This is a genomic window from Parasphingopyxis sp. (genome assembly GCF_052168295.1).
GTDB lineage: Bacteria > Pseudomonadota > Alphaproteobacteria > Sphingomonadales > Sphingomonadaceae > Parasphingopyxis.
In genome coordinates, this window is sequence record NZ_JBQLZN010000075.1 from 1 (window position 1) to 43569 (window position 43569).

Genomic DNA, 43569 nt, shown 5'->3' on the forward strand with positions numbered 1-43569 from the left:
AGGAATATATGCTCGCCAAGCGTTTCGAAGAGCATGGCGACCGCGAAGCCGCGCAAAAGCTCGTGACGTCGCACCTGCGCCTCGTGGCGAAGATTGCGATGGGCTATCGCGGCTACGGCCTGCCCGTGGCCGAGCTGATCTCCGAAGGCAATATCGGCCTGATGCAGGGCGTGAAGAAGTTCGAAGCCGATCGCGGCTTCCGCCTCGCCACCTACGCAATGTGGTGGATCCGCGCTTCGATCCAGGAATATATCCTGCGCTCGTGGAGCCTCGTGAAGATGGGCACCACGGCGGCGCAGAAGAAGCTGTTCTTCAACCTGCGCAAGATGAAGGCGCGGCTGAACGCGTTCGAGGATGGCGATCTCAAGCCCGAAGATGTCGAGCAGATCGCTGGCGATCTCGGCGTGACCGAAGACGAAGTGATCAGCATGAACCGCCGCATGGCGATGGGCGGCGATACGTCGCTCAACGTGCCGATGCGCGGCGACGAGGAAGGGTCCAGCCAGTGGCAGGACTGGCTCGTCGATGAGGAACCGCTGCACGACCAAACGATCGCCGAAGAGCAAGAAGCCGATGTCCGCCGCGAAATGCTGATGGAAGCCATGGGCGAGCTCAACGAACGCGAGCAGCACATCCTCACCGAACGCAAGCTGACCGACGACCCGCAGACGCTCGAAGAGCTAAGCCAGGTTTATGGCGTATCGCGCGAGCGCATCCGCCAGATCGAGGTCCGCGCCTTCGAAAAGGTGCAGAAAGCCATGATGCGGATCGCCGAAGACAGGAAACTGCTTCCGGCGGCCTAACCGCACTCCAGATCACCAAAGACGCCATTCCCGGTGCAAATCGGGGATGGCGTTTTTCTTTGGGCAGGATAGATCAGCACCATGGCAGCTAAAACCCGATCCCTGCCCGCGCGCATGTTCATCTTCACCTTCAAGGCGATCCTCTGGTTCCTGCTGATCACCATCCTGTGGGTTTTGCTCTACCGCTTCGTTCCCCCGCCGATCACGGCTACCATGGCGCTCGACGAGAATGGATCGGGACGCAACTGGATGGCGCTCAGCGACATGGACCGGGCGATGCCGATCGCTGCCATCGCGGCCGAAGACGGCAATTTCTGCCTCCACAACGGCTTCGACTATGAGGCGATCCAGCAGGCCTGGGAGGAACGCCAGTCGGGCGAGCGGCGGCGCGGCGGCTCGACGATCAGCCAGCAGACCGCGAAAAACGTGTTCCTCTGGCAGGGCGGCGGCTGGTTCCGAAAGGGCCTCGAAGCCTATTTCACCGTGCTGATCGAGTTCCTCTGGGACAAGCCGCGGATCATGGAGGTCTATCTGAACGTCGCGGAGACGGGGATCGGCACTTATGGCGCCAATGCCGGCGCACAGCGCTATTTCGGCCATGATGCGAGCCGGCTTAGCGATCTCCAGGCCGCGCAGATCGCCGCCGTCCTGCCCGATCCCAAGACCCGCGACGCGACCCGGCCAGGGAGTTGGAGCGCGGGCTACGCCAACCGACTCGTCGGCCGCATGCAGCAGGTCCGCGCCAGCCCATTAGACGATTGCATCTGAAGGGTGCGCGGAAGCGCGCGCCCTCCTCTCAAATCGGAAAGCTAGTTGCCGTCGACGGCGTCGGCCGCGTCTTGCGCGGCATCGCCGACCTGCTGCGCCGCTTCGCCGACATTTTCGGCGGCGTCCGTGATCGCTTCGGTCTCGACCGCTTCGCGCGCGCCGCTCTGGCTCAGAAAATAGGCGCCACCCGCGACCGCTACGATGAGGATGATGGCGATCACCCAGCCCGCACCGCCGCCGCGGCGCTCGATAATCACCGTTTTGCCGGCATCGTCGCTACGCTCAACCGTACGTTCGGTCGTTACGCCATCGTCACGTTCGGTAATCTTTTCTTCGGTCATGCTTCATCTCCCAATGAAGCCGAGAAAACGGCTTTGGGAGACGGAAGTTCCCGCGCGCGGGTCGAAAAAATCGCGCGATAAGCGGCCAAACCTAGAAGGGCATTTTGAAGCCGGGCGGCAGTTGCAGGCCGCTGGTCATCTTGCTCATCTCTTCCTGGCTTTTCGCATCGGCCTTGGTGCGCGCATCGTTGAGCGCGGCGGCGATCAGGTCTTCGAGCACCTGCTTCTCGTCGGGCGTTAGCAGAGACTCATCGATCTCGACGCCCTTGATGGTGCCCTTGGCGCTGGCGCGAACCTTGACGAGCCCGCCGCCCGAAACGCCTTCGACCTCGATATTTTCGAGGTTCGCCTGCGCTTTTTGCAATTCTTCCTGCACATTCTGCGCGGCTTTCATGATGTCTTCGAAATTCTGCATGGGATCAGCCCTTATTGTCTGCGGCCAGTTTGTAGTCGATCAGCTCGGCATCGGGAAAGGCCTCGAAGGCCGCTTTGACCATCGGCGATTGCATCACCGCCTCGCGTTCCGCGCCGAGCGCCGCCTGTTCCTGTTCGAGAAGGCTGGCCTCGCCCTCCTCGTCGCTGGTCTCGACCGTCCAGACCTGTCCGGTTTCCGTGCGCAACAACCGACCGAGATCGCGGAGGAATTCCTCGTCGCACGGCTTGAGCGGGCGGATGACAAGTGTCGGCGGCGCATAGCGGACGAGCCGGACATCGCGTTCGAGGAACTGCGCCGTTTTCCAGCTCGCATCGTCATGCCGGCTTTCGGCGACAAGACGCACCAGCGCCGCGAAATCGGCGGGAAAGCTGGCTTGCGGCCCACTCCCCTGCCCACCCGATCCCGCTGGCGATGACGGCGCAGCCACCACCTCGCCACTCTCCAGCTTGCGGGCCAGATCGCTGGGATCCGGCAAGCCGGCGGCATGGACGATCCTGAGCAACCCCATTTCGGCCGCTTCCAGCGGTACCGGCGCCGTTTCGATCTCCCGCAGGCCTTTGAGAAGCAGCTGCCAGATGCGATGCAGCGCCGCGAAGCCCAACCGGCTCGCCCAATCGGAAAAAGCTTCGCGTTCCTCGGCCGAGAGTGCCGGATCATCGGCCCCGCCGACCTTGGCGCGGACGATACCGTGCGTGGTTTCGAGCAGACCACGGAACAGGGCTGCCGGGTCGGTGCCCAATACATGCTGTTGCTCGATGCTCGCGAGCACGGCCTGCGCGTCGCCGGCCAGCAATTCCCCGAACAGCGCGCGAACCGCGCCGCGATCGGACAGACCGATCATTTCGCGGATTTGCGCCGCGGTCACGCCGTCCGGGCCATGGGCGATCGCCTGATCGAGGATCGAGAGCCCGTCACGCACCGAACCTTCGGCCGCGCGCGCGATCAGGGCCAGGGCCTCGTCCTCGGCTTCCGCGCCCTCCTCGCCGACGATCCAGCGGAAATGCTCGACCAGCTGGTCAGCCGGGATGCGGCGCAGATCGAACCGCTGGCAGCGCGAGAGCACCGTCACCGGCACCTTGTTCACCTCGGTCGTCGCGAAGAGAAATTTCACATGCGGCGGCGGCTCTTCGAGCGTCTTCAGAAGCGCGTTGAACGCGTTCTTCGAAAGCATATGGACTTCGTCGATGATGTAGATCTTGTACCGCGCGGAGACGGCCGCATAGCGCACGGCCTCAATGATCTCGCGCACATCGTCGACACCCGTATGCGAGGCCGCGTCCATTTCCACGACATCGATATGCCGCCCCTCGGCGATCGCCTGACATGGTTCGCAAACGCCGCACGGATCGATGGTCGGCCCGCCCTCGCCGTCCGGCCCGATGCAATTGAGCGCCTTGGCGATCAGCCGCGCGGTCGAGGTTTTCCCGACGCCGCGCACGCCGGTCAGCAGGAAGGCATGGGCGAGCCGGTCGCGCTTGATCGCATTGCCGAGCGTCTGGACCATCGCGTCCTGGCCGATAAGTTGCGCGAAGCTTTGCGGGCGGTATTTGCGCGCGAGCACGCGATAGGGCTGGGCGGCCTCGGGCGCGGCAGGCTGCGGCGGCTCGTCTAGGCTGAGACCCGGGCCGGGATCGGCGGCGGGCTCCATCGTCTCCTGGGAATCGGACATGGCACGAGACTAGCCGCTGCGAGGCGGCATGTCGAAGCTGTTATGAAGAGAAAAAGTGGAAGCCGGAACGACCCGCGGCGAAATCGTTACGGCTGCTTCCTTCCGGACCTGACCGGGTTGGCGAATGCCACGTCCGCCCGACTTCCGAGGGGGCATATGGCGATGTCGCACGCAAAATGCAATGTCAGCCGATATTCCGCTCGCTCATGTAGAGCACGGCCAGTTCGGCGATCTCTTCCATGGCAAAATCGACTTCCTCGGGTTCCGCCGTCGGCCGATCGATATAGATGGCGAGCACGAAAGCCGGGCCGCTGGGCGGCCAGATGATGCCGATATCGTTGAATGCGGTGCCGCAGCTGCCGGTTTTGTCACCGACCGTCCAGCCATCGGGCACGCCGGCGCGGATGCGCGTATCGCCGGTCTGGTTGGCGATCGCCCAATCGGCCAGCTGCCGCCGGCCGCCCGCTTCGAGCACATCGCCGAACATCAGGCGCTGGATCAGCCCCGCAATGGCCACCGGGCTCGTCGTATCGCGTTCATCGCCTTCCGCATTCTCGTTGAGGTCAGGTTCGATCCGATCGAGCCGGGATACTTCATCCGCATGACGACGGAAAAAAGCGGTCATACCCTCCGGCCCGCCGATCTCGGCAAGCAGCAGGTTTGCCGCCGTATTGTCGGACAGGGTGACGATCGCCTCCGCCGCCTCGCCGACCGACATCTCGCCCGCCTCGACAAAGGCGGCGGCCGCCGGCGCATAATCCAGCAGATCCGCTTCGCCGAACGCGAGCGAATCGTCGAGCGCCATATCGCCCGTTTCGACCCGTTCGAGCACGGCCGCGCTCAATGGCAGCTTGAAGGTCGAGCACATGGCGAAGCGCTCGTCGCCGCGATAGGCGCGCAGCAAATTGCCGCTCTCGTCGGTCAGCGCGACACCGAGGCGGCCGCCGATCCGCTGCTCGATGCCTTCGAGCACGTCCTCGCCCATGATCGCCTCGATATGCGGCGAACCCTGAGGTTCGGAGGCGCAGCCCGCGACGATACAGAGCGCAAAAACCAAGCCAGAAATGCGCTTCAACACTCTTATCTCCCCTGCATATTATGGACGGCGCCTGGGATGCGGACCGTCAGGCTCTCCATGCCCTCGCTCAACCAGATCTGACAGGCCAGGCGACTGTACCGGGTCACGTCCGCGGCGAGATCGAGCATATCGTCTTCCATCTCCTCGGCGCGCGGAAGCTGGCCGAAATCCTCCGGATCGACGTGCACATGGCAGGTCGAACAGGCCATCTGGCCCTCGCACGTGCCTTCGAGCGGCTGGCCGTCCGCCTGGGCAAGATCGAGCAGCCGGTCGCCCGGCGCGCCTTCGACCTCGCTGACCGAATTGCCATCGGCCGAGATAAAGCGGACTTTTGTCATGCAGCCAAGCTAGTCTGGCGGGCGGCAGCTTCAAGGATCAGGTCGATCGCGGTTTCGAGGTCTTCCTCGCTCGTATAGCGGCCGAAACCGATGCGGATCGACGACTTGGCTTCAGCATCGCTCAGACCCAGCGCCGACAGAACATGGCTGGGGCGGCCAGAACCGCTGGCACAGGCCGAACCAGCAGAAAAGGCGACGCCGCGCACATCCGATATCAACCGGCTCGCATCGAGCCCGTCGAGGCGAATGTTGAGGTTGCCCGGATAGCGCGCGCAATCCGACCCGTTCAGCGTCCAGCCGTCGCCGAAACGCCGCCGGGCCAGCGCCCATAATCTTTCGACATGCGCATAATCGTCCGCCTGCCGTTCGGTCATAAGCGCCGCTGCCGCGCCGAAACCCGCGCATAAGGCGGGCGCGAGCGTGCCCGAACGCAGATCGCCCTCCTGCCCGCCGCCATGCATGAGCGGCAATGGTTTTACGCCATTGGCCAGCCAGAGCGCGCCGATGCCTTTCGGCCCGTGAATCTTGTGCGACGACATTGCGATCATGTCGCATTGCTGCCAGGGAATCTCGACCCGGCCGAGCGCCTGCACCGCATCGCAGAACATCAGCGCGCCGCGTTGCCGAACCAGCGCGCCAATCTCGGCGATCCGCTGCGTCACGCCGATTTCATTGTTGACGAGCATGATGGCGACGAGCCCGACATCATCGTCCAGCGCGTCTTCGACAGCCATCGGATCGATCAACCCGTCGTCCGACACGTCGAGCACGGTCAGCGCGCATCCCCATTCGGCAAGAAATTCGCACGTATCGAGCACGGCCGCATGTTCGGTCGCCACGGTCACGATCCGGCGGCGGTCTTCGGGCATCGTGGCGATCGCGCCCTTGATCCCCCAATTCGCCGCCTCGGTCGCGCCGCTCGTGAAATAGAGGTTGCCGCTCTTCGCGCCGATACAGTCCATCACCTGATCGCGCGCGACCTCGACCCCGGCCGCGGCCTCGCGGCCCAGCTTGTGCGGCGAATGCGGATTGCCGAACTTCTCGTCGAGATAAGGCAACATCGCCTCGCGCGCTTCGGGCGCCATGGGCGTCGTCGCCTGATAGTCGAGATAGATGATATCGCTCACGCCGCGCGCCCCTTTCCTTCGGCCGCGAGCCGCTTCCAGACGTCCATGAAACGATAGATGTCGGCCCGATTGGTTTGCGGGCCGAAGCTGACTCGGATCACTTCGGCGGCGTCTGCCTCGCTCCAGCCCATTGCGGTCAGCACGTGGCTGGGCTTGAGGCTGCCCGACGAACAGGCGCTCCCCGCCGACACGGCGATCCCCGCCATGTCGAACTGGATCAGCTGCGCGTTCGCGGCGACCCCCGGCATCCGGTAGGACGCGATGGTCGGGATGCGGTCGGCTTCGCCGGCGACGATGCTCCCGCCCTCCTGCTCGATCGCCTTGTCGAGATGTTCGCGCAGCTCGGCAGCGCGCGACACCCAGCCCGTCGGCGCTTCGAGCGCGGCGGCGAAACCGAGCGCGGCGGGCAGGTTTTCGGTGCCCGGGCGATAGCCGCGCTCCTGCCCGCCCAGCGCATGCAACGTCGCGAAATCCTTGACCAGCAGCGCGCCGATGCCCGGCGGGCCGCCAAGCTTGTGCGCCGAGATCGCAATCAGATCGGCATCGGGCAACGGCAGCTTGCCGGCGGACTGGCTGCAATCCGCGAACAGCCAGTTGCCGCCGACATGGATGCGCTCGCGTAGATCGTCGAGATCTTGTTTCACGCCGGTTTCGCTATTGACCGACTGGATCGCGACCAGGGCGGTCTCGTCGGACCCCGAAAGCATCCAGTTGAGCTTGCCGCCATCGACATGGCCTTGATGATCGACCGGGATGCGTTCGACGTCCCCGGCGGCGCGCAGCACCGCATCATGCTCGACCGCGCTGACGATCACGCGCTCCGCCTTGGTGCAGGATATCGCCAGCGCGATCGCCTCGCTTGCGCCGCTCGTGAAAATCAGCTCGCCATCCCAGTCGAGCGCCGCCGCGATCCGCTTGCGGGCCTCTTCCAGCGCCGCCCGCGCCTCGCGCCCTTCGCCATGCGGCGAAGACGGGTTTGCCCAGCTTTCGAAGGCCTCTGCAACCGCGTCGCGCGCTTCCGGGAGCATCGGCATGGTCGCCGCATGGTCGAGATAAAGACGGTCTTTCAATACCTTATCCGGTTTTAGTTGCGAAAAGAGACCCGAACATCATATAGGCCGCATGCCGCTTATGCCCGCATAAGCCCGATTCCCGCCCGTTTCCAGCCAAAGGGTTGCACCGAACCGCCATGCCTGAAGTCATTTTTCCCGGTCCCGACGGCCGCCTCGAAGGCCGTTTCTCCCCGCCGCCGCGCCCGCGCGCGCCGGTCGCGATGATCCTCCACCCGCACCCCCAGGGTGGCGGGACGATGAACAATGCGATCGTGCAGGCGCTCTACAAGACGTTCGTCAATCGCGGCTTCGCGACGCTGCGCTTCAATTTCCGCGGTGTCGGCAAAAGCCAGGGCGAGTTCGACAATGGCGTGGGCGAACTGTCCGACGCGGCCGCCGCGCTCGACTGGGTACAGAGTTTCCATCCCGAAGCCGAAACGACCTGGGTCGCCGGTTTTTCCTTTGGCTCGCTGATCGGTATGCAGCTCCTGATGCGTCGTCCGGAAATCCGGGGTTTCATCACGATCGCGCCACCGGCGAACATGTACGATTTCAGCTTCCTCGCGCCGTGCCCGGCGTCCGGCGTCATCATCCAGGGCGATGCCGACGAAGTCGCGACGCCGTCCGGCACGCAGAAGCTCGTCGACAAGCTGCGCACCCAGAAGCACATCACGATCCAGCACGAGGTGATCCCCGGCGCCAACCATTTCTTCGAAAAGGAAATGGATCAGCTGATGACCACGGTCGACGACTATCTCGATATGCGCCTCGATCCGGATTGCCCGATAAAATAGCTCCTCCCCTTCAAGGGGAGGGGAACCACGAAGTGGTGGAGGGGTATAACCCGCAAGCAACGCGCGATTCAGCACCGCTGACACCCCTCCGTCAGCCCTGTGGGCTGCCACCTCCCCTTTAAGGGGAGGAACTAGGTCTCAGCCCCCCGGACCAGGCACGGTCCAGATCAGTACATTGGCAAGGATGACTATCGCAGCCGCGATCATCAGCAGGCCGCGCTGTTTGTCGCCCTTCTTCGCCCAGAGATAGATGCCGCCGGCTCCGAGCGCGAACACGGCGAGCATGGCAACGGAAAGCGCGATATTGGCGGCGAGCAGCATCGCTGTCCCCTAGCCTGTGATGATCTCGGCGAAAACCGCCGGGTCGACATTGCCGCCCGACAGCGTGATCATGGTGCGACCCTTGGGCTGCACCTTGCCCGCAAGCACGGCCGCCAGCGCCACCGCACCGCCCGGCTCGACGACCAGTTGCAGCCGCGAAAAGGCGATGCGCATCGCATGGGCGACTTCGTCTTCGGTGACCGCGACGCCCGCCGCTCCATGTGCATGCAGAATGTCGAAAGTGATCGGCGAGACACGCATCGTCTGCAGCGCGTCGCAACGCGTGTCGGGCGGATTGGGGCCGACAGGTTCGATCGCGCCGTTCGCCAGCGAACGCGCCATATCGTCCCAGCCCTCGGGCTCGACGACGGTGATCTGCGCATCGGGCAGCACGAGCGCCGCGCCCGCCGCCAGCCCGCCGCCGCCGCAACAGATCACTGCGCTTTCCGGCGGCCCGCCCGCCAGCGTCTCCATCTGCTCTACCGCTTCCAGCGTCGCTGTCCCCTGCCCCTCGACGACCCAGGGATCGTCGAAGCTTGGCACGACGATCGCGCCGCGTTCTTCGGACAGGTCCGCCGCCAGCTTTTCGCGGCTGTCGCTCATCCGGTCATAGGTGACGATCTCTGCGCCCATCGCGCGTGTCGCGTCCAGCTTCGCCCTGGGGGCATCCTCCGGCATCACGATCAGCGCCGGCATGCCGAGCCGTTTGGCCGCCCAGGCAACACCCTGCGCATGGTTTCCGGACGAGAAGGCGACCACGCCTGCCTCGCGCTCCTCCGCGCTCATCGCGGCAAGTCGATGATAGCCGCCGCGCAGCTTGAACGCGCCGATGGGCTGCAAATTCTCGCATTTGAGCCAGATCCTTCCATGATCTGTATCGAACGGAATGAGCGGCGTCGGCGGCACGACTTCATGGATACGCGCCGCAGCCTCCCGGATGCCCTCAAGAGTCGGCTTGCGCGATTCGCTGTCCGTCATGGGGTTCCGCTAGCCCGCAAGTCCCGATGCCGCAACGTCAAGTCGGTTGCCTTTGACAACCTATTTGCGCTGTCCCAGTCTCGCGCCGCAACGAAAACGGGGAAGCAACATGAACAGTGCCATTCTTGCGCCGGCGGCGGTTCTCGTCGTCTGGACGCTCATCGTGATGATATGGGTGATGGCCACCCGCCTGCCGGCGATGAAAAAGGCCGGCATCGATATGGGCGCGCGGCCCGGCGGACGCGGCCAGGACCTGCAGGGCGTCATCCCGGACAGCGTCAACTGGAAGGCGCATAATTACAATCACCTGATGGAGCAGCCGACGATCTTCTACGCGACCGTATTCATCGTCGCGCTCACCGGCACCGGCGACGCCTGGATCAATGTCTGGCTGGCATGGGCCTATGTTGGTCTGCGTATCGTGCACAGCATCATCCAGGCTACCTGGAACCATGTACCGGCGCGTTTCATGGTCTTCGTTCTCAGCAGCCTCGCTCTGTTGGCGCTCGCCCTTCACGCAACCGCCGCCGCGCTGCAATAGAGATCACAGGGAGATACTATATGGAAATCAACAGCCCCATCCTCGCACCCGTCATCGCGCTTGCCATCTGGACCATGATCATGTGGCTCTGGATGTATGCGACGCGGATCCCAGCGATGAGCGCCGCGAAGGTCGATTTTACGCCCGGCGTCTACACCAATGACGACCTCAAGAAATTGCCCGTGAAGGTCCAGTGGCAGGCCGACAACTACAACCACCTCCATGAAGCGCCGACCGTGTTCTACGCGGTCGCGATAACGCTGGCGCTGATCGGCGCGGGCGACGGCATCAACCTGACGCTGGCCTGGGCCTATGTCGGACTGCGCGTAGTCCACAGCCTCTGGCAGAGCACCGTCAACATCGTGCCGATCCGCTTCCTGATCTTCGTGGCGAGCACGGCGGTGCTCATCTGGATGATCGTCAACGCGGCGCTCATCGTCTTCTGATGGCCCGCATCGTCGCCGCTATCGTTCAGGCCGAACCGATCCCGCTCGATATCACGGGCGGGATCGCGGCCCTGGTCGACAATGTCGAGGCCGCAGCCGATGGCGGCGCGACGGTCATCGCGTTCGGCGAAACCTTTCTCGGCGGCTATCCGATATGGCTCGACGAGGCGCCGGGCGCCGCGCTCTGGGATCATCCGGGCAGCAAGGCGCTGCACCGCATCCTGCTGGATCAGGCGATCCGGGAGCAGGACGAACGGCTCGCGCCGCTGCAGGAGCTGGTCGATCAGCGCGGCCTGATCGTCTCGGTCGGCGCGCATGAGCGGGTGCGATCGAGCCTCGTCAACACGCAGTTCCTGTTCCGGCCCGGTAAGCCGCCCCTGCCCCACCGCAAGCTCGTGCCGACCCATGGCGAGCGGCTGATCTGGGCGCGCGGCGACGGATCGACGCTCGGCGTGCACGAAACAGACTGGGGCCATGTCGGCCATCTGATCTGCTGGGAGCATTGGATGCCGCTCGCGCGCGCAGCGATGCACAACCAGCGCGAAGCCGTGCATGTTGCCGCCTGGCCGACGGTGCGCGACACCTATGCCATCGCCTCGCGCCATTACGCGTTCGAGGGGCGCTGCTTCGTGCTGGCGGCGGGCACCGTTCTGCACCGCAAGGCGCTGCTCGACGGGCTGGAGCGCTGCGGCGGCGATCCCGACGCCCGCGCGCTGATCGAAGAGATACCGGACGGCCAATTGCAGTTCGGCGGCAGCATGATCGTCGCGCCCAATGCCGACATCCTCGCCGAAGCGGGCGGGCGGGCGGAGATCATCCATGCCGAGCTCGATCTCGATCTGATCGGCCAGGGCCTCGCCTCGCTCGATACGGACGGCCACTACGCCCGGCATGACGTGTTCGAACTACGGGTGAATACGGCCGAACAACCGGGCGTCGTCTTCGAGGATTGAAGCTAACGTTCAAGTGCTCCTGCGAAGGCAGGAGCCTAGAGCCGCATACGATATAGCCTACCGCCCTGGGCTCCTGCCTTCGCAGGAGCCCAATCAATCACAAACAACTCGCCAGCGTGCCCGGCAGCATATCGAGCAGATCGTCGGCGATGAGGAAGGCCCCGGCCCGCCGACCCGCTTCACCATGCAGCCACACCGCTTCGCAGGCCGCTGCGAACGGATCGCTATTCTGTGCATAGCGCGCGGCCGTAATGCCCGTCAGCACATCGCCGGTGCCGGCCGTCGCGAGCCAGGTTGGCGTGCACGCGGCAATGGCGGCCCGTCCGTCAGGCGCGGCAATCACCGTGTCGCTGCCTTTGTAGACGGTAACCGAATTGGCACGTTTCGCGGCATCGCGCGCCCGCTCGACTTTGCTCCCCTCGCCCTCCCCGAACAACCGGATAAACTCGCCATGATGCGGTGTCAGGATTGGGACGGAAGAGAGCTCGTGCAGCCGCTCCACGCCGCCTTGCGCGATCAGCGTCAGCGCGTCCGCGTCGAGGACCAGCCGCCGGCCGGAATCGAGCACCTGGTTTAGCCGCGCCTCGGCCTTGCCGTTCAGGCCCAGTCCTGGCCCGGCAACGGCAACATCGATCCGCTCGTCCGCGAGCATATCGCCCAATGTCCGCGGATCGGCGGCGAGCCGGTAAACGAGCGCCAGCGGCCCCTCGGGATGATCCGGCCCGGCGAGCGCGACATAACCCGCCCCGCCCCGGATCGCTGCGTCGGCGGTCAGACTCGCGGCGCCAGCCATCGCGCCGCCCGCAACGAGCACATAGCCGCGTGAATATTTGTGATCGTCGGGTCCGGGCGCAGCGAGTTTCGGGCGGCCGAGCGCGCGGAGATCGCTTTTTGCCGGCACGCCAATCTCGCCAAGCATCACCTTGCCGAGATAGGATGCCGCAGGCTGGAGCAAATGCGCCGGTTTCAGGGCCCCGAGCGCAACAGTCGCATCGAACTTCGGCACCGGCGAGAGCAGCGTACCACTGTCCGTTTCGATCCCACTCGGCAAGTCGACCGCGACGCTATGCGTAGCGCTCGTCACATGATCGGCCAGCGTTTTCGCGAGCGTTCCGCTCAATGGCCGCACCAGCCCCGTACCGAACAACGCGTCGATAACGAGCGGTGCCCCCTTGGCGCCCGCGATCGGCTCGACGGGGCTATCCCATTTCGCGCGCGCCTCCTTCGCCACATCGGTCTTGGGATCGGCCAGCGCGGCAACACGCACATCGCTGCCCCGCTCGGCGAGCAGCCGCGCGACGACATAGCCGTCGCCGCCATTATTGCCCGGCCCGCACAGGATCAGCGTCTCGGAGACACCGGCCATCCGCCAGGCGATATCGGCGACTTCGCGGCCCGCGCGCTCCATCAACTCGCCGACCGAAATCCCTTCCGCCATCGCGGCCTCTTCCGCCGCGACCATCTCGGCGGCTGTCAGAATCGGCCCGGCGATCACCGCACCGTCGCCGGCAAACGATAGGTGTCGCCGCCGATCGCGACCTCGATCTCGCGCTCCGAAATCGGCGTGACGGCAACGGCTTCCGCGCCATCCGCAGCAACCAGGCCGCTGCCGTCGTTCGTCACCAGCAAGCGGCGGAAGCCGCCATCGGGATGGCGCATCGTCAGCACCAGCCCCTGGCCAGTCTCGCTGCGCTCGATCAGGCAGTCGGACCGCAATTCCGTCGCACCGCCCAGCGCGCAATAGACGACGCCGCTTTCAGCGAGTTCGGATCGTGCTTCGACTTCCGCCTCGACGAGCGGATCGGACTCGACCGCCTGATCCTCGCTTGCCGTTCCGCAAGCGGCCAGCGCGGCCAGCGCGGCCAGCCCGCTAAATATCCGCATAGACGTGCGTCTCCGCCTTCGCGCCGGGATGCGTAACCGCGCCTTCATGCGCCGGGCCGACATTCTGCGCGTAACGCCAGAGGGTGCCCGACTGATAATCGTTGGTGCGCGGGGTCCATTTGGCCCGGCGCTCCGCCAGCACCGCTTCGTCGACATCGAGATCGATCGTGCCGGCTTCGGCATCGATGCGGATGATATCGCCGTCTTCGACGAGGCCGATCGGTCCGCAATCGGCGGCCTCGGGGCCGACATGGCCGATGCAGAAGCCGCGCGTGGCGCCCGAGAAGCGGCCGTCGGTGATCAACGCGACCTTCTCGCCCATTCCCTGGCCGTAAAGCGCCGCCGTGGTCGAGAGCATCTCGCGCATGCCGGGGCCGCCCTTGGGGCCTTCGTAACGGATGATAATGACCGAGCCTTCGGCGATGTCGCGCTCCTCGACCGCCTTGAAACAGTCTTCCTCGCTGTCGAAGCAACGGGCCGGTCCCTCGAACTGCAGCCGCTCCATCCCAGCGACTTTCACGATCGCGCCTTCCGGGGCGAGCGAGCCCTTGAGGCCCACGACCCCGCCGGTCGGCGTGATCGGATTATCGACGGCGTAGATGACTTTCTGATCGGGGTTCCACGTCACTTCATCGATGTTTTCGCCCAAGGTCTTCCCGGTCACCGTCAGGCAGTCGCCATCGAGCAGGCCTTCGGAGAGCAGCGTCTTCATCAGCATATAGACGCCGCCCGCCTCGTACATGTCCTTGGCGACATATTTGCCGCCGGGCTTGAGGTCGGCAAGATAGGGTGTCGATTTGAACGTCTCGGCGACGTCGAACAGGTCGAAATCGATCCCGCATTCATTGGCCATCGCCGGCAGGTGCAGCGCCGCATTGGTCGACCCGCCCGTAGCCGCGACGACGCGCGCCGCATTCTCGAACGCCGCTTTCGTGCACAGATCGCGCGGGCGGATATTGCGCGCGAGCAGCTCCATCACCTGTTCGCCCGCCGCGCGCGCGATATCGTCGTTGGACTGATATGGCGCCGGAACCATGTTGCTGTTGGGCAGCGAAAGCCCGATCGCCTCACCGACACAGGCCATGGTGTTCGCCGTAAACTGGCCGCCGCATGCGCCATGGCCGGGACAGGCGACCTTTTCGAGCTCGATCAGCTCCTGCAGCGGGCAGGCTTCGGCCTCATATTGCCCCACCGCCTCGAACACATCGACCACGGTGACGTCGCGGTCGCGATAGCGGCCGGGCAGGATCGAGCCGCCATAGACGAAGATCGACGGCACGTTCAGCCGCAGCATCGCCATCATCATGCCGGGCAGCGATTTATCGCACCCGGCGAAACCGACCAGCGCGTCATAGCAATGCCCGCGCACCGAGAGTTCGACGGAATCGGCGATCACCTCGCGGCTGACAAGCGAGCTTTTCATGCCCTGATGGCCCATCGCGATGCCGTCGGTGACCGTGATCGTGTTGAACCGGCGCGGCAGCCCGCCGCCCGCGATCACGCCCTCGCGGCAGATATCGGCCTGATGATCGAGCCGCGTGTTGCAGGGCGCGCTGTCATTGCCCGCGCTTGCGACGGCGACGAAGGGCTGCTCGATCTCCTCCTCGGTGATGCCCATCGCGTAATAATAGCTGCGGTGGGGTGCGCGCGACGGGCCGACCGAAACGTGACGGCTCGGCAGTTGCGACTTGTCGAAGCGATTGGACATCGTGGATTCCCTATTTCTTCAGCGCGTCCCGCGTCTCGGCAATTATCGGGGCGAGCAATTCGGCCCATTTCCTTGCGCCTTCCGCGTCCGCGATCAAGTCATTCCGCACCTCGATGGCGAGATAGGGCAAGCCGCGCGCTTCGGCATGCAGGTCCATCGTCGCGTTGAGTTCCAGCCCCGAATAGGGCTGGTTATCGCCGACATGGAGGCCCAGTGCCTCGAGCTTGGGGATCGCCACGCGCGCTGCGCGGTCGTCCTGATTGTAGAGGATCCCGGCGTGCCAGGGTCGGCTTTCATGCGCGCGGGTTTCGAGCCGCGGCGTGAAGCTGTGCAGCGTGAAGAGCATGTCGGGATCGTGGTGATCGATGAGCTCGGACGCCCGGCCATGATAAGGATGCCAGAAGCGCTCGATCCGCGCGCGCCGCGCGGCTTCGTCGAGCGCCGCATTGGCCGGAATATGATGGCCGTCGCTATGCGCGGGCGTGGCGTCCGGATGATCATGCTCGCGATGCAGATCGACGACGAGGCGGGACACATTGGCGATTATCGCCGGACATTCCAACCGCCCAGCGACCAAACCCGACAGCCGGTCGACGCCGATATCGACCGCGACATGCTTGTCGAGCACAGAGGGATGCACGCCGAGATCGATATCGTCGGGCACGCGGTTCGACGCATGATCGGCGATCAGCATCAGCCCGGAATCCGCCGATCCTTCGATCTCGCGATAGACATCCTTCATCGCGGCCTCGCCGATAGCCAAAGTCTATTTTGCCTACGCATGGCGCCTAGTTGCCGTCCCGCGCGGCCTATGTCACCAAGTAACGCAAGTTGGAGGGTCGCAGATGGGTTTCGAACTGACACGCCGCGAGGCGATGGCCGGGCTGGCCGCGGGCACGATATTGGGCGTCGGCGGCTGCGCCACGGTGCCGGCGTCAAGCGGTGCGCAAAGCTGCAACGCCGGCATGGTGCTTGCCGACGAGGCCGACCGGCTGCTCGCGCTTCTGCCGGAGGTCGCAACTTATAACGGCACCGAAGCGTCGTTGAACGGCGGGCCGCTGGCGCGGCGCATGGCGGACTATTCGCCGGCCGGAGAACAGGCGCTGCGCGATGGCGCGGCGGCGAGCCGCACGCGCATCGCCGCGCTCGACTGTGCGCGCGGATCGCGCGATGCGCTGCACGCGGCCGTCTCCGAAGCGGTGCTCGCCAATGCCGGCCGATCAGCGAGCATCGCCTATGGCCGGATCAACCCGTTCAGCTACGTCAATCACCTGCCTTATCTCGTATCGCAGATCAGCGGGCCGCATATCGATACGCCGGCGGTGATGAAGAGCCAGCAGTCTCTGCGGACGCCGGATGCCATCGATGCCTGGCTGGAGAAGCTCAATGGCTTCGAGGCGGGCTTTGCCGGCGTGCTCGAAAAGGTGCGGGCCGACGAGGCGGCGGGATGCCGCCCGCCCCAGGCCCTGCTCGCGAAGACCCTGCCCGTGCTCGACGCCTTTCTCGAAGGCCCGGCGGAATCGCATCCTCTGATAGAGGCATTCGACGACGGGATGGCCGCTGCGGTGACCGATACAACCCTGCGCGCCACGGCGCTGCATTTCGCGATCACCGCGCTTGAGACCCGGGCGCGCCCGGCGTTCCAGCGGCTGCGCGACCATATCGCCGAGATGCTGCCACGCGGGCAGGAAGCGGCCGGGATCTGGGCGCAGCCCGACGGGGAGGCGCTCTACGCAGCAAACACCCGCGCGCTCGGCGATACCGAACTCTCACCGGACGAGATCCACGATATCGGTCTCGAGGAAGTGCGGCGGATCACTGCGGAAATGGACGCGCTGCTCACTGCCAATGACGAAACCGGCGGCAGCGTCGGCGAGCGGATGCTGCGGCTGGCAGGCGACGAACGGTTCCTGTTCGCAGACAGCGATACGGGGCGACAGGAACTGCTCGATTATGTCGGCGAACTCGCTCAACGCGCCGAAGGTAATTATGGCGACATGCTGCCGGCCGAGATCATCCCGCAGCAACAGCTCGTGATCCGCCGCGTGCCCGAGGCGACGGAGGATAGCGCGCCGGGCGGCTATTACGATGCGCCCTCGCTCGACGGCACCCGGCCCGGCACCTATTGGATCAATTTGCGCGATATGCGGGCCGTCCCCCGCTTCCGCCTGCCCACGCTTACCTATCATGAAGGCGTGCCCGGCCATCATACCCAGGTCGCGATCGCGAGCGGGCTCGGCGAAGCGCCGCTCATCATCCGGATCGCGAGCTTCAACGGCTATCAGGAGGGCTGGGCGCTCTACGCAGAACTGCTCGCCAAGGAACTCGGTTATTATGCGGACGATCCGTTCGGCGATCTCGGGCGCTTGCAGGACGAGCTGTTCCGCGCCGTCCGGCTGGTCGTCGACACGGGCCTCCATCACAAGCGCTGGACGCGCGAACAGGCGATCCGCTTCATGCAGGGCGCGACCGGCATCGCGGAAAGCCGGGTCACGGCCGAAATCGAGCGCTATATGGCATGGCCCGGCCAGGCGCTCGGCTACAAGCTCGGCCAGCTGCGCATCCTCGAAATGCGCGAACAGATGCGCGCGGCGCAGGGCGATGCCTTCGATGTGCGCGCGTTCAATGCATTGGTGCTCAATCAGGGCGCGATGCCGCTCGGCCTGCTTGCCGAGCGCGTGGAAGCGGCCAGCCGCTGATACGAAACGGGCAGCGGCACCGAAGCGCTGCTGCCCGTTTCAATGACGTGCGGCTTTGGAGGACGCGCAGATCATTGGCGGACGTTTCCCCGAGAGGATCGATCCGTTCATTCGGCAATATTAGCCCGATTTCTTACGAAAACGCTGAAAAACAGGGTTAACGGCGGAAAGTCGCTCATCTGAGCGTCGACGGCATCGTCCACCACCCGCCATGCGCATCGGCGATCGCCCGCGCGGCGGAATCGCGCGCTTCGACGCTTTCAAACAGCGCGAAACAGGTAGCGCCGGACCCCGACATGCGGACGAATTGCGCACTCGGCGCGGCAACCAAGACATCGAGAACGGCACCGATTTCGGGCGCGATAGCCCGGGCCGGCGCTTCGAGATCGTTGCGCCACGCCGCGTCGAGCTCCAGAGGCTCGGCCACGTCAAGCGGTCCCCGATCCGCACCGTCCCAGGCCGCGAACACGGGGCCGGTTTCAACGGCTATGCGCGGATTGACGAGCAAAACCGGCGTACCGGCCCATTCACTGCTCTCAATCGGCTGAAGTTCGTCGCCCCGGCCCGCACCATAGCAGGTCTGCGACAGCAGGCAGGCCGGTACATCGGCGCCCAATTCTGCGGCGATAGCGTGCAGCATCTCCCGATCGATCGTCAGACCCCATAGCCTCGTCAGCAGACGCAATGTCGCAGCCGCATCGCCCGAGCCGCCGCCGACGCCGGACGCCAGCGGCAAATTCTTGGTGAGATGCAGTACAGCGCCAGCTTCGACATCGGCCACCTGCCGCAAAGCGTCAGCCGCGCGCAGAACGAGATTGTCCGGCCCATCGGACAGGGCATCGCCGAACGGCCCGTCGATCGTCAGTGCCAGGCCGTCAGCGGGCTCGGCGCGCAACTCGTCGCCATCTTTGCAAAAGGCGAACAGCGTTTCGATGCGGTGATAGCCGTCCGGCAGGCGTGCGCGGACATGCAGGGCGAGATTGATCTTGGCATATGCGGTCTCCAGCAATGACCCACCGGGGCCCGCCATCAGGGGGATGCAGTCTCGGCGGTCAGCCCGATATCGAGCTTCTGCCGGATGCGCGCGGCCGCCTCGTCGTCTGCCGATACGAGCGCGGCTTGCCAGGCAAAGCGCGCGTCGCGCCGGCGGCCGGCGGTCCAATAGGCATCGCCCAGATGCTCGTTGATCGTCGGCTCGGCCGGTTCGCCGCGCGCCGCGCGTTCGAGCGTCGGGATAGCGCGCTCCAGATCGCCCTGGATGTAATAGACCCAGCCGAGCGAATCCGTGATCGAGGCGCTGTCCGGACTGAGCTCGCTCGCGCGCCGGATCAGGTCCTCCGCAGTTTCAAGGTCTTCGCGTCGTTCGAGCAACGCATAGCCGAGATAGTTGAGCGCGATCGGCTGGTTCGGGGCGAGTTCCACCGCGCGTTCTAGCGCCGGCCGCGATTCGTCCCAGCGATCCGCATCAAGCAGCGCGCCGCCATAGAGCAGCCATGCGCTCCACGGCGCATCGTCGCCGCCAGCAAGCGTGACGGCGCGGCCATAAGCCTCCGCCGCCTCGTCATAAAGATCGAGCGCGGCATAGCGTTCGCCATAGCGCTGCCAATCGGCGGCAGTCGCATTGCGCGCCTCGGCCCGCTCGCGCGCCAGCTCCAGCGCGGCCTGTGGCTCGTCCGTCTCGGCGAGCAGTTGCACCCGCATATCCTGCACGTCCGAATAGAAGGGATCGCGATTGCCGACCCCGTCCAGCGCCAGCAGCGCGGCCTGTTCCTGATCGGCCTGGTTGAGGATGCCGCTCGTAACGAACCAGCCGACCGAGTTATCGGGCGCGATGAACGTCGCGAACCGGCTGACCGTGAGCGCGAGGGCGGAGGCGTTCTGGCGGTTGATATCGGCGGCCAAACGCACGAACAGCTCGCCGATACCGTCGGCGGCGCTGTCGATCGCACCGGGCAGCGAACGCCGGCGCTCGATCACGGCCCGCGCCGTCCGTTCTGCCCGACTGTCTCCGGGCAGGAACGCCAAAGCTTCGTCGCGGCGCCGGGCTTGAACAAGCCGCGCGGCCGCGGCGAGGCGCAGCCGCAGGAACCGCGGCGGCCCGACATCGTTCAGCGCCAGCGTCGCCGTTATACCTTCCTCGTAACGGCCCATGGCAAGCAGGAGCAGCGCCCGATGCTCGCGCTCATAAATGCTGGGGCTGGATTCCTCGCTCTCGGCATCGAGAATGGCGAGCGGATCGGTATCGTCCGCGCCGAACGCAATCCAGGCGCGCATCACGGGCGCAAGCGACGAGAACAGCCCCTGTTCTTCGATACGATCGACCACGCGACGCGCTTCGCCCCAATCGCCGTCCTCGAGCGCTTCGATCAAAAACAGCAGTTCGCCGTCCGGCGGCAGCGCGTTGGCGGCTTGCAGCGACTGCGCCGCTCTTAGCGCGAGGTTCCGGTCCCCTGCGGCCACTGCGCGGCGATAAGCGCGGGCCGCCAGCGTTTCGTCGAACGGCGCGCCGGACAATGCGGAGGCATAACCCTCCGCCGCGACGCCGATCTGTCCCGATGCATCGGCGACGCGGGCGCGCGCATAGTCGGACAGCGGATTGCTGGCTTCGGCGGCTCCCGAAACCGCGAGAACCGGCACCAGAAAAAGGGCCGCACGCCCGGCGACACGCTTACATATTGGGATAGTTCGGTCCTCCACCGCCTTCGGGCACGACCCAGTTTATGTTCTGGGTCGGGTCCTTGATGTCGCAGGTCTTGCAATGGACGCAATTCTGCGCGTTGATCTGGAACTTCGGATTGCCCTGCTCATCTTCGACGAACTCGTAGACGCCGGCCGGGCAATAACGCTGGGACGGTCCCGCATAAAGCGGCAGATTGTGCGCGACGGGCACATCGGGATCCTTCAGCGTCAGATGGACCGGCTGGTCTTCCTCATGGTTGGTATTCGACAGAAAGACCGACGACAGCCGATCGAACGTAATCACGCCGTCGGGCTTGGGATATTCGATCTTCTTCACCTGATCGGCGCGCCACAGGCTCTCATGATCGGGATGATGGCTCATGGTGAACGGCATGCGGATGCCCAGATGCTCGGCCCACATCGTCACGCCGGACAGCAGCGTGCCGGTGAAATTGCCGTACTTCTCGACGAGCGGCAGCGTGTTGCGGACCTTGCGCAGCTCCTTGTAGACCCAGCTGTTCTCATAGGCGTGCTCATAAGCGGTCAATTCATCGCCAGCGCGCTCCGCCTGCACGGCATCGAACGCGGCGTCAGCAGCCATCATGCCGGTCTTCATCGCGGTGTGGCTACCCTTGATCCGCGGCACGTTCACGAAACCGGCCGAACAGCCGATCAGCGCGCCGCCCGGGAAAGAGAGCTTGGGCACCGACTGCCAGCCGCCATCGTTGATCGCGCGCGCGCCATAGGAAACGCGCTTGCCGCCTTCGAGGATTTCGCGGATCGCCGGATGGGTTTTCCAGCGCTGCATTTCCTCGAACGGCGAAATCCAGGGGTTGGCATAGTTGAGCCAGGTAACGAAACCGAGCGCCACCTGCCCATTCTCCTGATGATAGAGGAACCCGCCGCCATTGGCTTCGTCGAGCGGCCAGCCCTGCGTGTGGATCACCCGGCCCGGCACATGTTTGTCGGGCTCGATATCCCAGAGCTCTTTTATACCGAGCCCATAGACTTGCGGCTCGGAGTTCGCATCGAGTTCGAACTGTTTGATGAGCTGTTTGGAGAGGTGCCCGCGGACCCCTTCGGCGAAGAAGGTGTATTTCGCGTGGAGTTCCATGCCCGGCATGTAATCGGGCTTTTTGGAGCCGTCGCGCGCGATACCCATATCGCCGGTCGCGACGCCCTTGACCGAACCGTCCTCGTTGAACAGCACTTCCGCGGCCGCAAAACCGGGAAAAATCTCGACGCCCATGGCTTCCGCGCGCCCTGCAAGCCAGCGGCAGAAATTGCCGAGGCTGACCGTATAGGTGCCCTTGTTGTTCATGAAAGACGGCATCAGAAGGTGCGGAAATTCGCGCTTTTTATCCTTCGTCAGTATCCAGTGATGATTCTCGGTGACCGGGACCGTCAGCGGCGCATCGTCGAAATCGCGCCAGTCGGGGAACAGCTCGTCGAGTGCCTTGGGATCGACGACCGCGCCCGACAGGATGTGCGCGCCGATCTCGCTCCCCTTTTCGAGGATGCAGACCGAAATCTCCTTGCCCGCCTCTTCGGCGCGCTGTTTGAGCCGGATCGCGGCGGAGAGGCCCGCTGGGCCGCCACCGACGATAACGACGTCATAAGGCATGGACTCCCGTTCGGACATGGTCTCGCATTCTCCTTCAACAGGCCGCTTCGCGCTCATATCGTCGCGGCCAGCAACCAATCTGTCAGATAGTCCCTGCCCGGCGATTGACCAAGCCGTCAACCTTCGACTCTATGGCCATCCAAGGAAAACGGGGGCAGACCATTAGCAGCGACGTCGACAATCTGGTTTCCTGGTGGCGCGAGGCGGGGGTCGACACGATCGTCGGCGACGATCCGCGTAGCTGGCTCGAAGAACCGAAAAAGCCGAGCACAGCGCCCGCAGCGGCAAAGCCGGCAGCTGCGCCCGCACCGGCGGCCAGCCTCGCCGATATGCCGTCCGACCTTGCAGGGTTTCGCCAATGGCTGCTGTCGAGCGAAACCCTGGACGCACCGGTATCCGACCGGCTCGACGCGATCGGCGATCCGGCAGGCGGCCTCATGATCCTGGTCGACATGCCCGAGCAGGACGATCGCGATGCGAGAGGGCTTTTGTCGGGCACAACCGGGCAATTGCTCGACCGGATGCTGGCCGCCATCGGCCGTGATCGGGCATCGACCTATATCGCGCCCCTCTCCCCCGCCCGGATAGCAGGCGGCGCGATCGACGAAAAAACGCGCGAAACGCTCGCAACCATCGCCCGCCATCATGTCGCGCTCGCCGCCCCAACGCGGCTGTTAACCATGGGCGACGCGCCGAGCCGTGTGTTTTGCGGGTCCGGTCTCGATGAAAGTCGTGGAACGCAACACATTTTTAACCATGATGGCGGCACTGTGTCGGTGACCGCCACTTTTCATCCGCGGTTCCTGCTCCGGCAGCCGCGCTTCAAGGCGCAAAGCTGGAAGGACCTGCAGATGCTGATCGAAGGAATGACCGCGTGAAACTGAAGCTGTTTGCCGTCACTGCCCTGCTATCGGCCTCCGCCACGCCCGCACTTGCGGACAATGCCAGCCTGCCCAACCTTCCACTGGCCGGCGCCCATTCGGAAATCGATTCCGTTCTGACGCGCAGCGAGCGCGAGGCCTATCGCCAGATTTTCGCCGATATCCGGAACGGCAACTGGGAAAGCGCCGAGGGCCGGCTCGCCCGCGCGCCGCAAGGCATCCTGCATCCCGTGGCGCGTGCAGAACTGTATCTTGCGGCCGGATCGCCGGAGGTTGAACTGGGGCCGCTTCAGGCGCTGCTGAACGAAGCGCCCGATCTGCCCGACGCCAATCGCATTCTCACCCTCGCGCAAAGCCGCGGTCTGGAACAGGCGCCGGTGCTGCCGCGCGCGCAGACGATGCGCCGTCCCTCCGGCCCTTCGCGCCGGGCCCGCGCACGGCCGGTCAGCGATGATAGCGCGGCGCGCTCGGTGGTTCGCGAGATCCGTCCGCTGATAGTCGCCGACAGCCCGCGCGAAGCCGAAAATATACTCGCGCAGAACCGCGAATCCCTGACCCGCGCCGGCCTCACCGAAGTGCAGCAGCGCGTGGCATGGTCCTATTATCTGACCGGCGACGACCGCAATGCGCAGCGGCTCGCCCGCCAGGCGCGCGCCGGGGTCGGCGACTGGGCCGTACATGGCGACTGGGTCGACGGGCTTGCATCGTGGCGGCTCGGCGATTTCGATGCCGCAGCCGACGCGTTCGCTTCGGTCGGCCGCCGTGCGCCCGACAGCGAAAAACGCGCGGCGGGCCTCTATTGGGCGGCACGCTCCGAAATGGCTGCCGGGCGGCCGGAAAACGTCCAGACATTGCTGCGCACAGCGTCGCTGATGGACGAAACCTTTTACGGACTACTGGCGATGCAGAGCCTCGGCATTTCCGAAGCGCCGCCTCACCGGACCATCCCGTCGCCGACATGGGATACGGTAGCCGCCTTCTCCACGGCGCAGCGCGCCATGGCGCTGGCCGAGATCGGCGAGCGGGACCTGGCCGACGAATTCGTCCGGCACGGCGCGGCGATCGGCAATCCGCAGCATCATGACGCGTGGCTCGATCTCGCGAACCGCCTGCGCCTGCCCAATGCGGAGCTCTGGATCGCGCGCAATGCGCCCGTCTCCTATCACGCATCGTCCCGTGTGCGTTTCCCTGCACCCGGCTACGAGCCGGTCGGCGGATGGCGGGTCGATCGGTCGCTCGTCTATGCCCATGCGTTGCAGGAATCGAATTTCCGGCCCGAAGTGGTCAGCCCCGCCGGCGCGCGCGGCCTGTTGCAGCTAATGCCGGGTACGGCGCGCGACATCGCGCGCGACCGTGGCGAAACCGTCAACGCATCGCGGCTGAACGTGCCCGAGATCAATATCGAGTACGGCCAACACTATATGGAAGAGATGCGCGACTTTTCCGGCATGCAGGGGCTGCTGCCCAAGGTCATCGCGTCCTACAATGCGGGGCCTGGCGCCGTGATGAATTGGGAGGGTCGCCTCCGCGATCGCGGCGATCCGCTGCTCTATATCGAGAGCATCCCTTTCTATGAGACGCGCGGTTATGTGCCGATCGTCCTGCGCAATTACTGGATGTATCAGCGCAATGCCGGCGAGGAATCGACGAGCCTTGCGGCGCTCGCCCAGGGCATGTGGCCGCGCTTCCCGGGCGCGCCGGGCGCCGTGGCCGTACGCCTGTCCGGCCAGGGAGGCGCGCGCATTGCCGATTGACGAGAGCGCGGAATTCAAACCCGTCCGCATCGCCCTGCTGACGGTTTCGGACACGCGCAATCTAGAGCAGGACAGCTCCGGCGATATTCTCGAGCAAAGACTGACCGATGCCGGGCATGTCCTGGCTGCGCGGAAAATTGTGCGCGACGAAATGTCGGAGATCGTTTCGCGCCTGCATGCTTGGATCGACGATCTCGAAGTCGATTGCATCATCACGACCGGCGGGACCGGGTTGACGGGGCGCGACATTACGCCCGAGGCGCTCCAACGGGTGCAGGACAAGGCGATACCCGGCTTTGGCGAGCTGTTCCGGATGCTGAGTCACGACAAGATCGGCACATCGACGATCCAGTCTCGGGCCTGTGGCTGCGTGGCGCGCGGCACCTATATCTTTGCCCTGCCCGGATCGAACGGCGCGGTGAAAGACGGCTGGGACGGCATTCTCGCGACCCAGCTCGACAGCCGCTATCGGCCTTGCAACTTTGTCGAACTCATGCCGCGCCTGCGCGAAGCCTAGCCGACAGGCCGCGAAATCCAGACTTCGCGGATCTCGGCGTCCGGATAGGCGGTTGAGGTTTCGAAATAGGAGCCGTCGCCCTCTACGCCGCGATAGTCGCCGCCATGCTCACCGCCGGGCACGTTCGGTCCTCCGCTTTGCGCTTCGGCATCGGCCGTGCCGGACCGCGCCCGGAACAGAAAATTGGACGGGGCGTCGGCGAAGGACATATATTCGCGCCCCTCATTGTCCCAACTGAAGCCGAAAGTGGGCTCGCCATAGGCTTCCACAGCCGTCGAAACCGGCGTGCCCGGACCCACACCGCTGGCGTCGTTGCAGACGGGACTCGACACGATCACGCTTTCGACAGCCGCTCCGGCCGAATAGCTGTCTTCGGCAAAGGCGATCGCGCAGATCGCATCCTCGCCATCCGAACGCACGCATAATGCGCTCAGATCGACCATGAACAGCGAATGGAAACTGAGCGCCGTCCCTTCCGGAAAGGCCCCGGCGAAATCGCCGAGCGTCGCGGGCAGATCGATGCCGGCGACACGCTGCTCCTCGATCAGGCATTCGGGATCGAAGGCGGCACCGCCCGCCGGGGCCGCACCATCGACCCGCTCGGCACCATCGGCGACGTCCGTATCGAGCATCAGCAATTCGGGCGCGCCGCCCGCATCGGCGCCATCCGCGTCTCCCGCTTCGGCACTCATCTCGTCTTCGCCGTTCGTTTCGGCGTCCGCCGTACAGGCCGCAAGCGTCACTGCCAGGCACACCGTGCCGCTTTGGAAAATTCGCATAGGTCCCTCCTGCAATCGACCTTGCACGGCGGCGATCCTCATGGCAATGTGTTCTTGTTATGTTCTCACGCAAGACCAAGGGCCGCGGCGCCACCGCTAACGCGCCGCCCACACGCTTCAACCTGCCTGACCGGGAGCCGGACGGCGACTGGCTGGATGCGGAAGCGGACATCGATGGTGCACCCCTGCCCCCGAAAACGACGGTCATGATCGAGCGCCCGAAGACGATCATCACCCGAAACGCGTCGCCGGACATCGGGTTCGACCGCTCGCTCAACGCCTATCGCGGCTGCGAGCATGGTTGCATCTATTGCTTCGCGCGACCGACCCATGCGTTTCACGATCTATCGCCCGGCCTCGACTTCGAAACGCGGCTCTTCGCCAAACCCGGCGCGCCGCGCCTGCTGCGCGAGGCGCTGTCCAAACCCGGCTATCGTCCGTCGCCGATCGCGATGGGTACGAACACCGATCCCTACCAGCCGATCGAAGGACGCTACCGGATCACGCGCGACTGTATCGCGATCCTTGCCGAAGCGCGCCATCCGCTGACGATCACGACCAAGTCGGACCGGGTGGTGCATGATATCGACCTGCTGGCGGACATGGCGGCGAATGATTTGGTTGCGGTCGCGGTTTCGGTAACGTCGCTCGATCCGAACGTGCATCGCACGCTTGAGCCACGCGCGCCATCCGCCCGCAAACGGCTTACCGCGATCACTGCGCTAAGCGAGGCCGGCATCCCGACCTATGTGTCCATGTCGCCGATCATCCCGGCAATCACCGATCATGAGATCGAGACGCTGATCGAAACGGCCGCCGAAGCGGGCGCGCAGGCGGCCTTCTTCATCCCTATCCGCCTGCCGCATGAGGTCGCGCCGCTGTTTCGCGCCTGGCTCGATGCCCATTATCCGGAGCGCGCGGGCAAGGTGATGAACATCATCCGCTCGATCCGCCAGGGTCGCGACAACGATCCCAATTATTTCACGCGCATGCGCGCGGCCGGGCCGTGGGGCCAGTTGATCGAAACGCGCTTCGCCAAGGTCTGCCGCAAGCACGGCCTCAATCAGAAGAAGATAATGCTGCGCACCGATCTGTTCCGCCCACCCGCCGGTCCACAGGGGGAGCTTTTCTGAGCCCCGCTAACGCCGTGCGACGACGAGCCGATAGCCCATATCGATCGCGTCCAGATCAAGCAGATCGGCATAGCGCGTCGCCCAGGCGCCGGATTTCAGATCGTCCGCCAGCCGCTCGAGCTTTTCCGTAACATTGTCGATCTTCAAGAAAGTCGAGCTGCCCTTGCGGATCTGCGGATCAAGATAGGCCGATGGGCGGCGCCAATAAGCATAGAGGAAACCGTCGGTACAATCGTGCGGGATCGGAACGGGCTCGATCTCGACCGGCCCGAGCCATTTTTCATATGCGGCCATCTTCGGCATCTGCTGCGCGTCGAGTTCCGCATTTTCCGGCAGATAGTCGAGCAACCAGATGTCGCGAAAATCGGGATCGAAGGTCAGCAACACGACCGGTCCGCGCGTGACCCGGCGCATCTCGCCAAGGCCTTTGGCCTTGTCGGTCCAATGGTGAACGGTCAGGATCGCCATCGACGCATCGAAACTGTCATCGCCGAAAGGCAGGTCTTCGGCGACGCCTTGAACGGCCGGTGCCGCATCGCTGAAACGCTGCCCGATCATTGCGAGCGACGGCTCGACGGCGGTTACCTGCCGGCCGGCCGGCTCATATGAACCCGCACCCGCCCCGACATTGAGGACGGTCTCGGCATCGCCCAATGCTCGTTCGATGGCGGCGGCTATGCGCGGATCGGGTTTGCGCAAATCGGCATAGTCGACGCCGATCTCGTCATAGACGGCCGTCATGGCGACCCATGCCCCCGTTCGCGCTCAGGCCGTTTCCAGCTTGTAATCCTTATATTCGTCGCGCAGCGCGCGCTTCAGGATTTTGCCGGTGGCCGTATGCGGCAGCTCGTCGACGAATTTCACTTCATCGGGTAGCCACCATTTGGCGACCTTGTCCTTCAGGAATTCGACGACATCGTCGGCGCTGACATCCGCGCCCTCTTTCTTTACGATCAGGAGCAGCGGCCGCTCATCCCATTTGGGATGGTAGACGCCGACCGCCGCGGCCTCGGCCACGCCCGGGCATCCGACGGCGGCATTTTCGAGCTCGATCGAGCTGATCCATTCGCCGCCGGACTTGATGACGTCCTTGGCGCGGTCCGTGATCTGCATACAGCCATCGGGGTGGATGACCGCGACATCGCCGGTATCGAACCAATTGTCGTCGCCGACGCATTTGCCGCCGTCGTCCTGGAAATACTGGTCGAGCACCCAGGGGCCGCGCACATGAAGGCTGCCCGAGCTTTCACCATCGCGCGGCAGCTCGTTGCCGTCATCGTCCACCACGCGGATTTCGACGCCGAAGGGCGTGCGGCCCTGCTTGCAGATGATCTCCACCTTCTCGTCGAAGCTGAGCTCATCCCAATGCGGCGGGCGCATGCCGATCGTGCCGATCGGCGAGGTTTCGGTCATGCCCCAGGCGTGGAGGACATAGACGCCCGCATTCATCAGCCGCTCGATCATCGCGCGCGGCGCGGCCGAGCCGCCGATCACGACCATTTCGAGCTTGCCGTAATCGACCGTGTTGGCGTCCATATGCGCGAACATGGCAAGCCAGACGGTCGGCACGCCGGCGGAATGCGTGACGCCCTCTTCGAGCATCAGGTTGTGCAGGACACCGCCATCGTTGGAGGCGGAGAAGACCATTTTCGATCCCGTCACTGCGCAGGCGAAGGGCAGGCCCCAGGCATTGGCGTGAAACATCGGCACGATGGGCAGCATCACCGAGCGCTGCGAGAGGTTCATCGCATCGGGCTGGCCTTCGGTAATCGCGTGAATCACGTTCGAGCGGTGCTCATAGAGTACGCCCTTGGGATTGCCCGTCGTCCCGCTCGTGTAACAGAGCCCGCACGGCTCGCGCTCGTCGCCCTCGACCCACTCATAGTCGCCATCCTCGGCATCGACGAGTTCGCGGAACGTCGGATAATCGCCCTCCCCGTCGAACAGGATGAAATGTTCAATTGTTTTGAGCTGGTCCTTTACGCCTTCGACGATCGGCTCAAACATCTTGTCGAACAGCAGCACTCGATCCTCGGCATGGTTCATGATATAGACGAGCTGTTCGGCGAACAGGCGCGGATTGATGGTGTGGACGACACCGCCCATCCCGCTGATCCCGTACCAGGCCGACAGATGGTGCCCGTGGTTCATGGCGAGCGTGGCGATCCGGTCGCCTTTCTTCATGCCGAGCTTTTCGAGCGCTTGCGAGAATTTGCGCGCATCTTCGGCGATGCCGGCCCAGTTCGAGCGGGTCGTGCTGCCGTCGGCCCAGCGCGTCACGATCTCGCGCGAACCGTGTTCCTTGGCCGCATGATCGATAATGTTGCTGATGCGCAGCGGCGCGTTCTGCATTCCTCCAAGCATGGTCATCCTCTCGATACTGCTGTTTTTCCGCGCACTTTAGCCGAGCGCGGGCAATCGTCCAGCCCCATGGCGCGGAAAACCGCGAAATTCAGGAAACGAGCGCGAGCGGCGGACGCTGTTCGTCGATGGTGCCCGTATCGGGCGCCAGATGTGCTTCGATCACGCCGGGCAATTGCGCGACCTTCTCGCTGATCTCCGCGTCGAGACAGAATTGGCGGCCGAGCACGACCCGCGCAGTACCGCCTTCGGGCAGCGGCGCATTGAACACGACGGTACCCCGCCCGCCCTCATTATCACCGAGCGCTTCGGCGATGGCGGCCAGCGCGCCGGGGTCCGCCACGGAGATCGTCATCATCACCCGTTTGCGGTTGGCGAGTTCCTCGAACGGCTGAAAGCGCTGTACGGTAACGCGCGGCATGTCTTCCCCCGGCTGCCAATCGAGTTCGACGTTGAGGAGACCGCAATTGCCGCTCTTCGCTGCGTCTTCGAGCGCCATGCGCGGGCCGTCGTCGAAGGCGCTGGCGAAGAACTGTCCGGACGCGTCGGACAGCGTTGCGGTTACGAACGGCTTGCCGCGCCGCGACGTGCGCTTGCGGACATTTTCCACCATCCCGGCCATGATCTCGGTCACGCGCCCGCCGGCCGCCGGGGCCGGCATCGCGCAAAAGGTCCCATAGCTCTGCGCGCCATAGGCGTCGGCGAGATGCTTGAAATTGTCGACCGGATGGCCGGAGAAATAGAAGCCGAACGCCTCCTTCTCCTGCGCCATGCGCTCGGCGAGCGGCCAGTGGATTTCCTTCGACAGCCGGATATGCGCAATGTCGCTCTCTCCGCCATCGGCGAACAGACCGCCTTGCCCTGTTTCGCGCGCATCGGCGGCGCTCGAGGCGATGGCGAGGATCGTCTCCGCCGCCGCGAACACGGCCGGGCGATTGACCTCCAAGCCGTCGAACGCGCCCGCGCCCGCGAGGCTTTCGAGCTGGCGCTTGTTGAGCAGGTGCGGATCGACGCGCGCTGCGAAATCGTCGAGGCTGGCGAACTTGCCCTCGGCTTCGCGCTCGGCAACCAACTGCTCCATCGCCTTCTGGCCGACGCCTTTCAGCGCGGCGAGCGCATAGCGCACGGCATGTCCCGCGCCATGCGGCTCGACCGAAAACAGCGCCTCGCTCTCGTTCACGCAGGGCGGCAGGCAGACGATGGGCTCGCCCGTATCATCGTCCCGCGTGCGCCGGATATCTTCGAGGAAAATACCGAGCTTGTCGGTATTGCCCATGTCATAGCACATCGATGCGGCGAAGAATTCGTGCGGGTAATGCGTTTTCAGCCAGGCTGTCTGGTACGCTATCAGCGCATAGGCGGCGGCGTGGCTCTTGTTGAAGCCGTATCCGGCAAACTTGGCGATCAAGTCGAACAGTTCGTTCGCCTTGCCCGACGGGATATCGTTGCGCGCGCATCCCGATACGAAGCGATCGCGCTGTGCATCCATCTCGGCCTGGATCTTCTTGCCCATCGCGCGGCGCAGCAGGTCGGCATCGCCGAGGCTGTAGCCGGCGAGCGTCTTCGCCGCCTCCATCACCTGCTCCTGATAGACGAAGATGCCGTAGGTTTCCTTCAGAATCGGCTCGAGATCGGGATGCGGATATTCGATTTTTTCCGCACCGTTCTTTCGCGCGCCGAACATCGGGATATTGTCCATCGGGCCGGGGCGGTAGAGCGAGACGAGCGCGATGATGTCCTCGAAACAGGTCGGCTTCACGGCGGCCAGCGTCCGCCGCATGCCTTCCGATTCCAGCTGGAATACGCCGACCGTGTTGCCGCTCTGGAGCAGCTTGTAGACCTCGTCATCGTCCCAGCCGAGCCGGTCGAGATCGACGCTGATCCCGCGCTGCGCCAATAGCTGCACGGCCTTTTTTAGGACGGACAACGTCTTCAGCCCGAGAAAGTCGAATTTCACCAGCCCCGCCTTTTCGACATTCTTCATGTCGAACTGGGTGACCGGGATGTCGGAACGCGGATCGCGGTAGAGCGGTACGAGCTTGTCGAGCCGCCGGTCGCCGATGACGACGCCCGCAGCATGGGTCGAGCTGTGGCGCGGCAGACCTTCGAGCTTCATCGCCAGATCGACGAGCTTCTTGACGTCGGCGTCCGTTTTATACTCCGCCTCGAACTCCGAAACGCCGTTGAGCGCGCGTTCCAGGGTCCAGGGATCGGTCGGATGGTTGGGCACCATCTTCGTGAGCCGGTCGACCTGGCCATAGGGCATCTGCAGCACGCGCCCGACATCGCGGAGGACAGCGCGCGATTTCATAGTCCCGAAGGTGATGATCTGGGCCACCTGATCGCGGCCATATTTCTCCTGGACGTAGCGGATGACCTCGCCGCGCCGCGTTTCGCAGAAATCGATGTCGAAATCGGGCATCGACACGCGTTCGGGGTTGAGGAAGCGCTCGAACAGTAGGCCAAGCTCAAGCGGATCGAGATCTGTGATCGTCAGCGCCCAGGCGACGACCGACCCCGCGCCCGACCCGCGCCCTGGACCGACCGGAATCCCCTCCGCCTTGGCCCATTTGATGAAATCGGCAACGATCAGGAAATAGCCGGGAAAGCCCATTTCGATAATGATATCGAGCTCATATTCGAGCCGTTCGAGATAGGGCGCGCGGATGTCGTCGGTCAGCGCGTCGCCATGAATGGCGACGAGGCGTTGCTCAAGCCCCTCGCGCGAATCCTCCCTGAGCTGCGCGGACTCGCCGTCCAGATCGCCGGCGACGCTGGGCAGGATCGGATCGCGTTTCGGCGCGGCATAGGCGCAGCGCTGGGCGATGACGAGCGTGTTGGCAAGCGCCTCGGGCAGGTCGTCGAAGCGCGATTCCATCGCCTCATAGGGCACCATCCAGCCCTCTTCCGGGCTCTGGCGCCGGTCGTCGCTTTCGACATAATTGCTGTCCGCGATACACAGCATCGCATCATGCGCAGCATGGAAATCCTGGCGCTGGAAAAAGGCGGGGTTGGTCGCGACCAATGGCAGATCGCGCGCATAGGCGAGATCGAGCAGCGCCTCCTCGCTCGCCTCCTCGACCGGATCGCCGCGCCGGCTGATCTCGACATAGAGCCGATCCGGGAACAGCGCGATCAGTCGCTCGGCATAGGCGAGCGCCGCCTCGGTCTGCTCCCCTTCGAACAGTCTCGCCAACGCCCCCTCGCCGCCGCCGGTCAGCGCGATCAGGCCGTCGGTGCGGCCTTCCAAGGCTTCGAACGGGACGTGCGGCGGCTCTTCGAGCGGCCGATCCAGATGCGCTTCCGAAACCAACGCGCAGAGATTCCCATATCCCCGCTCGTCTTGCGCGAGCAGCGGGAACCAGTCGATAACGGGGTCTTCGCTGTCCGCGCGGCCGGGCCGGGCGACGGCCAGCAAGGTGCCGATGATCGGCTGCACGCCGGCGTCGAACGCGGCCGCGCAAAAGGGCATGGCCGCATAAAGTCCGTTGCGATCGACGAGCGCTGCCGCCGGAAAACCGAGCTCGCGCGCCCGGGCCGCGATCTTCTTCGGCTGGATCGCGCCTTCGAGCATCGTATAGGCCGAGAAGATACGAAGCGGGACGAAAGGCGCGGCAGACATCCGATCAATATGGGGCGCAGGCGCGATTCGCGAAACGAGAACAAATCATGTCCGGTGGATATGCTAGCCCAGCAGTTCCGCGATATCCTTTTCGATCTGATAGGGCTTGGTCGTCGGCGCATAGCGCTGCACGACATTGCCGTTCGCATCGACGAGGAACTTGGTGAAGTTCCACTTGATCCGGTCGCCCATCAGGCCGCGTTTCTGCTCCCGCAGATGCTCGAACAGCGGGTCGGCATTGCTGCCGTTCACGTCGATCTTGGCGAAAAGCGGGAAAGTCACGTCATAGTTGAGCGTGCAGAAATTCTGGATCTCCTCGGCATCGCCGGGCTCCTGCGCGCCGAACTGGTTGCACGGAAAGGCGAGGATTTCGAACCCGCGATCCTTGTATTTGCGATACAGCTCCTCGAGCCCCGCATATTGCGGCGTGAACCCGCATTTCGAGGCGACGTTGACGATCAGCACCGTCTTGCCCGCATAGTCGGCGAGCTGTTTTTCGGCCCCGTCGGGCAGTTTCACGGCATAGTCATGGACGCTCATGCGGCTTCCCTTTCCAGATGGCCTTCGTGCAGACGATAGACCTGATCGGTCTTTTTCGCGAGCCGTTCGTTATGCGTGGCGATCAGCGCCGCGCTCCCCTCCTCGCGAACCAGCGAGAGAAATTCGCCGAGCACGATATCGGCCGTTGCTTCATCCAGATTGCCCGTCGGCTCGTCCGCCAGCACGAGCGAGGGCCGATTGGCGAGGGCACGGCCGACGGCAACGCGCTGCTGCTCGCCCCCCGACAGTTGAGAGGGACGATGATCGAGCCGATGGCCGAGACCGAGCCGGTCGAGCAGCGAAACGGCGCGATCTTCCGCTTCATCCGGCATCGCGCCCCGGATGAGCTGCGGAATGATCACATTTTCCTTTGCCGAGAAATCGGGCAGCAGATGATGGAACTGGTAGACGAAACCCAGATGATCGCGCCGCAGCCGGGTGCGCGCGTCATTCTCAAGATTGCCCGCCTGTTCGCCGTCGATGGCGATCGATCCGCTGAAGCCGCCTTCGAGCAGCCCGACCGCCTGCAGCATCGTCGACTTGCCCGATCCCGAAGGACCAAGCAGCGCAACGATCTCGCCCCTGCGGATCGTGATATCGACGCCGCGCAACACTTCAATGGTCACGCCGCCCTGTTCGAAGCTCCGCGCGAGATTGCGGACTTCGAGAACCGCCTCACTCATAGCGCAGCACCTGCACCGGATCGGTGCTCGCCGCCTTGAAGGCCGGGTAGAGCGTGAAGATGAAGGCCGAACCGAGCGCGAGGCCAACGATCGCCAATATTTCGAAAGGGTCGGTGCGTGCGGGCAGTTCGGTGATGAACCGCACCGATGGGTCCCAGAGATTCTGCCCGGTTATGGTCTGCACGAAATTCACGACATTCTGGCGGAAGTGCAGCAGTAGGAAACCGAGGCCGAGCCCCGCCAGCGTACCCAAAGTGCTCGTCGTCATGCCGATGGTCAGGAAGATTTTCATCATCGAGCGGCGGGACGCGCCCATCGTCCGCATGATCGCAATGTCCCGTTTCTTGGCCCGCACGAGCATGATCAGCGAGGAGAGGATGTTGAACACGGCGACAAGGATGATCAGCGAGAGCACCCAGAACATCACGACACGCTCGATCGCCAGCGCGTCGAAAAGCTGACTGTTCATCTCGCGCCAGTCGGTCAGCACGCCCTGCCCCGCATAGTTGCGGGCGATCGGCTCCAATATCGCGCCGACATTTTCAGGATCGGTCGTGTCGAACTCGATCATGCCCACCGCGTCTTCGAGCAGCAGCAGCGTCTGCGCATCCTCCATCGGCATCAACACGAACGCCTTGTCGAAATCATAGACTCCGACCTCGAAGATGGCTGCCACTTCATAGGATACGATCCGCGGTACCGTGCCGAACGGCGTCGAACGCCCCTGTGGCGAAATCAGGCTGATCTGCCCGCCGGTCACCGCGCCGAGCGCCGTCGCGAGGCGCGAGCCGATCGCCACCCGGCTGCTCCCCGGCGTCAGGCGCTCCATATCGCCGGCCACGATATTCTCGTTGATTGTCTCGTTCGCGCGAATGTCCTCGACGCGCATGCCGCGCGCGAGCACACCTTCGACGCGGCCGTCATAGCTCGCCATCAGCGGCTGTTCGATCAGCGGTGTCGCGGACACCACGCCCTCGGTCTGCCGCGATTCTTCGAGGATTTCGCGCCAGTCCGGCAGGCGGCCGCCATAGCCCTGCATGACCGCATGACCGTTCAGCCCGACAATCTTGTCGAACAGGTCCGCACGGAAACCGTTCATCACGCTCATCACGACGACCAGCGCCATCACGCCGAGCATGACCGCGACGAAGCTGATCGACGCGACTACGAAGATGAACCGCTCGCCCTTTCCGGGCAGCAGATAGCGTTTTGCGATCATCCGCTCATGGCGGGACAAGATCATGCAAGCTTCTCCAACGCGACTTCGGGAGAGACTTCCATACGCTCGCCGGTTGAACGACGCTTTAACTCGACCACGCCGTTTTTCAGTCCACGGGGTCCGACGATCAGCTGCCAGGGTAGCCCGATCACGTCCATCGTCGCGAATTTCGCGCCGCCCCGCTCGTCGCGATCGTCGTACAGGACTTCGACGCCCGCGGCTTCGAGCTTCGCATAGAGATCGTCAGCCGCCGAAACGCAGGCGTCGTCGTCTGCCCGCATATTGATGAGGCCGACCTTGTACGGCGCGACCGCCTCGGGCCAGATGATGCCATCATCGTCATGGCTCGCCTCAATGATAGCCCCGGCCAATCGCGAGACGCCGACGCCATAGCTGCCCATGACAGGCGTCACCATCGATCCGTCCTTGCCCGAAACCTTGAGGCCCATGGCCTTCGAATATTTGTCGCCGAAGAAGAAGATATGACCGACCTCGACGCCGCGCGACCGGAGTAGATCGTCCCCCATCTCGGCTTCGCGCGCTTCGTCGCGCTTCTCGTCGGTCGCCGCATATTCGGCCGTCATGCTGTCGACGAAGGCTTGCAGCGCTTCGGTTTCTTCCACATCGACGTTGTAATCTTCGGCCGAGCGCGCCTCTTCCCAGCTCTTGTGGAAGAAGACCTCGCTCTCGCCCGAGGGCGCGAGGATGATGAATTCATGGCTGAGATCGCCGCCGATCGGCCCGGTATCGGCCTGCATCGGAATGGCGCGCAGACCCATCCGCGCAAAGGTGCGCAAGTACGCGACGAACTGCTTGTTGTAGCTGACCCGGCCGCCCGCTTCGTCGAGATCGAAGCTGTAGGCATCCTTCATCAGGAATTCGCGGCCGCGCATTACGCCGAAGCGCGGGCGGATCTCGTCACGGAACTTCCACTGGATGTGGTAGAGCATCTTCGGGAGATCCCGATAGCTGCGCGCGCCATCCTTGAAGATCGCCGTGATCATTTCCTCGTTGGTCGGGCCGTAGAGCAGGTCCCGCCCCTGCCGATCCTCGATCCGCAGCATTTCCGGGCCATAAGCGTCGTAGCGCCCGCTCTCGCGCCACAGATCGGCGGACTGCAGGGTCGGCATCAGCATCTCGGCCGCGCCGATCCGATCCTGTTCCTCGCGGACAATCTGTTCGATCTTGCGAAGCACGCGATGGCCGAGCGGCAGCCAGGCATAGATGCCGGCAGAGGTCTGACGCACGAGCCCCGCGCGCAGCATCAGCTTGTGGCTGATAATTTCCGCATCGGCGGGCGTTTCCTTGGTAACAGGCAGAAAATAGCGGGACAGGCGCATGATGATGAGGTCCGAAAATGGGCCGATATTATTGCGGGTCTCTAGGGTGCATACCCGGCTGCCGCAAGCATCAACGCCGGTGCGGCGCTGTTGCGCCGACGTCACAGCCATAAACTTATTGTGGCGGAAATGCGGCTAGACCGATGACAAGAGCCAGAGTCTTAGCTTAGCACCCTCTGCATAGATCACGTGCCTATGGCCGTGGTTCAGGGAGGTTCCCCGCTGCACGCCTTGAGGGGAAGGCAAAGTGCGCGAACCGGGAGCCATCAAAAAGGGGGCGAACGACTGTTCGTCACGTTTGTGCCCGGACCTTCGCGGTCCGGGCACTTTCGTTTCCAGCGATCATACGAACGCCGACCGCGTCGATCCGATGGCGATTGCCAGCGCCGCTTGCTGGCCCCATAGTGCCGGAAAACAGAACGACACGAGAGAGATGCGCCTATGAAGGAGCCGCCTGCCTCGGGCCAGTTGGCCCAGGAACGCGAACTGTTGCAACCGGCCCCTGCCGATGGCGGCACCTCGAAAAAACTCTCGCTCGGCACGAAGCTCGCCTACGGATTCGGATCGGTCGCCTATGGCGTGAAGGATGGCGGCCTCAAATATTTCCTCCTGCTTTTCTACGCGCAGGTCGTCGGCGTCGATGCGCGTCTCGTCAGCTTGGCGATCCTCATCGCGCTGATTTCCGATGCTTTCAGCGACCCGATCGTCGGCTATTGGTCGGACAATTTCCGCTCGCGATGGGGCCGCCGCCATCCCTTCATGTATATCGCGGCGATCCCGATATCGGTCAGCTATTACTTCATCTGGAACCCGCCGACGGGCTGGAGCGAAACGGCGCTCTTCTGGTACATCGTGGTCCTCGCGATCATCATCCGCACCTTCATCACCTTTTTCGAAACGCCCAACACCGCGCTCACGCCCGAGCTGACGCAGGACTATGACGAGCGCAGTTCGCTGCTCGGCTTCCGCTATTATTTCGGCTGGACCGGCGGCAACGCGATGACGGTCATCAATTTCGCGATGATCTTCCCGGCCTTCTCGACGGTCGCGATACCGAACGGCCAGTTCAATCCGGAGGCCTATTCGCTCTACAGCATGATCGCCTCCGGGCTGATCTTTACCGCGATCATGGTCTCGGCGGTCGGGACTCATGCACGCATCCCCTATCTGCAGGCCCCGCCGCCGAAGCGCGAGCTGACGCTCGGCAAGATTTTCCGCGAGATATTCGAAACCCTCTCCAGCCGCTCCTTCCTCGCGCTCTTTGTCGCCGCGCTGCTCGCCTTCACCGCCAGCGGTCTCGCGGCCGGCCTCGCCTTTTATTTCGGCACCTATTTCTGGGGCTTCAGTCCGCAGCAGCTCGGCGCGATAACTTTCGGCGTATTCGTATCGGCGATCATCGGTGCGATATTGGCGCCGATCGTAACGCGTAAGTTCGGCAAGAAACGAGGCGCGATCACGATCGGCCTGATCGCCTTTCTCGGCGCACCGATGCCGATCTTCCTCAGGCTGATCGGCGTGCTGCCGGGCAATGAGTCGCCCTTCATTTTCTGGTTCTACCTGATCGCCAACACGATCGATGTCGGCCTGATCATCTGTTACCAGATCCTCGCGGCATCGATGATCGCCGATCTCGTCGAACAGGCCGAGGTGAAGACCGGGCGGCGATCCGAGGGTCTTTTCTTCGCCGCCTCCACATTCATGCGCAAATGGGGCGAAGGGCTCGGTATCGTCCTCGCCGGTTTCGTCCTCGCCGGAGTCGGCCTCGCGACGGGCGCGGCACAGGGCGAGGTGCCCGAAGACACGCTTTGGGATCTCGGCGCGGTCTACGTGCCGACGATCTTAGCGCTGTGGATGGCGATGATCGGCTTTATCAGTTTCTACAGCCTCGACCGCAGCGGCCATGAGAGAAATTTGCGCGAACTGGCCCGCCGCCGCGGCGCGGAAAGCTGAGGGGCGGTTCCATGACCGACGCGGCAATTCCCGAACGCATCGAACTGATGGGCGCGCCGGGCTCGCCCTATACGCGCAAGATGGTCGCCTATCTGCGCTATCGCCATATCCCCTATGCGATGCGATGGGGCGGGATGATGGGCGCGCCCGAAGGCTATCCCAAACCCAAGGTCCGGCTGATGCCGACCTTCTTCTTTCGCGACATGAACGGCGCGCTCGAAGCGGTCGTGGATTCGACGCCGATTATCCGCCGGCTCGAGGCTGACATGCCGGGCCGCGCGGCCGTGCCGCCCGATCCCGTCCTCGCCTTCCTCAACTATCTGATCGAGGATTATGCCGACGAGTGGCTGACCAAGGCGATGTTCCACTATCGCTGGGCCTATGAGGCGGATGCCGAGAATGCCGGCCCGCTGCTGATCCACTGGGCGGCGCCAACGCTGCCGCCGGAGGAAGCCGCGAAGATGGCGGAGACCTTCGCGAAACGGCAGATCGACCGCTTGTACGTCGTGGGTTCGAATGATGTGACGGCCGAAACAATTGAGAGCAGTTATGTGCGGCTGCTCGATATTCTCGATGCGCTGATCGGGGGCCAAGGCTATGTGCTCGGCCGCCGTCCGTCCTCCGCCGACTTCGCGCTGTACGGCCAGTTAACGCAGCTCACGATAGTCGATCCGACGCCGGCAGCGCTGGCGGCAAGGAAAAGCCCGCGCGTGCGCGCATGGATTGATCGGGTCGACGATCTCTCCGGCCTCGATGCACAGACCGAGGACTGGGCGGATATCGATATCGGGCACGCCCAGCTCACGCCTCTGTTGACGGAAATCGGGCGCGTGTACACGCCGTTCCTCCTCGCCAATGCACAGGCCGTTCTGGCCGGGGACGAGCAATTCGAGACCGAAATCGACGGGCGGCCCTGGTCGCAACCGACCTTCCCCTATCAGGCGAAATGCCTGCACTGGATCCGCGAGGAATTCGCCGCTCTCTCCCCGGACGACCAGGCGCGCGTCAATGCCGTTCTGGACGGCACCGGCTGCGAACCGCTGCTCGGCTAGAGCGAGAGAATGAACCCGTCGCGCGGGCTGGCATTGCCCGGCAGCAGCGTGGCATAGGTCTCCGACACCGCATCGCCGCCCTCGCGCCGGATCACATCGACCCAGCCCTTGGCATCGCCGATAAACCCGGCCCAGGCCTTGCCAACTTCCCGCGCGAAACCTTCCGGTCCCAGCTCTTCGGTCATCGCCACGACATGATCGGGCGCGAAGAACAGGATCGGCGTCGGCCCCGGTAGTTCCCCGCCCTGCCCGCGCGCATCCCAATGGGTCGCGCCGACAAGGCAGCTATATTTGAGCGCGTCGCCGAAATGGGTGTGGATCGCGGCCAGCGTCTTCCCGTTGCCGGCGAAGTCGACGACGACCGACGGCGTATCGGCATCGAGCTCCCCGACTGCGTCATAGGCGAGCACGCGGTCGTACAGGCCGAGACCTTCGACGAACTCCACATTGCCCGAACCGGTGAGGCCGATCCGCTCGATCTCCGGGCTGCGCGCCTTGGCGACCTGCGCCAGCGCCATGCCCGTCTTGGACGAAGCGCTCGTCATGATCAGCGATTTCGCACCATAATAGTCTTCGCGCCGCATGAACGCCTCGATCAGGAAAGACGTCATGAACAGCGGCTCGAAAAGCGCGCGCTGCGCTTCGAGATCCGGGTTATGGGCCGGATCGGCGGAAAGGCGTCGGTAATTGTTGTAAACGGGGTTCATCGGCTGGCGATGCGCGGCCATGTCCGAAAAGGTGCCATCGGTGACCTTGCCGGGCTCGACGACGACATGGGATGACATCGGGAGATAGCCATAGACCCGCTCGCCAACGGCGATGTCCGGATGGCGCGATTCCGCTACCGTTGCAAAGCCCCAGACCGGAATGCGGCCCCATCCCTCTTCGGCCGGGAAGAAATTCCAATAGGCCATCATCTCGCCCATCACGGCATAGGTGATGTTGTTCGCGGTCAGCGCGAACTTCTCGACCTCTAGCAGCACCTGGCCATCGTCCAGATCGCCGAGATCGGTTTCGGCAATGCGCGTGTCGTCGAGCTTGGCCTTGTTCACTAGGAAATCGGTGCTGGTCGTCATGAGGGGTTCCTGTCCGTTGATATGTGTCCGATGTGCGGGCGCGCGATCGTCTCAGTCGCCCATCGCGGCGATTTCCCATAGCGCTTCGCAATCGATGATGCGGATCTTGCCCTGTTCGAGCTCGATTAGCCCCGCATCGGCCCAGGCCGAGAGCTGGCGGTTGATATTCTCGCGGCTGATGCCGACGAAATTCCCGAGTTCGCTCTGGCTGACATCGATCTTGAGTTTCTGGCTCGCCGCTTCCTCATCGGTCAGCCGCTGCAGATAGCGCGCGAGACGCGGGCCGGCCGAAAAGGCGCGGTCGCTCTCGACGGTCATGTTCATCTGCCTGAGCCGCCGCGCCATTTCCTGCAACATGCTGAGCGCCACGCCCGGATTGTTCGTGATGAAATCCTCGCACTCGGTGCGCGAGAGGCGCATGATGCTGCCATCCTCGACCATGGTGACCGTCGCGGTGCGCTCGCCGCCATCGAGCAAGGCGATCTCGCCGATCACCGTCCCCGGCCCGAGATAATCGAGCACGATCTCCCGTCCATTGGCCGACACCATGTTCACCCGCGCGGTGCCGGTGACGAGAATGATCGCGGAATCGCCGGGGTCGCCCTGATGGATCAGCGTTTCGCGCTTCGCCGCGAATTCGAGCTTGGTGCGCGCGAGGAGGTCATCGAGCTGTTCGGCGTCGCAGGCGGCCAGCAGCGAGCCTTCCGGCAATATCGCCAGCAGGTCCTGCGCCTTCATCCGATCGACTGCCATGTATCCCTCCCATCGCAAAGGTGAGAGGCCTCTATGCCGTATCCGGACGTATCAGACCAGACGGGACTGGCGCACCGCCGCCTCGATGAAGCTCGCGAACAGCGGATGCGGATCGAAGGGGCGGGATTTGAGCTCGGGATGGAACTGCACGCCGACGAACCAGTCATGGTCCGGCCGTTCGACAATCTCGGGCAAGCGGCCGTCAGGCGACATGCCGGAAAAGACGAGACCGCCCTTTTGCAGCGAATCCATATAGGCGGTGTTGACCTCGTAACGGTGGCGGTGGCGTTCGCTGATTTCTGTCGCGCCGCCGTAAATGCTGGACACATGGCTATTGCCGTCGAGCTTCGCGTCATAGGCGCCCAGCCGCATCGTGCCGCCCAGATCGCCGCCTTCTTCGCGCTGCTGAATGCCTTCTTCGGACATCCATTCGGTGATGAGGCCAACCACCGGCTCCGGCGTGTCGCCGAATTCGGTGGAGGAGGCACTGGCGACGCCCGCATCGCGCATACCCTCGATACAGGCCATCTGCATGCCGAAGCAGATGCCGAAATAGGGCACGTTGCGTTCGCGCGCGAAGCGCACCGACGAAATCTTGCCCTCGGCTCCCCGCTCGCCGAACGCACCGGGCACCAGAATACCGTGCAGCGGCTCGAGCTGCGCCGCGATATCGGCGTCTTCCTCCTCGAAGATCTCGGCGTCGATCCAGTTGATATTGACCTTTACCCGATTGGCGATGCCGCCATGGACAAGCGCTTCGTTGAGCGACTTGTAGGCGTCCTGCAGCCCGACATATTTGCCGACCACGCCGATCGTCACCTCGCCTTCCGGGTTTTCGAGCCGGTCGTTGATATCGACCCATTTGGCGAGATCGGGCTCGGCGGCATCCTCGATGCCGAAGGCGCGGAGCACCTCGTCGTCGAGCCCCGCTTCATGATAGGTCAGCGGTACGGCATAGATGCTCGGCGCATCGAGCGCCGGGATGACCGCGCTTTTGCGCACGTTGCAGAAGGCCGCGATCTTCGCGCGCTCATCGTCCGGCAAAGGCTGTTCGCAGCGGCAGACCAGCACTTCGGGCTGGATACCGAGCGAGGTCAGCTCGCGCACGCTATGCTGCGTCGGCTTGGTCTTCAGCTCGCCGGCGGCCGCGATGAACGGCACGAGCGTCGTATGGATCGAGACAGATTGCCCGCGCCCCAGCTCGTTCCTGAGCTGCCGGATCGCCTCCATGAAGGGCAGGCTCTCGATATCGCCGACCGTGCCGCCAATCTCGCAGATCACGAAATCGAGATCGCCAAGATCGCTTTTCGCGAAATCCTTGATCGCATCGGTCACGTGCGGGATCACCTGCACGGTCGCGCCGAGATAATCGCCGCGCCGCTCCTTGGTGATGATGGTCTGATAGATACGCCCAGAGGTGACATTGTCGCTCTGCCGCGCCGAAACACCGGTGAAGCGCTCATAATGGCCGAGATCGAGATCGGTCTCGGCCCCGTCGTCCGTCACATAGACTTCGCCATGCTGATAGGGCGACATCGTGCCCGGATCGACATTGAGATAGGGATCGAATTTCCGGATGCGGACCTTGTAGCCGCGCGCCTGCAGCAATGCCGCCAGGCTTGCCGCCATGAGACCCTTGCCGAGCGAGGAAACCACGCCGCCGGTGACAA

The 43569-nt window shown here is 64.1% G+C and carries 40 protein-coding genes and 1 other RNA gene; 13 read left to right on the forward strand and 28 right to left on the reverse strand.

The genetic code is table 11. The features are described 5' to 3' along the window. The coding region (gene rpoH / locus ACTS1Z_RS11770) for an RNA polymerase sigma factor RpoH (RefSeq protein WP_442624660.1) at positions 1-803 on the forward strand (803 nt) is incomplete at its 5' end. An 81-nt stretch (positions 804-884) separates the two neighbouring features. Then, positions 885-1571, forward strand: coding sequence for a monofunctional biosynthetic peptidoglycan transglycosylase (gene mtgA / locus ACTS1Z_RS11775; RefSeq protein WP_442624661.1), 687 nt, complete (start codon positions 885-887; stop codon positions 1569-1571). A gap of 41 nt (positions 1572-1612) precedes the next feature. On the opposite strand, the gene ACTS1Z_RS11780 is transcribed toward mtgA, so the two are convergent. The 8 genes from ACTS1Z_RS11780 to ACTS1Z_RS11815 all read right to left on the reverse strand — a co-directional run bounded on the left by ACTS1Z_RS11780 (position 1613) and on the right by ACTS1Z_RS11815 (position 7630). Further along, positions 1613-1912 carry a hypothetical protein gene (locus tag ACTS1Z_RS11780; protein WP_442624662.1) on the reverse strand — a complete coding sequence of 100 codons (300 nt, stop codon included), beginning with the start codon at positions 1910-1912 and terminating at the stop codon, positions 1613-1615. A 91-nt stretch (positions 1913-2003) separates the two neighbouring features. Beyond that, the gene (locus ACTS1Z_RS11785; protein WP_442624663.1) at positions 2004-2327 is read right to left on the reverse strand and encodes a YbaB/EbfC family nucleoid-associated protein; all 324 of its coding nucleotides are present in this window, start codon (positions 2325-2327) and stop codon (positions 2004-2006) included. Positions 2328-2331: 4 nt separating this feature from the next. Then, entirely contained in the window at positions 2332-3996 is a 1665-nt protein-coding gene (locus tag ACTS1Z_RS11790) for a DNA polymerase III subunit gamma/tau (RefSeq protein WP_442624695.1), read from the reverse strand. A gap of 72 nt (positions 3997-4068) precedes the next feature. After that, positions 4069-4166, reverse strand: an RNA gene (ffs, locus tag ACTS1Z_RS11795) — signal recognition particle sRNA small type. Between the two features lie 35 nt (positions 4167-4201). After that, complete coding sequence (gene bla / locus ACTS1Z_RS11800) at positions 4202-5092, reverse strand: class A beta-lactamase (RefSeq protein ID WP_442624664.1); 891 nt, start codon at positions 5090-5092, stop codon at positions 4202-4204. Positions 5093-5097: 5 nt separating this feature from the next. Then, the gene (locus tag ACTS1Z_RS11805) at positions 5098-5433 is read right to left on the reverse strand and encodes a 2Fe-2S iron-sulfur cluster-binding protein (RefSeq protein ID WP_442624665.1); all 336 of its coding nucleotides are present in this window, start codon (positions 5431-5433) and stop codon (positions 5098-5100) included. Beyond that, positions 5430-6551, reverse strand: coding sequence for a cysteine desulfurase family protein (locus ACTS1Z_RS11810; protein WP_442624696.1), 1122 nt, complete (start codon positions 6549-6551; stop codon positions 5430-5432). Before ACTS1Z_RS11810 ends, ACTS1Z_RS11805 begins: the two co-directional genes overlap by 4 nt. A 5-nt stretch (positions 6552-6556) precedes the next feature. Continuing rightward, positions 6557-7630 (reverse strand): cysteine desulfurase family protein, encoded by a 1074-nt coding sequence (locus ACTS1Z_RS11815; protein ID WP_442624666.1) that lies wholly within the window; start codon positions 7628-7630, stop codon positions 6557-6559. A gap of 119 nt (positions 7631-7749) precedes the next feature. On the opposite strand from ACTS1Z_RS11815, the gene ACTS1Z_RS11820 reads away from it, so the two are divergent. Then, positions 7750-8406 carry an alpha/beta hydrolase gene (locus tag ACTS1Z_RS11820; protein WP_442624667.1) on the forward strand — a complete coding sequence of 219 codons (657 nt, stop codon included), beginning with the start codon at positions 7750-7752 and terminating at the stop codon, positions 8404-8406. 138 nt (positions 8407-8544) lie between these two features. Here ACTS1Z_RS11820 and ACTS1Z_RS11825 read toward each other — a convergent pair whose 3' ends face one another. Beyond that, on the reverse strand, positions 8545-8727 hold the full coding sequence (locus tag ACTS1Z_RS11825; RefSeq protein ID WP_442624668.1) for a hypothetical protein: 183 nt from the start codon (positions 8725-8727) through the stop codon (positions 8545-8547). A 9-nt stretch (positions 8728-8736) separates the two neighbouring features. Next, the gene (locus ACTS1Z_RS11830) at positions 8737-9705 is read right to left on the reverse strand and encodes a threonine ammonia-lyase (protein ID WP_442624669.1); all 969 of its coding nucleotides are present in this window, start codon (positions 9703-9705) and stop codon (positions 8737-8739) included. A gap of 109 nt (positions 9706-9814) precedes the next feature. Between ACTS1Z_RS11830 and ACTS1Z_RS11835 the strand changes: the two genes are divergently transcribed. Genes ACTS1Z_RS11835 through ACTS1Z_RS11845 form a run of 3 tightly spaced genes read left to right on the forward strand, consistent with a single transcriptional unit; the run spans position 9815 to position 11645 of the window. Further along, entirely contained in the window at positions 9815-10246 is a 432-nt protein-coding gene (locus ACTS1Z_RS11835) for an MAPEG family protein (protein WP_442624670.1), read from the forward strand. Between the two features lie 20 nt (positions 10247-10266). Then, a complete protein-coding gene (locus ACTS1Z_RS11840) occupies positions 10267-10692 on the forward strand; it encodes an MAPEG family protein (RefSeq protein ID WP_442624671.1) in 426 nt (141 codons plus the stop codon). Further along, a complete protein-coding gene (locus tag ACTS1Z_RS11845; protein WP_442624672.1) occupies positions 10692-11645 on the forward strand; it encodes a carbon-nitrogen hydrolase family protein in 954 nt (317 codons plus the stop codon). The genes ACTS1Z_RS11840 and ACTS1Z_RS11845 overlap by 1 nt, the downstream gene beginning before the upstream one ends. A gap of 97 nt (positions 11646-11742) precedes the next feature. Here the strand turns inward: ACTS1Z_RS11845 and ACTS1Z_RS11850 are convergent, their stop codons facing one another. From ACTS1Z_RS11850 to ACTS1Z_RS11865, 4 genes are read right to left on the reverse strand one after another with little or no spacing between them, the layout of a single operon-like run. Next, complete coding sequence (locus ACTS1Z_RS11850) at positions 11743-13140, reverse strand: NAD(P)H-hydrate dehydratase (protein WP_442624673.1); 1398 nt, start codon at positions 13138-13140, stop codon at positions 11743-11745. Beyond that, on the reverse strand, positions 13137-13529 hold the full coding sequence (locus ACTS1Z_RS11855) for a hypothetical protein (RefSeq protein ID WP_442624674.1): 393 nt from the start codon (positions 13527-13529) through the stop codon (positions 13137-13139). Before ACTS1Z_RS11855 ends, ACTS1Z_RS11850 begins: the two co-directional genes overlap by 4 nt. Beyond that, positions 13516-15237: a dihydroxy-acid dehydratase gene (gene ilvD, locus ACTS1Z_RS11860; RefSeq protein WP_442624675.1), complete on the reverse strand. Its 1722-nt coding sequence runs from the start codon at positions 15235-15237 to the stop codon at positions 13516-13518. Before ilvD ends, ACTS1Z_RS11855 begins: the two co-directional genes overlap by 14 nt. 10 nt (positions 15238-15247) lie before the next feature. After that, entirely contained in the window at positions 15248-15979 is a 732-nt protein-coding gene (locus tag ACTS1Z_RS11865) for an N-formylglutamate amidohydrolase (protein WP_442624697.1), read from the reverse strand. A gap of 103 nt (positions 15980-16082) precedes the next feature. On the opposite strand from ACTS1Z_RS11865, the gene ACTS1Z_RS11870 reads away from it, so the two are divergent. After that, entirely contained in the window at positions 16083-17936 is a 1854-nt protein-coding gene (locus ACTS1Z_RS11870; protein WP_442624676.1) for a DUF885 domain-containing protein, read from the forward strand. A gap of 175 nt (positions 17937-18111) precedes the next feature. Here ACTS1Z_RS11870 and ACTS1Z_RS11875 read toward each other — a convergent pair whose 3' ends face one another. From ACTS1Z_RS11875 to ACTS1Z_RS11885, 3 genes are read right to left on the reverse strand one after another with little or no spacing between them, the layout of a single operon-like run. Next, entirely contained in the window at positions 18112-18966 is an 855-nt protein-coding gene (locus ACTS1Z_RS11875; protein WP_442624677.1) for a 4-(cytidine 5'-diphospho)-2-C-methyl-D-erythritol kinase, read from the reverse strand. Continuing rightward, positions 18966-20573, reverse strand: a complete 1608-nt coding sequence (locus ACTS1Z_RS11880; protein WP_442624678.1) for a tetratricopeptide repeat protein — start codon at positions 20571-20573, stop codon at positions 18966-18968. Before ACTS1Z_RS11880 ends, ACTS1Z_RS11875 begins: the two co-directional genes overlap by 1 nt. Before the next feature lie 31 nt (positions 20574-20604). Beyond that, entirely contained in the window at positions 20605-22257 is a 1653-nt protein-coding gene (locus ACTS1Z_RS11885; RefSeq protein ID WP_442624679.1) for an electron transfer flavoprotein-ubiquinone oxidoreductase, read from the reverse strand. Positions 22258-22370: 113 nt separating this feature from the next. On the opposite strand from ACTS1Z_RS11885, the gene ACTS1Z_RS11890 reads away from it, so the two are divergent. The 3 genes from ACTS1Z_RS11890 to moaB are packed head-to-tail and all read left to right on the forward strand — an operon-like array spanning position 22371 to position 25391. Next, positions 22371-23117: a uracil-DNA glycosylase family protein gene (locus ACTS1Z_RS11890; RefSeq protein WP_442624680.1), complete on the forward strand. Its 747-nt coding sequence runs from the start codon at positions 22371-22373 to the stop codon at positions 23115-23117. Continuing rightward, positions 23114-24874 (forward strand): lytic transglycosylase domain-containing protein, encoded by a 1761-nt coding sequence (locus ACTS1Z_RS11895; RefSeq protein ID WP_442624681.1) that lies wholly within the window; start codon positions 23114-23116, stop codon positions 24872-24874. The genes ACTS1Z_RS11890 and ACTS1Z_RS11895 overlap by 4 nt, the downstream gene beginning before the upstream one ends. Further along, positions 24864-25391 (forward strand): molybdenum cofactor biosynthesis protein B, encoded by a 528-nt coding sequence (gene moaB, locus ACTS1Z_RS11900; protein WP_442624682.1) that lies wholly within the window; start codon positions 24864-24866, stop codon positions 25389-25391. Before ACTS1Z_RS11895 ends, moaB begins: the two co-directional genes overlap by 11 nt. On the opposite strand, the gene ACTS1Z_RS11905 is transcribed toward moaB, so the two are convergent. After that, positions 25388-26170, reverse strand: a complete 783-nt coding sequence (locus ACTS1Z_RS11905) for a hypothetical protein (RefSeq protein ID WP_442624683.1) — start codon at positions 26168-26170, stop codon at positions 25388-25390. The two genes, moaB and ACTS1Z_RS11905, sit on opposite strands and share 4 nt — an antisense overlap. A gap of 59 nt (positions 26171-26229) precedes the next feature. Here ACTS1Z_RS11905 and ACTS1Z_RS11910 point away from each other — a divergent pair, with 59 nt between their 5' ends. After that, positions 26230-27303, forward strand: a complete 1074-nt coding sequence (locus tag ACTS1Z_RS11910) for a PA0069 family radical SAM protein (RefSeq protein ID WP_442624684.1) — start codon at positions 26230-26232, stop codon at positions 27301-27303. A gap of 6 nt (positions 27304-27309) precedes the next feature. On the opposite strand, the gene ACTS1Z_RS11915 is transcribed toward ACTS1Z_RS11910, so the two are convergent. The 7 genes from ACTS1Z_RS11915 to proS all read right to left on the reverse strand — a co-directional run bounded on the left by ACTS1Z_RS11915 (position 27310) and on the right by proS (position 37068). Further along, positions 27310-28044 carry a class I SAM-dependent methyltransferase gene (locus ACTS1Z_RS11915; protein WP_442624685.1) on the reverse strand — a complete coding sequence of 245 codons (735 nt, stop codon included), beginning with the start codon at positions 28042-28044 and terminating at the stop codon, positions 27310-27312. 24 nt (positions 28045-28068) lie between these two features. Further along, the gene (locus ACTS1Z_RS11920; protein WP_442624698.1) at positions 28069-29667 is read right to left on the reverse strand and encodes a long-chain fatty acid--CoA ligase; all 1599 of its coding nucleotides are present in this window, start codon (positions 29665-29667) and stop codon (positions 28069-28071) included. An 88-nt stretch (positions 29668-29755) separates the two neighbouring features. After that, positions 29756-33286 (reverse strand): DNA polymerase III subunit alpha, encoded by a 3531-nt coding sequence (gene dnaE / locus ACTS1Z_RS11925; protein WP_442624686.1) that lies wholly within the window; start codon positions 33284-33286, stop codon positions 29756-29758. A 63-nt stretch (positions 33287-33349) separates the two neighbouring features. Then, positions 33350-33826, reverse strand: a complete 477-nt coding sequence (locus ACTS1Z_RS11930) for a glutathione peroxidase (protein ID WP_442624687.1) — start codon at positions 33824-33826, stop codon at positions 33350-33352. Next, positions 33823-34509, reverse strand: a complete 687-nt coding sequence (locus ACTS1Z_RS11935) for an ABC transporter ATP-binding protein (protein WP_442624688.1) — start codon at positions 34507-34509, stop codon at positions 33823-33825. The genes ACTS1Z_RS11930 and ACTS1Z_RS11935 overlap by 4 nt, the downstream gene beginning before the upstream one ends. Further along, a complete protein-coding gene (locus ACTS1Z_RS11940) occupies positions 34502-35752 on the reverse strand; it encodes a lipoprotein-releasing ABC transporter permease subunit (protein ID WP_442624689.1) in 1251 nt (416 codons plus the stop codon). The genes ACTS1Z_RS11935 and ACTS1Z_RS11940 overlap by 8 nt, the downstream gene beginning before the upstream one ends. Next, complete coding sequence (gene proS, locus ACTS1Z_RS11945; RefSeq protein ID WP_442624699.1) at positions 35749-37068, reverse strand: proline--tRNA ligase; 1320 nt, start codon at positions 37066-37068, stop codon at positions 35749-35751. The genes ACTS1Z_RS11940 and proS overlap by 4 nt, the downstream gene beginning before the upstream one ends. A 441-nt stretch (positions 37069-37509) precedes the next feature. Here proS and ACTS1Z_RS11950 point away from each other — a divergent pair, with 441 nt between their 5' ends. Together ACTS1Z_RS11950 and ACTS1Z_RS11955 are read left to right on the forward strand one after the other, a co-directional pair. Further along, positions 37510-39018: an MFS transporter gene (locus tag ACTS1Z_RS11950; RefSeq protein WP_442624690.1), complete on the forward strand. Its 1509-nt coding sequence runs from the start codon at positions 37510-37512 to the stop codon at positions 39016-39018. Between the two features lie 11 nt (positions 39019-39029). After that, a complete protein-coding gene (locus tag ACTS1Z_RS11955) occupies positions 39030-40070 on the forward strand; it encodes a glutathione S-transferase C-terminal domain-containing protein (RefSeq protein ID WP_442624691.1) in 1041 nt (346 codons plus the stop codon). Here the strand turns inward: ACTS1Z_RS11955 and ACTS1Z_RS11960 are convergent. The 3 genes from ACTS1Z_RS11960 to ACTS1Z_RS11970 form a co-directional block, all read right to left on the reverse strand. Then, complete coding sequence (locus ACTS1Z_RS11960) at positions 40067-41146, reverse strand: DUF2855 family protein (protein ID WP_442624692.1); 1080 nt, start codon at positions 41144-41146, stop codon at positions 40067-40069. The genes ACTS1Z_RS11955 and ACTS1Z_RS11960 overlap by 4 nt on opposite strands. Positions 41147-41197: 51 nt before the next feature. Next, positions 41198-41899 carry a Crp/Fnr family transcriptional regulator gene (locus tag ACTS1Z_RS11965; protein ID WP_442624693.1) on the reverse strand — a complete coding sequence of 234 codons (702 nt, stop codon included), beginning with the start codon at positions 41897-41899 and terminating at the stop codon, positions 41198-41200. Positions 41900-41950: 51 nt separating this feature from the next. Then, positions 41951-43569 (reverse strand): CTP synthase (locus ACTS1Z_RS11970; RefSeq protein ID WP_442624694.1); only part of this gene is annotated, 1619 nt, incomplete at its 5' end.

Coding starts and splice junctions, on each gene's coding strand:
- mtgA (WP_442624661.1), top strand. CDS start 885: ATGGCAGCTAAAACCCGATCCCTGCCCGCGCGCATGTTCATCTTCACC.
- ACTS1Z_RS11780 (WP_442624662.1), bottom strand. CDS start 1,912: ATGACCGAAGAAAAGATTACCGAACGTGACGATGGCGTAACGACCGAA.
- ACTS1Z_RS11785 (WP_442624663.1), bottom strand. CDS start 2,327: ATGCAGAATTTCGAAGACATCATGAAAGCCGCGCAGAATGTGCAGGAA.
- ACTS1Z_RS11790 (WP_442624695.1), bottom strand. CDS start 3,996: ATGGAGCCCGCCGCCGATCCCGGCCCGGGTCTCAGCCTAGACGAGCCG.
- ACTS1Z_RS11805 (WP_442624665.1), bottom strand. CDS start 5,433: ATGACAAAAGTCCGCTTTATCTCGGCCGATGGCAATTCGGTCAGCGAG.
- ACTS1Z_RS11820 (WP_442624667.1), top strand. CDS start 7,750: ATGCCTGAAGTCATTTTTCCCGGTCCCGACGGCCGCCTCGAAGGCCGT.
- ACTS1Z_RS11825 (WP_442624668.1), bottom strand. CDS start 8,727: ATGCTGCTCGCCGCCAATATCGCGCTTTCCGTTGCCATGCTCGCCGTG.
- ACTS1Z_RS11830 (WP_442624669.1), bottom strand. CDS start 9,705: ATGACGGACAGCGAATCGCGCAAGCCGACTCTTGAGGGCATCCGGGAG.
- ACTS1Z_RS11835 (WP_442624670.1), top strand. CDS start 9,815: ATGAACAGTGCCATTCTTGCGCCGGCGGCGGTTCTCGTCGTCTGGACG.
- ACTS1Z_RS11840 (WP_442624671.1), top strand. CDS start 10,267: ATGGAAATCAACAGCCCCATCCTCGCACCCGTCATCGCGCTTGCCATC.
- ACTS1Z_RS11845 (WP_442624672.1), top strand. CDS start 10,692: ATGGCCCGCATCGTCGCCGCTATCGTTCAGGCCGAACCGATCCCGCTC.
- ACTS1Z_RS11855 (WP_442624674.1), bottom strand. CDS start 13,529: ATGCGGATATTTAGCGGGCTGGCCGCGCTGGCCGCGCTGGCCGCTTGC.
- ilvD (WP_442624675.1), bottom strand. CDS start 15,237: ATGTCCAATCGCTTCGACAAGTCGCAACTGCCGAGCCGTCACGTTTCG.
- ACTS1Z_RS11865 (WP_442624697.1), bottom strand. CDS start 15,979: ATGAAGGATGTCTATCGCGAGATCGAAGGATCGGCGGATTCCGGGCTG.
- ACTS1Z_RS11870 (WP_442624676.1), top strand. CDS start 16,083: ATGGGTTTCGAACTGACACGCCGCGAGGCGATGGCCGGGCTGGCCGCG.
- ACTS1Z_RS11875 (WP_442624677.1), bottom strand. CDS start 18,966: ATGGCGGGCCCCGGTGGGTCATTGCTGGAGACCGCATATGCCAAGATC.
- ACTS1Z_RS11885 (WP_442624679.1), bottom strand. CDS start 22,257: ATGTCCGAACGGGAGTCCATGCCTTATGACGTCGTTATCGTCGGTGGC.
- ACTS1Z_RS11890 (WP_442624680.1), top strand. CDS start 22,371: ATGGCCATCCAAGGAAAACGGGGGCAGACCATTAGCAGCGACGTCGAC.
- ACTS1Z_RS11905 (WP_442624683.1), bottom strand. CDS start 26,170: ATGCGAATTTTCCAAAGCGGCACGGTGTGCCTGGCAGTGACGCTTGCG.
- ACTS1Z_RS11910 (WP_442624684.1), top strand. CDS start 26,230: ATGTTCTCACGCAAGACCAAGGGCCGCGGCGCCACCGCTAACGCGCCG.
- ACTS1Z_RS11915 (WP_442624685.1), bottom strand. CDS start 28,044: ATGACGGCCGTCTATGACGAGATCGGCGTCGACTATGCCGATTTGCGC.
- ACTS1Z_RS11920 (WP_442624698.1), bottom strand. CDS start 29,667: ATGCTTGGAGGAATGCAGAACGCGCCGCTGCGCATCAGCAACATTATC.
- dnaE (WP_442624686.1), bottom strand. CDS start 33,286: ATGTCTGCCGCGCCTTTCGTCCCGCTTCGTATCTTCTCGGCCTATACG.
- ACTS1Z_RS11930 (WP_442624687.1), bottom strand. CDS start 33,826: ATGAGCGTCCATGACTATGCCGTGAAACTGCCCGACGGGGCCGAAAAA.
- ACTS1Z_RS11935 (WP_442624688.1), bottom strand. CDS start 34,509: ATGAGTGAGGCGGTTCTCGAAGTCCGCAATCTCGCGCGGAGCTTCGAA.
- ACTS1Z_RS11940 (WP_442624689.1), bottom strand. CDS start 35,752: ATGATCTTGTCCCGCCATGAGCGGATGATCGCAAAACGCTATCTGCTG.
- proS (WP_442624699.1), bottom strand. CDS start 37,068: ATGCGCCTGTCCCGCTATTTTCTGCCTGTTACCAAGGAAACGCCCGCC.
- ACTS1Z_RS11950 (WP_442624690.1), top strand. CDS start 37,510: ATGAAGGAGCCGCCTGCCTCGGGCCAGTTGGCCCAGGAACGCGAACTG.
- ACTS1Z_RS11955 (WP_442624691.1), top strand. CDS start 39,030: ATGACCGACGCGGCAATTCCCGAACGCATCGAACTGATGGGCGCGCCG.
- ACTS1Z_RS11960 (WP_442624692.1), bottom strand. CDS start 41,146: ATGACGACCAGCACCGATTTCCTAGTGAACAAGGCCAAGCTCGACGAC.
- ACTS1Z_RS11965 (WP_442624693.1), bottom strand. CDS start 41,899: ATGGCAGTCGATCGGATGAAGGCGCAGGACCTGCTGGCGATATTGCCG.